We start from the raw sequence: 54,698 nt of genomic DNA, 5'->3' as shown, positions 1-54,698 counted from the left end.
CGCGATGAAGAACATCGCGCTCGATTTCGCCGACGACCTGGGGCTGCACCTGCCGGAGCTTGCGCCCGCCACGGTCACCAGGCTCAGGGCCCTGCTGCCCGCATTTGCCGTGCCCGAGAACCCGCTGGACTACACGACCATCGGGGTGCGCCAGCCGGGCCTGATCGGCGAACTGCTGCTGACCATGCTGGAAGACGATCGCGTGGGCAGCATCGTGCTGGCCATTCCGGTGGGACCGGTGATGGCGCAAAGGGACAAGGCCGAGCACATCGTTCCGGCCATCGCCAGGGCATCCAAGCCAGCGGTGTTGGTGCTGACGGGCGACGGCAGCCCCGTCGAGCCTTTCTTCATGGATGCCATCGAGGCGAGCGGCGTGCCGTTGTTCCGCTCCGCCGATCGCGCCTTGCGTGCCCTGCGACGCGTGGCCTCCTATGGCGAGGCGCTGCAGCGTGCCGCTCGCGCCACCCGCGGCCAGGCCGCTGCGCTGCCGCTGCCGGGTGCGGTGCCGCCCAATGGCATCTTTGCCGAGTACCAGGGCAAGACATGGCTGGCCCGGGCCGGCCTGGCGGTGCCGAAGGGGGCGCTGGCGCGCAGCGCCGATGACGCCGTGCGCATCGCCGGCGAGATTGGTTTCCCCGTGGTGCTCAAGGCCCAGGCCAGCGAGCTGCCCCACAAGAGCGATGTGGGCGGTGTGCTCGTCGGCCTCGCCGATGAGGCCGCGCTGCGGGACGGCTGGCGGCGCCTGCATGACGATGTGGCCCGGCATCGCCCCGAGCTGCAGCTCGACGGCGCCTTGGTGGAAACCATGGGGCCCCGCGGCCTGGAGCTGGTCGTGGGCGCCAGGCGCGACGTCGACTGGGGCCCGGTCGTGCTGGTGGGCCTGGGCGGCATATGGATCGAAGCACTGCACGATGTGCGGCTGATCCCGGCCGACATGGCCGAGGAAGACATCGTGGTCGAGCTGGGTCGCCTGAAGGCCGCCGTGGTGCTGCAAGGCGTCCGCGGCGCGGCCGGCGTGGATCTCGAGGCCATCGCTCGCGTGGTGGCGATGGTGGGAGCGCAGATGCGTGCCAACTCGCAGATCACCGAGATCGACATCAACCCGCTGGTGGCCTATCCGGCCGGTTCGGCCGAGCCGGTGCTGGCGCTGGACGCGCTGGTGGCGGTCACTGCCGCCTGAGGAGCCGGATTCATGAAGCTGCAGTTTTCACCTGAGGACGAAGCCTTCCGGCTGGAAGTGCGCGAATTCGTCAAGCACCATGTGCCCGCCGATATCCATCGCAAGGTCGAACTCGGGCTGCGGCTGGAGCACGCGGACTACGTGACCTGGTTCCGCATCCTCGAGACGCGCGGCTGGCTCACGCCCGGCTGGCCGGTCGAGCATGGCGGCCCCGGCTGGAGCCATGTGCAGCGCTACATCTTCGACGAGGAGACCCTGCTGGGCGGCGCACCCCGCATCATCGCCAGCGGCATCCTGATGCTCGGTCCGGTGCTGCATGCCTTCGGCACCGAGGAACAGAAGCGCAAGTATCTGCCCGATATTCGCCAGAGCAACACCTGGTGGGCGCAGGGCTTCTCGGAGCCCGGCGCAGGCTCCGACCTGGCGGCCGTGCGCACCACGGCCGTGCTCGAGCCCGACGGCAAGCACTTCGTGGTCAACGGTCACAAGGTCTGGACTTCGTATGCGCAATGGTGTTCGATGATGTTCGCGCTCGTGAAAACCGACCCGGGCGCCTCCAAGCCGCAAGAGGGCATTTCCTTTCTGCTCATCGACATGAGTTCACCGGGCCTGACGGTACGCCCCATCCGGATGCTCGAAGGCGGCAGCGATCTCAACGAGTGCTTCCTCGACAACGTGCGCGTGCCGGTGGAGAACCTGGTGGGCGAGCGGCACAAGGGCTGGTCCTGCGGGAAATACCTGCTGGGCCACGAGCGCACCGGCATCGCCGGCATCGGCTCGTGCAAGCAGCAGCTGGCGCGTGCGCGCCGGTTGGCGCAGCAGCAAGGTCTGGCGGACGATGCCCTGCTGCAGGCGCGGCTGGCCCAGTTCGAGGTCGAGCTGATGGCGCTGGAATTCACCGCGCTGCGCCTGCTCAGCCCCAACCAGCAGAGCCGCATCCCGGCAGTGGAGGCCTCCATGCTCAAGGTGCGCGGCACCGAGTTGCGGCAGGCCATCTACGAAGCGCTGGTGGACATCGCCGGGCCCGATGCCGTGCCTTTCTCGCTCGAGGCGCAGTTCCTGGAGCATCTCGATGAAGCGGCCACTGACGCGTCGCTGGTTGCGCTGGCAGCGAACTGCCTCGACTCGCGCAAGTTCACGATCTATGGCGGCACCAACGAAGTGCAGCGCAACCTCATTGCACGCGCCGCTCTGGATGCGTTCTGACGCACCAGGCGCAAGGATTGACGATGGATTTTTCCCTTGACGACGATCATCTGGCGCTGCGCGATGCAGTGCAGCGTTTTTGCGATGGCGAATATCCCGCCGAATGCCGAGGCAGCATCGAGACGCCGCAGCAGACGGCGCAGCGCTGGGCCGCCATGGCCGAACTGGGTCTGCCGGGCTTGCCCTTCGCAGCCGATCTTGGCGGCAGCCACCAGGGGCCGGTCGAGGTGATGCTGGTCGCGCAGGAACTGGGCCGCGCCCTGGGTGGCGGGGCGTTCGTCTCCAGTACGGTCATGGCGGGGCAATTGCTGAATCGGCTGGCCTCGCCCGAGCAACAGCGGCAGTGGCTGCCGGCGCTGGCCAGCGGTCGCCTTCAGGCCGCCGTGGCGCTGTACGAAGACGGCGCGCGATACGACTGGCAGCGCGTGCAGGCCCGGGCCAGTGTCACGCCGCATGGTTACCTGCTCAATGGCCGAAAGACGCTGGTGCTGCATGGCGACACGGCCGGATTGCTGCTGCTGGTGGCGCGCACCGCCGACCCCGCTCCCGGTCCGGATGGCGATCGCGACGGCCTGGCCGTGTTCGCGGTCGACGCCAACGCGCCCGGCGTGCAGGTGCAGGGCTTCGACACGCTGGACGGCCGCCGTGCCGCCCATGTCCGCTTCACGAACGTGGCCGCCGGTGTCGATCGCATGCTGGGCGCGCCGGGACAGGCCGCCGATGCCGTGGAAGCCGCGCTGGACGCCGCCATCGCCGCCCTGTGCGCCGAGGCGGTGGGCGCGGTCGATGCCCTGCTGATGCACACGGTCGAGCACCTGCGCACCCGCAAGCAGTTCGGTGCCCCGCTGGCCAAGTTCCAGGTGCTGCAGCACCGCCTGGCCGACATGACGATCGCGCTGGAGCAGCTCAAGTCCATGGCCTGCGCTGCCGCCATGGCGGTCCAGGCGGGCGACGACGTGCAACGGCGTCGCCTCGTATCGGCCGCGAAGGTGCTGGTCAGCCAGCAGGGTCGCCAGATCGGCCTGTGGGCCATCCAGATGCACGGTGCGATGGGCATGACCGACGAATGCCGTGTCGGCCACTACGCCAAGCGCCTGATGGTCATCGGCCAGCTGTTCGGCGACGCCGCCTGGCACCTCCGGCGCATGGCATCGGTCCGCGAATGAAGCTTTCCTGTGAGCGGATTTTCAATCGGAGACAACAAAGATGAATCGCAAGACTTTCAATTCGGCGCTGCTTGCCGCGCTGCTGGGCCTGTCGCTGGCCGCCCATGCCCAATCCGACCAGCCCATCAAGATCCTGATCGGATTCCCGCCCGGTGGCTCGACCGACACCGTGGCCCGTTTGCTTGCCGAGAAGTTGTCGCTGGTGCTGAAACAGCCCCTCATCATCGAGAACAAGCCCGGCGCCGGTGGCCGCATCGCTGCCCAGGCGCTCAAGGCCAGCGCCCCTGATGGCCTGACGTACATGATCGCGCCCAACGCCACGCCGGTGTTCCAGACCCTGTTGTATCCGCAGGCCGTGCTGAGGTACGACATGCTGAAGGATTTCGCGCCGGTCTGCATCATGGTGTCCTATCCGCTTGCGCTGGCCGTGGGGCAGGACAGCGGTGTCAAGACGGCGAGGGAATATGAGGCCTGGGTCAAGGCCAATCCCAAGCAGGGCAGCTTCGGCACCGCCGGGGCCGGCGGGCACACCCACTTCAGCGGCATTCAGCTGGGCAAGGCCATCGGCGTCGACCTGCAGGCGATCCCCTACCGCGGCAACGGGCCGTTGGTCACCGATCTGCTGGGCGGCCAGGTCCCCGCCGGCGTGATGACCGCGGGTGACATCCTGCCGCACCAGAAGAGCGGTAGGGTGCGCGTCCTGGCGGTGTTCGGCAGCAAGCGCTCCCCGTTGCTGCCCGATGTACCCACGTTCATTGAACAGGGCATCAATATCGACACGGGAGATGCGTGGACCGGCATGTGGGCGCCCGCCAAGACTCCGGCGCCGCAGCTGGACCGGATGCAGAACGCGTTGAAGCAGGTGCTCGGCTTGCCCGAAGTTCGGGACATTCTGATCAACAAGGCCACGTTGAGCCCGGACTTCCGCCCGGCGGAGGAGATGGACAAGCTGCAGCGCAAGGAACTGGCGTACTGGGCGCCCATCATCAAGGCCACCGGCTTCACGCCCGAGCAGTAGTCATTTCCCAACCAAGAGTCACCCCATGAGTCTGAACGGATCCGCCTACATCGTAGGCGCCTATGAACATCCCACGCGCAAGGCGGACGACCTGTCGGTGGCGCGCCTGCATGCCGATGTGGCCAGGGGTGCACTTGAAGACGCCGGCCTGTCCAAAGGCGACATCGATGGCTACTTTTGCGCCGGAGATGCGCCAGGCCTGGGCGCGGCCACCATGGCCGAATACCTGGGCCTGAAATTGCGCCACGTGGATTCCACCGAGTGCGGCGGTTCCGCGCCCATCCTGCATGTGGCGCACGCCGCCGAGGCCATTGCAGCCGGCCGCTGCAACGTGGCTCTCATCACGCTGGCCGGGCGCCCGCGCGCGCAGATGGCCGCCGCGCAGGCCGCCGCCAGGGACGGCAAGGGCAGGGCCCCGCTGGCCCTGAAGCCGCCGGACCCCGATGCGCCCGAGCTCGCTTTCGAACTGCCCTATGGACCGGCGACACAGAATCTCTATGCCGCCGTGGCGAAGCGCCACATACATGAATTCGGCACCACGAGCGAGCAGCTGGCCTGGATCAAGGTCGCCGCCTCGCATCATGCACAGCACAACCCGCTGGCCATGCTGCGCGACGTCGTGACGGTGGAAGAGGTGGTGAACTCGCCCATGGTGAGCGACCCCTTGCACCGGCTCGATTGCTGCGTGATGAGCGACGGCGGTGGCGCCATCATCGTGGCGCGGCCCGAGATCGCACGCCAGCTCGGGCGACCGCTGGTCAAGGTGCGAGGAACGGGTGAAGCGCCCAAGCATGGCATGGGCGGAAAGATGGATCTGAGCTACTCCGCGGCCGCATGGTCGGGCCCGCTGGCCTTTGCCGAGGCAGGTGTCACCCCGGCCGACATCCAGTATGCGTCGCTCTACGACAGCTTCACCATCACCGTGCTGATGCAGCTGGAAGACCTGGGCTTCTGCAGGAAGGGGGAGGGCGGCAGGTTCGTGGCCGACGGAAACCTCATCTCCGGTGTCGGCAAGCTGCCTTTCAACACCGACGGTGGCGGCCTGTGCAACAACCATCCCGCCAACCGCGGCGGTGTCACCAAGATCATCGAGGCAGTGCGCCAGTTGCGCGGCGAGGCCCATCCGGCCGTGCAGGTGCCCGACTGCAGACTGGCACTGGCCAACGGCATCGGCGGTGCGCTGGCATCACGCCACACCGCCGGCACGTTGATTCTCGAAAGGGTCTGAATCATGAGCGCCCCTGAAACGATGCAAGAGAAGTCCGCCCGCCCGCCCGCTCCGGCGGCGGGCCCGCGCAAGATCCCGGCGCCGCGCGTCCTGCCCGAGTCCCAGGCCTACTGGACGGCCGCCGACGAGGGTCGCCTGCTGGTCAAGAAGTGCAAGGCCTGCGGCGAGGTGCACCACTATCCGCGTGAAGTCTGCCCGCACTGCCTGAGCGTCGACACCGAATGGCTGCAGGCCGCCGGCACCGGCACCGTCTATTCCTTCAGCACGATGGGCAAGGGTGATGCCGCCTACACGCTGGCGTTCGTGACGCTCCATGAGGGGGTCACGCTGATGACCAACCTGGTGGATTGCGACCCGGCCAATGTGGCCATCGGTCAGGAAGTACGGGTCGTCTTCAAGCCCAGCGAGGGCGGCCATGCTGTCCCGATGTTCACGCCCGTCTGAAGGAGCCTTGCATGTACCTCCATGATTCACCCGCGGAACCGGACGCGTTGCGAAAGGGTCCACTGTCGCGCTTCACGATTCTCGACGCCACCCGCGTGCGGGCCGGCCCCACTGCCGTTCGCACCTTCGCGGATCTGGGGGCGCGGGTCATCAAGCTCGAAATTCCGCCTGGCGCCGTCGGCAGCGACGACATGATCGGCGGGCGCGATCACAACCGCGCCGACTATGAGAACCTGCACCGAAACAAGGAGAGCCTGACCCTCAACATGAAGGAGCCCGAGGGGCTCGCCATCCTGCATGAGTTGGTCAAGAAGGCCGACGTGTTCATCGAGAACTATCGGCCCGACGTCAAGTACCGCCTGGGCATCGGCCCCGAAGATCTCCGCGCCGTCAACCCGCGGATGGTCTATGCCAGCATCTCGGGCTTTGGTCAGGACGGACCGTATGCCGACTGGCCCGGCTTCGATTCCATCGCCCAGGGCATGGGCGGCCTGATGGGCTTGACTGGCAAGCCCGAGGATGGCCCCATGCGCGTGGGCATCCCGATCGCCGACCTGTGCGCGGGCCACTTCTGCGCCCAGGCCATCATGGCCGCGCTGTTGGAGCGAGACGTGTCGGGCGAAGGGCAGTGGGTGCAGACCTCGCTGCTCGAATCGCAGATCGCCATGCTCGACTTCCAGGCCGCGCAGTGGCTCATCGATCGCAAGGTGCCCAAGGCCACCGGCAACGAGCACCCGCTGACCGTGCCCACCGGCGTGTTCGAGACGAGCGACGGCCACCTGAATCTGGCGGCCATCGGCCAGACCATGTGGAAGCGCTTGTGCGACGCGCTGGAAGCGCCCCATCTGGTGCTGGAGCCCGGCTTTGGCTCCGACCCCGAGCGGGTGCAGAACCGCGCGCGCGTCAACGCCGCTGTACGCGGCATATTCAAGACCAGCACCACGGCCGACTGGACGGCACGCTTGCTCAAGGCCGGTGTGCCTTGCGGGCCCATCTACACGGTGGACCACGTGTTCGATGACCCGCAGGTCAGGCACCTGGGTATCGCACGGCCCATGCGCCATCCGGAACTGGGAGACATCGAAGTCGTCGGCCTGCCCATGCAGTTCTCGCGCTATCCGCGTCGCGAGGGGCCGCTCGAGCCCGCGCCGCACCAGGGCGACCAGACCGATGCCATCCTGACCGGGCTTGGCTACAGCCGTGAGCGCATCACGCAGCTGCGCGAACGGTTCGTTGTTTGACCCTTGCATGAAGGACGCCCCATGGCACAACTTGCAGCCGCATTCGGCTCCTCCCACAGCATCATGCTGGTTTCTCGGCGTGAGGATTGGCAGCACGGCTTTCGCGTGATCGACACGAAGAACGTTCACTACTACGACAAGAACGGCAGCAAGACGGACTACGATTCCTTGCTGGCGGCCGCGCCCGCTGACTCGGAAGCGAGGGTCACGCCCGAGCGAATGGGCGAACGTCACGATGCCGCGCAGGCCGCCATGGACCAGCTGAGCCAGCGCATCCGCGATGCGAGGCTCGATGTCCTGCTGATCGTCGGCGACGACCAGGCCGAGCTGTTCCGCACCAGCAACAATCCGGCCTTTGCCATCTACTTCGGCAAGACGATCCGCAACACGGCGCGTGAGCCGGCCTCGCCAAGCGACAGCTGGGTCAAGTCCGCGCGCATGTGGCGTCACGAGCCCGAGGCGGACCGCGAATACCCGGTGAAGAGCGATCTTGCCGAATGGTTGATTCGCCAGCTGTGCGACCGCGATTTCGACATCACCGCGATGGACGGCCTGGAGCGCGGCCAGTTCGAAGGCCATGCCTTCCAGTTCGTTCACCGCCGCCTGCTCGGGCACCTCGAGCTGCCGGTGATCCCGGTGATCCTCAACACCTTCGATCCGCCCAACCAGCCCACCCCGCGCCGGTGCGTGGCGCTGGGCGAAGCGCTGCGCGAGCTGATCGCCTTGTGGCCCGAAGATCTCCGCGTGGGCGTCATCGCCTCCGGCGGGTTGAGCCACTTCGTGGTCGACGAGGAACTGGACCGGAAGATCATTGCCGCCATTCGCGACAAGGACTTCGCCACCCTGGGTTCGCTGGACCCCCGGCAATTGCAGGCCGGCAGCTCGGAGATCCGCAACTGGCTGGTGGTGAGCGCGATGGCGCGCGATCTGGACCTCCAATGGATCGAGTACTTGCCGGGCTACCGCAGTCCGGCGCTCACCGGCACCGGCCTGGCCTTCGCGGCGTGGAAGACGCTTTTCTGAACATACTCCCGGAGCCCCTCATGAGCGATCCCAACGTACAACGCCTGCGCCGGCTTGACGCCTGTGCGGTTTCCGATGCCCTGGACAGACTCCAGTTGCCGGGTGCCGTGAGCGGCCTGCCCCAGCGCAGCGGCAACAGCCGGATCGCCGGGCGCGCCGTGACGATGAAAGTCGGCCCGGGGCAGCCGCCGCCCGGCCCGGCCAGGCACCTCGGCTGCGCGGCCATCGAACAGTCCGGCCCGGACCACGTCATCGTGGTCGAGCAGCGCTCGGGCCTGGAAGCCGGCTGCTGGGGCGGCCTGCTGACGCTGGGCGCCAAGTTGCGCGGCGTGGCTGGCGTGGTGGCCGATGGGCCGCTGCGCGATGTGGACGAGGCCGTGGCCTATGGGTTCCCGATCTTCAGCCGGAGCCTGACCTCGCGCACCGCCCGCGGGCGCGTGGTGGAGCTCGGCGTCCAGGTGCCGGTGCGCATCGGCGCCGCGGCCGGTGGAGAAGTCAATGTGCAGCCCGGCGACTACGTCCTGGCTGACCAGAGCGCGGTGATCTTCATTGGCGCCGCCGACATCGAGCGTGTGCTCGACACCGCCGAGGCGATCGTGGCCAAGGAGGCCGCCATGGCGAAGGCCATTCTGTCGGGAACGCCCATCGGCCAAGTCATGGGCGGAAACTACGAACACATGCTGGAGCAATGAACACGATGAACGCACAAGCCGAGACCCGGGACCTCAACGTCGCGCGCGCCGCCCGCCTCGACACCGCCACCCTCAGCGACGCGCTGGACAAGCTCGGCATCGCTGGCCAGTGCTACAGGATCAAGCCGCGCGACAACGGCTTTCGCATGGCCGGCCGTGCCTGGACCTTGCTCTATGGCCCGGCGGCCAATCCGCCCGGCACCGTGGGCGACTACATCGACGACGTGCCGCCCGGCAGCGTCATCGTGCTGGACAACGGCGGGCGCGAAAACGCCACCGTCTGGGGCGACATCCTGACCGAGATCGCCCACCGCCGCGGCATCGCCGGTACCCTGATCGACGGCATCTGCCGCGATACCCATTTGTGCCGCGAACTTGGCTACCCGGTGTTCAGCAAGGACCACTGGATGCGCACCGGCAAGGACCGGGTGCAGGTGGAAGCCACGGGCGTGCCGGTCAACATCGGTGACGCGCGCGTTGCACCCGGCGACATCGTCAAGGGCGATGCCGACGGTGTGGTGGTGATCCCGAAGCAGCACGAAGGCCCGGTGCTGGACACCGCGGAAGTCATCGAAGCGGCTGAAGCCCGCATCCGGGAAGCCGTGCGCGGCGGCATGCGCCTCGATGAAGCGCGCGAGCAGTTCAAGTACCACCAGCTCCAGACCCGGGAAGCCACATGAAACGACACGATCCTGCCCTGACCACGCGCCTCGACATCCGGCGTCTGAGTCCCGAACTGCTGGGTGCGGCCGCGCGACTGCCCGCGGCGACCCTGCACGAAGCCGCCGGGAAGGTCGGTGCGCTGCCCGCGGCCATCAGGCCGATGGCGCCCGGGTTCCGCTTCGCGGGTTCTGCCCTGACGGTGCACTGCCCGGGCGGCGACAACCTCTGGCTGCATCGTGCGCTGGAGGTGGCACAGCCCGGCGACGTGCTCGTGGTGTTCGCCAGCGGCGCCCACGAGCATGGCTACTGGGGCGAAATCATGACCACCATGGCCAAGGTGCGCGGCCTTGCCGCGCTCGTGATCGATGGCTGCGTGCGCGACGGCGTGCTGCTCGGCAAGATCGGCTTTCCCGTGTTCGCGCGCGGCCTGAGCATCCAGGGCACAGGCAAGGACTTCGGCGCCACCGGCTGGATCAACCACCCCATCACCATGGGCAACGTGGTCGTCAACGCGGGCGACCTCGTGGTCGGCGACTTCGATGGCGTGGTGGCGATTCCGCAAGCGCGCGCCGTCGAAGTGATTGCCGCTGGCGAGAAGCGCGAAGCTGACGAGGCAGCCATCCTGCGCCTGCTGGAAGCCGGCGAGAGCACCATGACGGTATACGGCTGGAACTGAGTCGACGCACATGACCTTTTTGGAACCGATCGCTTCCTCCCCGCCGCTGCTGAGCGTGGAGGGTGGCGTGGCTGTGATCACGCTCAATCGCCCGGCACACCGCAATCGTCTGGAAGAAGAGGACCTGCGCACATTGCTGCGCTTCTTCGCGCAGATCGATGCCGACCCGCAGGTTCGCGTGCTGAAGCTGACGGCCAACACCCAGGGGCAGCCGAGGCCGGTGTTCTGCGCGGGCTACGACATCGGGAGCTTCAGCGCCTCTGGCAGCGACCCTCAGATGTTCGAGCGCGTGGCCGATGCCTTGGCTGCACTGCGGCCGATCACGGTGTGCGCGCTGAACGGCAGCGTGTATGGCGGCGCAACCGACCTGGTGCTGGCCTGCGACCTCTGCGTCGGGCTCGACGGGGTCGAATTCCGAATGCCCGCGACCGCGCTCGGACTTCACTACTACCCGGGAGGGCTGCGGCGCTACGTGGCGCGCCTGGGCATTTCAGGCGCCAAGCGTGCCTTCCTGACGGCGCGGCCGTTGACCGCGGAGATGCTGCTGCACATGGGCTGCCTGGAGACATTGGCGGCAGCGCAGGACTTCGATGCCGCTGTAGCGCGCCTGGTCGAAGAGGTCGCGAGCCTGGCGCCGCTCGCGGTCCAGGCCACCAAGCAGTCCCTCAACGAGATTGCGAGTGGGCGCGCGGACACGGAGGTGCTGCGCGCGCGGGAGGCCCTGACTGCCCGCAGCCGTGATTTCGCGGAAGGGCGCGCGGCGTTCGAGGAAAAGCGGAAGCCGCGATTCATCGGGAGCTGACGCGGCGGTTGCAGTGGGAAGTGTTCGAGGATCCCTCTGCGGGGGTAGAGAAGGACGTCAAGGCGCGGGATCTTGGCTCTCGACCGCGCTGCCAGGTCCAGCAGCGTTCCAGCTCTCTGCGGGACCCATTGAGGGTCCCAGCGGGTTGCCGTCTCGCGGCTGCAACTTGATCTCAATGCCGTAGAGCGCAAGCATGCCGAGCACGTGCCCGATCGCGACGCCTGGTTCACCTGATTCGATTCGGGCGATCGTCTGGACATGCACCCCCAGACGGGCGGCGGCGGCGGCCTGACCGTCCCCGGCCCTCGTACGGGCCAGCCTGGCCGCCGCCCCCATGTCCTTGATTGTTTGAAGGGCGTTGCTATCAATGTCTGCGGAGATGCGCTTGCCTTGGGCCATCGTTCGATTGTCGCTGGACAATCGATCCCTGCGGGACCCGCCGCCCACGCCCGGTGGTGGCTTGGAAGGTCAACCGGGCGCCGGGCCAAGTTCAGGCGCGTTGCCGACCATCATTGCGCTCAGCAGTTGTGCGAACACCTCGCGCTGCTGGGCATCGAACATGCGCAGCAGATGAAGTTCGGCGGCCGCGTGTTTCGGCATCGCTTCATCCACCAGGCGCAGTCCCTTGGCCGTCAGCTTGACCAACACGCCGCGGCCGTCCTTGGGATCGGTGGATCTCTTGATCAGCCCGACCCGTTCGAGGCGCTTCAACAGATTCGAGAGCCCGCCGGAGGTAAACAGCAGGGTGGCCTGCAAGTGCGATGGAGACAGGCGATAGGGCGCGCCCGACACTCGAAGCGTCGCGAGCACGGCGTATTCCTGGTACTTCAATCCGAACGGCTGCAAGACCGCATTGATGGAGCGCAGCACCACCTCCTCGAGGCGCAAGAGGCGCCCGACCACAGCCTTGCCGCTGCTGTCGAGATCGGGGCGCTCATTGCGCCACTGCTGGATGCCCCGACCGACCAGGTCGTGGTCGACGACGTGCCCCGAGGTCGCATTCGGCACATGAGCCGTGGTGCGGGAACTCTTCCGCTCCGCTTCGTCCTGGGGCGACGGCCTGCCCGGCGCTTCATGCGGGTGCTTCATTGGCGATATCTCCATGGTGAAGACTCCGGCGCGACCAGCATTGGTGCGCCGCAGCATAGTTGCCCATCCCACATCTTAAATACCTTGCGCTTATCTTTCATGAAAGATAAAGTCATTTCTTGAACATGCATGTCCGCGACGCGTGCGATGCGCGGAGCGAGGCAGCCACCCGTCGGTTAGGTTGTTTTCACCAGGAGCTTTCATGATCCACAAGTTCTCACGTTGTTTGGTTTCCGGCCTTGCCGTGGCGCTTATGTCGTGCGCCGCTCAGGCCGACGATTTGGTGGTGGGCATTTTTGGCGGCTCCTTCGCGGAGAACTCGAAGATCTGCCACATCGGGCCTTTCGAGAAGAAGACGGGGGCCAAGGTCACGCTGAAATTCGGCAACTCGTCGCAATTTGCCGCGGCGGTGCGCGCAACGGGCGGGAAGTCGGACTTCGACGTGGTCTACATCGACAACTCCTTGGCCGCGCAGCTGAAGAACGAGAAGCTGCTGGAGACCATCGACAAGTCGAAGTTGAGCAATGCCGACGACATCTCTCCAAGGGCCTTCGACAAGGACAACCAGTACGTCGCCTTCGAGACCAGCGCCACGCTCATCGTCTACGACACCACGCAGATCAAGACACCGCCGACCTCGTGGAGCGACCTGTACAAACCCGAATACGAAGGAAAGCTGGCGATCGGCGACATCAGCGGGACGTCAGGGGCGCATCTGCTCATTGCGCTCAATCGCATGAAGGGAGGCACGCTCACCAACGTCAATCCCGGCTTCGAAGCGATCAAGCCGCTCGCCAAGTCATCCGTCACGCAGTACACGCAAGCCGACCAACTCGTGTCGCTGTTCGAGCGCAAGGAGATCGCGATCGCCGTCTGGTACCCGGACCGTGCGGGCGCGGCCATCGACAAGGGCCTGCCGCTTGCTGTCGTGTTCCCCAAGGAAGGGGCGATCGGCATTCTTCCTGCGCTGGTCATTCCGAAGGGCGGAAAGTCGCCAGCCCTCGCGCTGAAGTACATCGACGAAGTGCTGTCCCGCGAGGGCCAGGCCTGTTTCGGCGAAAAGAGCTATGCAGGGCCCGTCAACACGAAGGTGAAGCTGTCGGACAAGGCGTCCAAGATCGTTCCTTACAGGGAAACCTTCGACAACCTGTACCTGCCCGACCCCGAGGCCGTGGCCAAAGGACTGCCGGATTGGTCCAAGCGGTGGCAGCGCGAAGTCTCACGCTGAGTGACCGAGTTCCCTCGCCGCAGGAGCCTTGATGCCTTCTCTCACGCTTGATCGGCTCGAAAAGCGATATGCCGACCAGCTGGCCGTTTCGTCCGTTTCGCTGTCGGTGCGCGACGGCGAGTTCATTTCCCTGCTTGGGCCTTCCGGCTGCGGCAAGACGACGGTGCTTCGCATGGTGGCGGGGCTCATCCAGCCCACCGGCGGCCGCATCCTCATCGACGGCCAGGACGTGACGGGGTTGCCGACCAACAAGCGCAAGATCGGATTGGTCTTTCAGTCGTACGCGTTGTTCCCGCACATGACCGTGTTCGAGAACGTGGCGTTCGGCCTGCGGCGACAGGGTGTCGACGGCAGCGATCTCGTCAAGCGCGTGGAACAAGCGCTCGCGAGCGTGCGGCTGGCGGGGTATGGCGAGCGACTGCCGCGCCAACTCTCGGGCGGCCAACAGCAGCGCGTCGCCGTGGCACGGTCGATCGCGCCACGGCCGCGGATCCTGCTGTTCGACGAGCCGCTGTCCAACCTCGATGCGTCCCTTCGCGACGAGATGCAGATCGAGCTGAAGCGGCTTCAGAGGGAAGTCGGCATCACGACCTTGTTCGTGACGCATGACCAGGGCGAAGCCATGTCCATGTCGGATCGGGTCTGCGTGCTGGCACACGGTGTCGTCCAGCAGTTCGCCAAGCCCGAGGAGATCTACCACCGGCCCGCCACCGGCTTCGTCGCCAGCTTCATCGGTCGCCCCAATCGGCTTCTCGGCCATTTGAAAGGCGCGGGCGCTTCGTCCGCCGTGGCGGAACTGGCGAACGGCGTCCGGCTGCCGACTGCCTTGTCTGGAGGCCTGGCGGAGGGCGCCGCTGTCGATGTCGTGGTCCGGCAGGAGGACATCCGGTTCGTCGGGCCTGGGGAGGCCGCCACGTTGGAGGGAAGGATCGCGCTGCGCTCGTTCGTGGGCGCGCGCGTGCAGTACGTCGTGTCGCTCGGCGCGGTCGAACTGATTGCAGAGGCGCCGTCGAGCGGCCCGCACGCCGCTCTGGAGGTCGGTATGCCGGTTCGTCTCTCGGTGGACCCGCTGCATGTGTACGTGAACGCCAGACCAGCGGGGCTTGCATGAGCAGGTCGAGACTTCCCGGCATCCTGCTCGCATCTCCCTTGCTGCTGGTGCTGCTGTTCGTCTTCGTCGCGCCCGTACTGCTGATGCTGCCGCTCAGCCTGCACGAATATCTGCCGGGCACCGGCATATCGGCCACTTGGACCCTGTCCAACTACACGAGCATCGTCACGGACGAATACTTCCGCGAAGTGGTGCTTCGCACACTGGTGCTGGGATTCGGCGTGACTGCCGTCTGCTTGGTGCTGGGCTATCCGCTGGCCTACTACATCGCGAATGCCGGCCCGAGGATGCGGCTCGCGTTGACCATGCTGGTGATCTTCCCGATGCTCCTGAACCTCGTGGTGCGCTCCTTCGGCTGGATCGCACTGCTGGCCAACCGCGGGCTTGTCAACAACCTGCTGATCGACATTGGCTTGATCGAACGTCCCATCAAAATGATGTTCAATCTGTTCGGCCTTCTGGTCGGCATGTCCCACATCTTCCTTCCGTTCATGGTGCTGATGCTGGTGCCGGCGATCCAGGCGATCTCGAAGGACGTTCAGGCCGCGGCCTACACGCTCGCGGCCAGCCGGGTGCGCGTGTTCTGGTCGGTGACGCTGCCGATGAGCGCCTCCGGCATCCTCGCGGGGTCGATCCTGGTCTTCGTGCTGACGATCAGCGCCTTGGTCACGCCAAGGATGCTTGGCGGCCCCACCTACAGGGTGATGGCGACCATGGTCTACGACGACTTCCTGCAGACGCTCGACTGGCCCAGCGGCGCCGCCATGGCTTTCGCGTTGACGGCGCTGACCCTGCTCGTGATCGGGTTGTCGAGCCGCGTGCTCAAGCGTTGGGGCGGCACGGCATGAACCGCAACGAACACGCTCCGGGACGCGTCCTCGCGGCCGCGGCGTTCGGCGTCATCTTCTTCCTGCAGTTGCCGGTGCTGGTCGTCATGCTGGCCGCGTTCAGCAAGACGGCTTACCTGACGATTCCGCCGAAAGGGCTCACGCTGCATTGGTTCGAAGTGGTCTTGCGCGATTCCGAATACCTCAGCGCGGCCTGGACCAGCCTCTGGCTCGCTTCGGGCGCGGCGGCCGCCGCTTTGGTCCTGGGTCTTGCCGCGGCTTATGCGCTCCATCGCCGGATGGTCCCCGCTGCCACGGCGCTCACCTCGCTCATGATGGCGCCCCTGATCCTGCCGTCGGTCGTCCTGGGCGTGGCGCTGCTGCAGTACTACACGCTCACGGGCATGCGCGGCAGTTCGCTCGGACTGTGGCTGGCCCATGTCGTCATCGCCGTGCCCTACGTGGTCCGCGCGTGCCTGTCCAGCCTCGCTTCGGTCGACGAGGCACTCGAGGATGCGGCGCAGGTCCTCGGGGCTGATGGCTTCACCAGTTTCAGGTTGATCACGCTGCCCCTGGTCAAGTCGGGGCTGGTGGCGGGCGGTCTGTTCGCCTTCATCACCTCCCTGGACAACGTCCCGGTTTCGATCTTTCTCCTGTCCGCGAGTCAGACCACATTGCCGGTCAAGATCTTCACGTCGGTAGAGCAGGGGGTGGACCCCAGCGTCGCCGCCGTGTCGACGTTACTCATCGTCTTCACCGGCATCGTCCTGCTTCTGGCGGAACGCTGGACCGGGTTTCACAAACACGTTTGACTCACCGAGGAGTTTCAATGTCTGTAACCAGCAAGGGCTTTCCCCTGATGCTGACTTTCGATCTCGACGCCGAGACGATGTGGACCGGTCGCGATCCCGCCAATGCCGAGCGTCCGATCCTCATGTCGCAGGGAGCATACGGCTGGAAGGTCGGCATGCCGCGCGTGCTCGCACTCCTGGATCGATACGACATCAAGGCCACCTTCTTCATTCCCGGCGAAGTCGCCGAGCGTCAGCCGGCGCTCGTGCGCGACGTCGTCGAACGTGGCCACGAGGTGGCGCATCACAGCTACAGCCATCGCTGGATCGTCAACCTATCGCCCGAAGAGGAGCGCGAGGAGATGCGCAAGGGCATGGAGGTCCTCAGCGCGCTGACCGGTAGCCGTCCCAGAGGCTGGCGCTCGCCAGCCGCGGAATTCAGCAGCATCACGCTCGACCTGATCAAGGAGTACGGCTTCGACTACTCGTCGAACTTCTTCGACGACGATTCGCCGTACCTGCTGGAGATCGGCGGCGAGCGCACCGATATCGTCGAGCTGCCGTTTCGCTGGGTGCTCGACGATGCCCCGTTCTTCCAGTACTCCATCGTGCTGCCGGGCCGCACGTTGCAGGCGCCGTCGGCCGTGCTCGAGGCCTGGAAGAGCGAGTTCGACGTGCTGTATGCCGAAGACCGGATGATGATGGTTGGGATGCACCCGGAGCTCATCGGGCAGCCTTCGCGCATCAAGGTGCTGGAAGGGCTGATCGAGCACGCGCTCTCGCACGCCAATGTGTGGATCGATCGCTGCGACCGGATTTCGGATGACATGCGCCCCCGCCTCAAGGCGAGCGCGCCGGACCGGAAGGGTGCGCGATGAGCGACGGACATCTGCACCAGCGCTTTCTGGTCACCGGCGCAGCGAGCGGCATTGGACTGGCTGTGGCGCGGATGGCTGTGGCGCGCGGTGCGCGGGTTGGCCTGCTGGATCATGACGCGGTGGCACTTGCGGCGGCAGCCGACGAATTGGACGGGGCCGCACGACCGATCGTCTGCGATGTCAGCGACCCGGCCGCTGTCCACGCCGCGGTCGAGGAAGCGGCCCGATGGCTGGGAGGCATCGATGCCGTGGTGAATTCCGCGGGCATCGATCTGCTCGCACCGCTCGAGCATATGAACGACGCTGACTGGGCACGCACTCTGGCTGTGAATCTCACTGGGCCGATGCTGGTCTGTCGCGCCGCGTTGCCGCATCTGCGCCAAGCCGGCGGCGGCACGATCGTCAACGTGTCGTCCGCCGCGGGACTGAGCCCGCTGCCGCATCGCACAGCGTATTGCGCAGCGAAGGCGGGCGTCATCATGTTCGGCAAGGCGTTGGCGATCGAAGCGGCACCAGACGGTATTCGTGTGAACGCCGTGTGTCCAGGCGCCGTCGACACACCGCTGTTTCGCACCAGCTATGAAGGGGCGGAGGCCCCCGAGCGCGAACTGGAACTGATCCGCCAGCGCTACGCCCTGCGGCGTATCGCCGCGCCGGAAGAGCTGGCCGAGGCTGTCCTCTATCTGAGCGGCCCTGGCGCGACCTACATCACCGGCACGGCACTGGCCGTCGACGGCGGGCGCACATTTCACTAGGCGCGGGAGGTGACGTGAAGTTTGACAACAAGGTCGCGGTTGTGACCGGAGGCGGTCATGGCATCGGGGCCGCTGCGGTCCTGCGCTTTCTGGCGGAGGGCGCCCGTGTCGCCGTGCTGGACCTTGATTGCGCTCCAATGGTGGAGCGCGTCGCCGGGTTTCCCGGCGACAGCCGCTGCCTGTGCATATCGGGCGATTGCACCGATCCTCAGGTCGTGTCGGCCTTCTTCGACCGCGTCGAGTCGGCGCTGGGCCCGGTGGACATCCTCTTCAACAACGTGGGCCAGAGCGCGCGCGAACGTGCCGGCCCCTTCGCCGAATCGGAAGAGGAAACCTGGCGCTTCGTCATCGAGGTCTCATTGCTGACGACCATGCGAGCGTCGCGGCGTGTGGCCCCCGGCATGCAGGCGCGCGGCTTCGGCCGCATCGTGAACATGAGCACCGATGCCGCCTTCGTCGGCGATGTGGGGCTTGCCGACTATGCGGCGGCCAAGATGGGCGTGATCGGCTTCACCCGGTCGCTCGCCCGCGAATTGGCGCCGCGCGGCATTACGGTGAACGCGGTGTGTCCGGGCGCCATTCGCACCCGCGCGCACGATCGCCTCAAGCCGGACGTCCTGAGCAGGATCGTCGCGGATACCCCCGCCGGATTCATCGGCGCCCCGGAGGATGTCGCCGCCGCAGTCAGTTTTCTCGCGGGCGATGACGCTCGCTTCATCACAGGCCAGACACTACTGATCGACGGCGGTCGCTGGATGGTCTAACCCCAAGGATCGGCGATGGAATTGATGAATTGCAAGGCGCGGGAGCTGGCATCGCTCATCAGGCGCAAAGAGGTGTCTCCTGTCGAGGTGGTGCGCGCGGCGCTCGATCGTATCGCCGCGCGCAGCGAGCTCAACGCCTTCATCACCGTCACGGGCGATCAGGCGATGGAGGCGGCGCGCAAGGCGGAAACCAAGGTGATGGCTGGGGGTGTCCTTCCACCGCTGCACGGCATCCCGTATTCGGTCAAGGACCTCACGGCGACCGCCGGGGTTCGGACCACGATGGGCTCGGCCATCTACGAGGAATTCGTTCCAACGGAGGACGCCGTGGCCGTTGCACGGGCGAAAGCAGCGGGCGCGATCCTGATCGGCAAGACCACCACGCCGGAGTTCGGCCACAAACCCGTGGCGGAGGCGCCGATCTTCGGCCGCACGCTCAATCCCATCAATCCGATGTACACGCCCGGCGCGTCGAGCTGCGGTGCCGCCGTCGCGGTCGCGGCCGGCATGGGGCCGCTGGCCCTGGGCACCGACGGCGGCGGCTCGATCCGCATCCCTGCGTCCTGCTGCGGCATCGTCGGCCTGAAGCCGACCCTTGGCGTCGTGCCGCATTTGCAGGCGCCTGATCTGTTCTCGGTGAATTCTTTCGTCGGACCCATGGCACGCGATGCGGCAGATGCGGCGCTGCTGTTCGACGTGATCCGCGGCTTCGATCAGCGCGACCCCTATGGTCAGTGCGCAACGCCGCAGGGGAGGGCCGCCCCGTTGACGCTGAGCGGGTTGAAGGTGGCCTGGCTTCCGACCGCCGGAAATCCGGTCGATCCCGAGGTGGCAGCGATCACGGAAGCGGCCGTTCGCTGGATGGAACGCGAGGGTGCCATCGTCGAGACGGTCGACCTCGACTTCGTGGCATTGGAGCCGCACTTCCTGGTCGTGCTGCGCTCGATGCTCGCTGCGCGTGTGGGCCACCATATCGAGCGCTTCGGGTCCCGGCTGGATCCGACGCTGGTCGACACCGTGATGCAAGGCCGGCAACTCAGCGCGGTGGCGCTCAACGAGGCAGGGTTCGCGAAGACAAGGTACTTCACGATGCTCCAGACGCTCTTCGATACATACGACGTGCTGGTTTCGCCCACCGTCTCGGCGCCGCCGCTGCCGGTCGAGATGGACGTGAGCGGCGAAATCGAGATTGCGGGAAAGCCTGCCGGGACGGTTCGGGGGGCGTGGTACCCCTATACGTATCCGATGAACCTGACAGGACACCCGGCTCTTTCGATGCCCTGCGGCCGCAGCAGCATTGGGCTGCCTATCGGCTTGCAACTGGCCGGCCACTGGTATGACGATCGCTATCTGCTCGGGATTGCCTCCTTGCTCGAGGGGCGACTCGGACGGTGACTCGGAGGCCCAGCGGCTCAAGTGCGCCGCGGCCCGCGCCATGCCATGTCGACGACCTACGCAGGAAGACGCCCATTGCCGCCGTCCCCGCGGCTCGCGATCAGCGGCCGGGGGCAGGCGCCTCCTGCGCTTCCAGGCTGCGGATCTCGACCTGCATCTGAGTCTCGACCCAACGCACCAGCTCGCTCACGCTGACGCCCGGTCCGCGTGCCAGGCTCGCGGCCTGCCAGAGTTGCTGGCCGGCGCTGCTGATCGGCGCCGGCACGCCCTGTTCGCGCGCCAGGTCGACCGCGATGCCCATGTCTTTCAGCATCAGTTCGAGCTTGAAGGGATCGTCGAAGCTGCGGTTCAGAACGCGCTGATGGATATGGGTACGCGTGATCCACGAGCCGGCGGTGCTTTCGTTCATCACCTCGGTCATCACGGCCGGATCGAGACCGGCGCGCGTGCCGATCGCCAGGCCTTCGGCCGTGGCTGTGAGCGTGATCGCGGTGACGAGGTTGTTCAGGCACTTCATCGTGTGGCCGGCGCCGAGCGGCCCGAGGTGGAAGATCGCGCGCCCCATCACGTCGAGCAGCGGACGCACCCGATCGACCGCCGCCTGCGCGCCGCCGACCATGAAGACCAGCTCGGCCGCCTGGGCGCCCCAGGCCGCGCCCGAGACCGGCGCGTCGACCATCGCGATGCCGTGGGCCTCGAGCCGCGCCGCGGTCTCGCGCGTGATCCAGGGCTCGGCCGACGAGGTGTCGAGCAGCAGCGCGCCCGACTGCCAGCCGGCCAGCAGGCCATCGCTCGCAAGCACCACATCGCGCACCACGCGGCCATTGGGCAGCATGGTGACGACAATGTCGCTGTGGCGCGCGACCTCGGCCGGCGTCGCTCGCACGCTGATGCCGGCCCGCGAATCGGCAAGCGCCTGCGAGACGCTCGCGAGGGTGTCGAAGACGCAGACGGCATAGCCGGCCTTGGCGAGATGCCCGGCCATCGGCCCGCCCATGACGCCGAGGCCGATGAAGCCGATGCGCGGAAGTGTCGAATTGGAGTTCATCGAAGCGGCACCCTTCTCAATCGAGCCGAACGCCGGAGGTCTTGATGACTTCGCCCCAATGCCCACTCTCGCTGCGCGCCAGGTCGCGGAATTCCTTCGGCGTGCCGGGCAGGGGCTCGAAGCCGAACTCGGCGAACACCTGCTGGATGCGCGGCGTCTGCATCGCCTTGCGCAGATCGGCATTGAGCCGCTCGACCACGTCGGGCGGCATGCCGGCGGGGCCGATCAGGCCGTGGAAGGCAAAGGCGTTGACTTGCGGATAGCCGAGCTCGGCGAAGGTCGGCACGTCGGGCAGCGACCTGGCGCGCTGCGGCAGCGCGATCGCCAGCGCTCGCAGCTTGCCCGCCTTGAGGTAGGGCAGGGCGGCCGTGAGGTCGAGCATCATGGCTTGCACCTGGCCGCCCATCATGTCCTGCAGCGCGGGGGCGCCGCCCTTGTAGGCGACGTGAGTCATGTCAACCGCCGTCTTCTGCTTGAAGAGCTCCATCGCCATGTGGTGCGGCGTGCCGATGCCCGGCGAAGCGTAGTTGGTCTTGCCGGGGTTGGCCTTTGCGTAGCTCACGAACTCCGCGAGGTTCTTGCCGCCCGGAAAGTCGGGCCGCACCACGAGCGCGACCGGGATGCGGCCGATGGCCCCGATGTAGGTGAAGTCGCTGGCCGGCTTGTACGGCAGCTTCGCGAACATGTGTTCGTTGAACAGCAGCGCCGCGTTCTCGGCCTGCATGATCGTGTAGCCGTCGGGCTTGGCCTGCATGAGGGCCGCGACCGCGATGTTGGTCGAGGCGCCGGGCCGGTTGTCGATCACGATCGGCTGGCCCAGCGACTGCTGCATCGCCTCGGCGAGCTGCCGCGCGATGCTGTCGGTGCCGCCGCCGGCTGCATAGGGCACCAGCCACTTGATCGGCTGATTCGGGTAGTTGCCGAGCGCCAGGGCGGAGGTGGCGGCTGCCAGCAGCAGGCCCGAGGCCAGCAGGCGGATCCGTTTTTTCATGGGTCTTTGTCTCTCGTGGATGGAATGGATGATTGGATGCCGGTCGGCCGCTTTTCAGCCGCGCAGTACCTGCCAGAGCTCGCGATCGCGTTCCGCGGTCCAGACCACGGGATGCTCGATGCCGCTGAGTTCGTCGTAGGCGCGCGAGACGTCGAAGGGCAGCACGTGCTGGAACACCGGCCAACCGCCGAAGCGCGGCGTCATCGCGGCCTCGGTGCGCTCGAAACAGGCGCGCAGGCCTTCGCCGCGGTCGATGCCGGCCTTGACGCTGTCGAGCAGCGCCGTGATGAAGTCCCGGGTCAGCGCGATCGCCTCGGCGCAGGCGGCCTCGCTGCGTAGCACCGCGCCGCGGCCCGGCACCAGCGTGCGCGGCCGCAGCGCGAGCGTGGCGTCGAGCGTGCTGCGCCACTCGTGCAGGTAGGCGTCGCCGGCATAGACGCCGCAGTGGTTCTCGACCACATCGCCCGAGAACAGCACACCGCAATCGGGCAGCCAGGCGACCGTGTCGCCACCCGAGTGGCCGCGGCCCAGGGCCATGAGGCGCAGCTCGCGCCCGCCGCCCAGCCACAGGCTCATCTCGCTCTCGAAGGTCAGGGTCGGCACCGTGAGGCCCGGCACTTCCTCGACGCCCGCGAACAAGCGCGGGAAGCGGCCGACCTCGGAATCGAAGTCCGCCTGCCCGCGCTCGCGCACCCAGGCGGCGGTGCCGTTGCTGGCGATGATGGCCCGCGCCTCGGCGAAGGCGCTGGCGCCCATCACGCGCACCGCATGGTAGTGAGTCAGCACGATGAAGCGGACCGGCTTGTCGGTCACGGCGCGGATGTCGGCGATGAAGTCGCGCGCCATGCGCGGCGTGGGCCGCGTGTCGATCACCACGACGTGGTCGTCGGCGACCACGAAGCCGCAGTTGGGATCGAAGTCGCTGATGTAGCCGAAAACACCGTCGGCAAGCTCCTGCACCTGCGGCTTCTGCGCGCGGTTGTCGGAGGCGGAAGCGAAGGAGGTGGTGGTCGTGGGGGTGGTCGTCGTGGTCATGGGCTCGGTGCGTGGGGTCGTTCGGTGGGGGCGCGCAGCCCGCTCGCATGCGCTTCCTCGATGCAGGCCAGCAGCGTGGCCTGGTCGCCGCACTGGTTGGCCAGCAGCAGCACCAGACGGGCGTTGAAGCCGGCGCTTTCGGCTTCGTCCAAGCCTTCCTGGGCCGTGAGCCAGGCGCTGTAGAAGCCGTCGGGATCTGAAATGTGGGGGTCGGTTCTCATGGGATCTCCGTCGGGTCCAGGGCCCGCGTCAGTGCGTCTTCGATGCTCGCCGGCGTGGCCCGCGCGAGCAGCGCGGCGCGATAGGCATCGGGGCGCACCAGGCAGAAGCTGCCGGGTGCGTCGAGGCCGAGGTGGCGCAGCAGTGCCTCATCGGCGGCAAGCGTCGGCAGGACGCCGCCGGCGCCTTCGGTGTCGTTGGCGCCGACAGCGAGCAGGCGCAGCGGGCGCTGGCCCAGTCGCTCCAGGGCTTCGACCGCCGCGGCGCGCGAAGGCTCGCGCCAGAAGCCCACGAAGTGCGTGCCGCCGCCCAGCCATTGCATCAGCGTGCGCTGCCGCGCCGCGTCGTCCGCGTCGCGCAAGGGCAGGTTCTGCACCGAGCGGCCGCCCTCGGGCAGATGCGGCGCCGCCGGGTACGCGTTGGCGACCGCCATGCGCCCGGTGTTCACGAGGGCGCGGGCAAAGGCATGCCGCGAGGCGAGTGCCACGACCGCGCGCCGCATCGTGTGTTCGGCCGGCGAGCGCGGCGCCAGGAAACGGGCCGATCGGCTCGTGACCTCGAGGTTCTCGATCGCGGCGGGACGGCGCTCGGCGTCGTAGCTGTCGAGCAACGCATCGGGCGCCTCGCCGCGTACCACCAGCGCGAGCTTCCAGCCGAGGTTGGCGGCATCCTGGATGCCGTTGTTGCCGCCACGCGCGCCGAAGGGGCTCACGACGTGTGCCGAGTCGCCGATGAAGATCACCCGACCATCGCGAAAGCGCTCGAGCAGATGGTCGCGATAGCCGTAGGGCCCGATCCAGACGAACTCGAATTCGACATCAGGGCCCAGCTGCTCGCGCAGCCGCGCACCGGCCACCTCGGGCCGGCTGATCTCCTCGGTGTCGCAGTCCTCGGGCATCTGGTAGTCGATGCGCCAGACGCCGTCGGCCATCAGGTGCTGCCACACGGCGCGGCCCTGGTTGAATGGCGCATCGACCCAGGTCCAGCGCTCGATCGGCAGCGGCTTCTTGAAGCGCACATCGCTGATGCACCAGCGGTCGGTGCTGCGCGAGGCATGGCCCGGGACGCCAAGCTGCGTTCGCAGCGGGCTGTTGGCCCCGGTGGCGTCGATCAGGTGATCGGCCTCCAGCGCGTAGCTGCCGGCCGGCGTCTGGACGTCGATGCGCACGCCGTCGGCCAGCGATTCGATGCGGCTCACGCGGCTCTTCCAGCGCAGGTCGGTCAGGCCCAGCTCGATGATGCGGTCGACCAGGAACCACTCGAGGTAGAACTGCTGCAGGTTGATGAAGGGCGGCTGCTTCGAGACGCTGTCGGTCTGCAGATTGAAGTTGTAGACCTCCTCGTCTCCCGAGAAGGTGCGCCCGAACGACCAGGTGATGCCTTTCTCGGCGATGCGCTCGTAGATGCCCAGGCGCTCGAAGATTTCGAGGCTCTTCTGCGCATAGCAGATGCCACGCGAGGAGGCGCCGCGCACGCCCACCGTGTCGTCCTCGTCGAGCAGCACCGCGCGCACGCCGCGGCTCGCGAGGTCGCAGGCCAGCGTGAGGCCGGCGGGGCCCGCGCCCACGATCACGATCGGATGGCGCGTGCGGGCAGCCTGGGTGCTCAGTTCCGGCGGCGGCTCGAAGGGCCAGTGCGGAAGTTCGTAAGGGGGAGCGAAGGCATAGGTTTCCATCGGGGATGCTGTCTCTTTTCGGTCGGATCGGTGCGCCGCGGCTTCAAAGCGCGCGCGCAAATTCGGCGATCGCGTCGGCCGCCTGCTCCACGAGCTGCGGCTGCCCCGCCAGGTAGTGGTTGCCGCCCGCGATGTCGACGTTTCGGATGCGCGGGCCGCCGGCCGCGAGCCAGGCGTCGCGCGTGCTCGGGAAGGTCGACTGGTCGCCGGTGTAGGTCTGCAGCAGCTGCGGCACGGTGCAGCGCGCGAGGTTCGAGGGCCCGTCGGCCTGCGACAGCGAGGACCACTGCGACAGGAAGGCGGTCAGCGAGGTGGTGCGGCCCATCGCATTGGCCGAGTAGTTGACCTGCCGCGCATCGCCCCAGACGCTGCCCGGCGCGCGGTCGTTGGTGTCGATCGTGAGATCGACGCAGCGCGGATCGGCATGCGTGCGATAAACCACGAAGGCCTGGTCCCGCGGCGCGCCCGGCGTGGCGCGCAGCAGGCGCAGGCGCCCCAGCGCCCAGGCCTCGATGCGGTCCAGCCGCGCCTTCTGCGCGGCCGAGAAGCGCGTCAGGAATTCGGCACTGTAGGGCCGCGAGTGGCGCGGGTCGTACATGTCCAGCTCGGGGTCCACCGAGAGCGGATCGTGCTCATCCGTGACCGATGGGTCGATCCAGTCGCGCATCAGCTTCGAGCGGCCCTGGTGCGCGGCGCACAGCGCGATGCCATCCACGCGCGGCAGATCGTCGGGATGCAGGTGGGTCGGATCGCCATCGGGGAAGTGGTGCGCCGTCAGCCGCTCGGCCTGGGCCTGGTAGAAGCTCGCCAGCGCGGCGCCGCCCGAATTTCCGATCAGCAGCACGCGCTCGTAGCCGGCCTCGCGCAGGAACTTCACGCCCGCGCCCAGGTCCTGGATTGCGCGCTCCATCAGCAGCAGCGTGTCATTGCCCATGTAGCGCGAGTTGAGCCCCATGCAGCAGACGCCGCGCTCGGCCAGCGGGCCGATCAGGTAGTGGCCCATGAAGTTGCTGGTCGGGTGCATCACGATCGCGGCCACGCGCTTCGGGCCCACGGGCGCACGCCAGGCACCGTAGATGCGCGGACGCAGCATCTGCAGGCCCGACTGGCTCTCGAGCGCGGCGCCGGGCTTGACATCGATGACCGCGAGTTGCAGATCGGTCATGCGCGGTCCTTGTTCTCGCGCAGCAGCCGCGCCTTGCGCACGGTCCAGGCTTCGAGTTCGGCGCGCGCGTGCAGCGCGTGGGCGTCCATCTCGGCCTGCGGCACCTTCGGCGTGGTCAGCTCGAGCCGAATGCCGTTGGGGTCGAAGAAGTAGATCGATTCGATGATGTGGTGGTCGGTGAGGCCCAGCACCTCGACGCCGGCCGCCTGCAGCCGGGTCTTGGCGGCCAGCAGGTCGGCCTGCGAATCGACGCGCAGCGCGATGTGATTGACCCAGCCAGGGGTGTTGGGCGAAGGCAGCGCCTTGACGTCGTCGCCGAGGTCGAAGAAGGCGATGTAGGAGCCGTCGCGCATCTGGAAGAAGATGTGGACGTAGGGGCAGTATTCGCCGGTGCTCGGAACGAAATCGCTCTTGATCACGTGGACCAGCGGCAGGCCCAGAAGGTCCTCGTAGAAGCGGCGGGTTTCCTCGCTGTCGCGGCAGCGCCAGGCGAAATGGTGCAGGCCGCGGACCGGCACGGGCGTGCCTTCGGTCGGGTTCGATTCGGTCGGGTACATGGTTGTCTCTATCTGCTTCTTCCGATGGGCGAAGCGCGATTGGGCCTCGCTTCTGCCTATGATGCAATCGAAGAAATTTCATTGATTGATGAAGACACCATATGAATCTGACCTTGCGCCAGCTGCGTGCGTTCGTCGCGGTCGCCGAGACCGGCAGCTTCACGGCGGCGGCCGACATCCTGCATCTCACTCAGTCGGCGCTGAGCGTTCTGGTGCGGCAGCTGGAGCGCGAGACGAGGGTGCAACTCTTCGACCGCCATACGCGGCGCGTGGTGCTGTCGGAGGCCGGACGCAGCTTTCAACCGTTGATCCAGCGTCTCCTGACCGACCTGGCGGGCGCCGTCGCCGAGCTGACCGATCTGCGCGAGAAGAAGACGGGCCTGCTGCGGCTCGTTGCCCCGCAGTTGATGGCCTGCACGCTGATGCCGCGCGTCATCGCGAGCTGGCGCAAGCGCTATCCGGGCGTCGCGGTCAACCTGATCGACACGCTGCCCGAGCACCTGCTTGACGGTCTCGCGACAGGCGAGGCCGAATTGGCAGTGGGGCAAGACGTGGTGGTCGATGGGGCCATCGTGCGGCGCACGCTGTTCCGCGACCGCCACTTTCTGATCTGCCCGCCCGAACACCCTTTCGCGAATCGTCGCAAGCTGCGCTGGAGCGAACTCGAGCCCTACACCTTCATCGCGCCGACACGCGACTTCCGCCAGCGCGTGATGCCCGAGCTGTCGCCCGAAGTGCGCGCCTATATGCAGCGCCCCGAAACGCTGGAGGTGTCGTACATGACGACCGCCCTGGGCATGGTGGCCAACGGCCTGGGTCTGACCGTCTGCCCTTCGTATTCGGCATCGCTGGTGCGCGCCCACGGCCTGCGCATGGTGCGGCTGGATGCCCCCGACTTTCATCGGGAGGTTTGCGTCTACAGCGCGGCAGACCGCTCGCTGTCGCCCGCGGCGGCCAGCTTCGTCGAGATGCTCGAAGCGGTGGCCACGCCGCGCGATGCCAAGGGCAGGGCGCGGCGCGGCGGTTCGCTCACTTCGGAATACTGATCACCTGCGGCTGCGTGACCGCTTTGAGGCCCTCGGCGCCGAATTCCACGCCCCAGCCCGAGCCCTTGACGCCGCCGAAGGGCACCATCGGATGGATCGCGCCGTGCTGGTTGATCCACACGGTGCCCGCCTGCAGGCGCACGGCAATCGCGCGCGCCTTCTCCACGTCGGGTGACCACACGGATGCGCCGAGTCCGACATCGAGCCGATTCGCGCTCGCGATGGCGTCCTCGACCTCGCGGTACTTGATGATCGGCAGCACGGGGCCGAATTGCTCTTCATCCACCAGGGCGGCACCGTCGGCGAGGCCGGTCACGAGCGTGAGCGGATAGAAGTTGCCGGCGCCTTCACGCGCCTGGCCGCCGCAGACGACCTCGCCACCATCGCGGCGCGATGCCTCCACCAGTCGGCTCACCTTGTCGAACTGCATCCGGTTCTGCACCGGCCCCATGACGACGCCGGCGCCGAAGCCATCGCCCATAGGCACCGCGGTCGCGATCTTCTTGAGTTCGACCACGACCGCATCGTGCAATGATTCCGGAACGTACAGGCGCTTGATTGCCGCGCATGTCTGTCCCATGTTGATGAAAGCGCCCCAGAAGAGGCCCATCGCGATGGCTGCCGGGTCCGCATCGGCCAGCACGATGGCCGCGTCGTTGCCGCCGAGCTCCATGGTCGTGGGCGTCAGATGGCGCGCCGCGATCGCCGTGATCTTGGCGCCGGTCGAGCCCGAGCCCGTGAACATGATCTTGTCGATCTGCGGGTTGTCGACGAGCGCGGCACCTACTTCGCCCGGACCGCTCACGGTGTTGAGCACGCCCGGCGGCAGCTGCTCGGCCATGATCCGCACCATCTCGAGCGTGCCGATGGTGGTGTATTCGGAAGGCTTGATGACCACCGTGTTGCCGGCGCGCAGGGCCGGCACGATCTGCCAGATGGCGATCAGCAGCGGCCAGTTCCAGGGCGCGATGGCGGCAATCACGCCGAAGGGCCTGCGGTGCACCTCGTAGCGACGACTATCGTCCTCGAACACGATCTCGACCGGCATGTCGAGGCTGGCGGGCACGCGGGTCCACGCCTCGCAACCGGCCAGTTCGAACAGCGCGCCGGGCACCTGGTCCGGCCCCAGGCCGCCGAGCGGCTTTCCCTGTTCGCGCGTGACCCATTCGGCGAGGTAGGTCGCGTGGCTCTTCAGCGCGTCGGCCACGCGCCCGAGGTGTTCGCGCCGCTTGGCATCGGGCAGCGCGGCCCAGGCCGGCTGTGCTGCCTTGGCGGCCGCGATCGTCTGCGCGATCTGCGCCGGCTCGGAATGCGGCACCAGCCCGATCGCCTCGCCGTTGGCGGGGTTCCTGGATTCGAAAGTCTTGGCTGAAGGGACGGCGCGGCCGTCGATCGTGTTCGTGAAGGACTTCAATTGCTTCTCCGGTTGAGTGTTTTTCAGACGCCCAGGTAGGCATTGCGGACCGCAGGGTCCGCGAGCAGCGCGCGGCCGGTGCCGCTGTGCACGATGCGGCCGGTCTCGAGCACGTAGCCGCGGTCGGCCACGGTCAGCGCGGCAGCGGCGTTCTGCTCGACCACGAGGATGGTCACGCCCTGTTCGCGCAGCCGCGCCAGCACGTCGAAGATCTGGTCGATCAGAAGCGGCGCGAGTCCGAGCGAAGGCTCGTCCAGCAGCAGCAGCTTGGGCCGGCTCATGAGCGCGCGGCCGATGGCCAGCATCTGCTGCTGGCCACCCGAGAGATCGGAGGCAACGCGGCGGCGCATCTCGCCGAGCACCGGAAACATGGCGTAGACCTTGTCGGTGTCGGCCTCGATCTCGGGGTCCTTGCGCCGGTAGGCGCCCAGGCGCAGATTGTCGGCCACCGAGAGCGGCTTGAACACCTGCCGGCCCTCGGGCGCATGGCCCAGCCCCTTGCCGACGCGACGGTGCGGGCTGAGCGCATCGAGCTTCGCGCCTTCGAGCCACACACTGCCGCTCTGCTGCAGATGCAGGCCCGAGATGGTGTGCATCAAGGTGGTCTTGCCCGCGCCGTTGGCGCCGAGCAGCGCCACGATCTCGCCGGCGCGCACCTCGAGCGTGACGTCCTTGAGCACCGACACCCGCCCGTAGGCGGTCCACAAGCCTTCAACCCGCAGCATGGGCCAGCTCCTTTCCGTGGCTACCGAGGTAGGCCGCGATCACATCCGGGTTGTCGCGCACCTCTTGCGGCGTGCCCTGGGCCAGGATGCGGCCCTGGTTCAACACCAGCACCCGGTGCGAGAGCCGCATCACCATCTTCATGTCGTGTTCGATGAGCACCACCGAAACCTCGCCCGCGATGCCGCGCAGCATGTGCTCGATCTCCTCGGTCTCGACCGCGTTGCAGCCGGCCGCCGGCTCGTCGAGCAGCAGCACCCTGGGCTCGCTGGCCAGTGCGCGCGCGATCTCGAGGCGCTTGAGCACGCCGTAGGAGAGGCTGCCGGCCACCGCGTCCGCATGGACGGCGAGGCCGGTGCGCTCGAGCGCCGCCATGGCGCGATCGCGGCTCTGCCGGTTCTGCCGGCCCACCGAGGGCAGGCGCAGAAGATCCTCGAACAGCGTGGTGGTTTCCCAGCGCGCGCGGCCGACCATGACGTTGTCGAGCGCGGTCTGCCGCGGAAAGACCTGCAGGTTCTGGAAGGTGCGCGACATGCCCTTGCGGGCGAGCCTGAACGGCGGCAAGCCGCTCACGTCCTCGCCGCCCATGCGCACGCTGCCCGAGCGCGGCGTGTAGAGGCCGGACACCATGTTGAAGAGGGTGGTCTTGCCGGCGCCGTTCGGTCCGATGATCGACAGGATTTCGCCCGTCGGTGCGTCAAAGGAGACGCCGTCCACCGCGACCACGCCGCCGAAGGCGATTCCCAGATCCCTGACTTCGAGTGCCGCGCTCATTTGGCGGCTCTCCACAGCAGCTGGCGCAGCGCGGGCACGATGCCCTGCCGCAGGAAGATCATCGACAGCATGATGATCAGGCCGACCGCGATGTCCTGGTAGTCATGGAAAGATGCGAGCAACTGCGGCAGCAGTGTCAGCAGCGCCGCGCCGACCAGCGCGCCGAAAGGCGTCGTGGCGCCGCCGATCACCACCATCGCGACGAATTCCACCGAGGTCATGAAGCCCGCGAGGTCGGGCGTGATGAAGCCGTTCATGAGTGCGAGCGTGCTACCGGCCACGGCCGCATAGACCGATCCGATCACGAAGGCCTGCAGCTTGCGCCGCGCCACGTCGACGCCCATGCTGGCGGCCGCCACCTCGCTATCGAGGATCGCGCGCAGGGCGCGGCCGGTCGGGCTGTCGCGCAGCACCACCGCGATGGCGACGCCGGCGATCATCAGTGCGGCGCTGATCCAGTACCAGACGCTCGGCGATTCGAGTGCGAAGCCGGCGACGCTGAGCCGCTTCACGTCCATGCCGTCGGGACCGCCGGTGAGCGCGACCTCGCTGGTGATCACGAGCCCGATCAGCAGCGAGAAGCCCAGCGTGGCGATGGCGAGGTAGTGGCCCTTGAGGCGCAGGATCGGCTTGCCGACCAGGTAGGCGATCAATCCCGCCAGCACGATGCCGCCGATCGCCGCCACCATCACCGGCACGCCGTAACGCGCCGGCAGCACGGCGCTGGCATAGGCGCCGATGCCGAAGAAGCCCGCATGGCCCAGGCTGATCTGCCCGGCCATGCCCATGAGGATATGCAGGCCAATGGCAGCCAGCCCCATGATCCACACCAGCGCCGCGATGCGCATCACGTAGCTGGAGCCCGCGACCACGGGCAGCAGCGCCACGATCAGCACCAGCAGCGCGAGGGCGCTCCAGCCCGCGCCGGAACCTTGAAGTCCTTTCATACGCGGTCCACCAGTTTGCTGCCGAGCAGGCCGTTGGGCATCACCAGCAGCATCAGGATCAACGCGATGAAGGCGACGCCGTCCTTGTAGACGGAAGTCACGTAGCCGGCCGCGCCCGCCTCGAGCAGGCCCAGCAGCAGCCCGCCGAGCACCGCACCCACCGGATTCCCGAGGCCGCCGAAGATCGCGCCCGAGAAGCCCTTGAGCGCCAGCAGCGCACCGATGTCGTAGCGCGTCAGCGTCACGGGCGTGACCAGGATGCCGGCGATGGCACCGAGCGCGGCCGAGAGGCCGAAGGCGAGCATCAGCACGAAGGAGATGTTGATGCCCACCAGGCGCGCCGCCAGCCGGTTGGCCGCGCTCGCGCGCAGCGCCTTGCCGGTGAGGGTCTTGTCGAGGAAGAGCCAGAGCGCGAGAAACATCACGATCGCGCTGCCCAGCACCCAGAGGCTCTGCGGCAGCACGGTCGCACCGCCGACCGCGATCGGCGTGTTGCCCGAGAAGGGCGCGAGGTTGTGGAACTGCTTGTCGAACAGCAGCCCCGCGACGCCGCGAATGAGGATCGAGGCACCCAGCGTGATGATGATGAGCGTCACGGGCGAGGCATCGCGGGCGCGCTCGATGGCGAGCTTCTGCAGCAGGATGCCGACGGTGACCGCGACGGCCACCGCCAAGCTACCCGCCAGCCACATCGGCAGCCCCATGGCGATCAGGAACACCGTCGTCATGCCGCCCAGCATGACGAACTCGCCCTGCGCGAAATTGACCACATCCGAGGCAGCGTAGATCAGCGTGAAGCCGATCGCCACCACCGCGTAGACGGCGCCGACCGTGAGGCCGGAAAAGACGAACTGGAGAAACTGGGACATGGGGTGCTTCGTCAGTCGATCAGCAGCCAGTCGCCGTTCTTGACCTCGAGCATCCGGAAGGCCTCGACCGTGAGGCCAAGGTGGTCCATCGGCGTCATGTTCACCACGCCCGAGGTTCCGACGAAGCCACGGGTCTGCTCGAGCGCGTCGCGGATCTTCTTGGGATCGACGCTGTTGGCGCGCTTGATCGCCTCGACCACCATCATCAGGCCGTCGTAGGCGCCGCCGCCGAAAGTGGAGACCGGCTGACCCGTGGCCTTCTCGTAGGCCGCCATGTAGCCTGTCACCACCGGCTTCTGCGGATCGTTGGCAGGCAGCTTCGAGGCCACCAGCAGGGCAGCAGCCGGCAGTCGCACGCCTTCGGCTGCAGCGCCCGAGAGCTCGATGTAGCTCTTGGACGCCACGCCGGGGTTTTGGTAGAGGGGGATGCTCTTCATGTCGAGCTGGCCGTAGTTGCGCGTCAGCACCGCCGGGCCCTGGCCCGAGGCGCCGGTGTTGAGGATGGCTTGCACGCCCGGCGTGGCCTTGACCTTGGCCAATTGCGGCGTCATGTCGGTGTCTTGCGCGCCGTAGGTCTGGTCGATCAGGATCTTGATGCCGTACTTGTCGACCACCTTGAGGCACTGCTCGCGCATCGAGGTGCCGAATCCGTCGGTGCCGGCGATCAGTGCGATCGACGTGAAGTTGCGCTTCTTCATGTCCGAGAACACGCGCTCGCAGCCCATGCGGTCGGTGTGCGGGCTCTTGAAGACGTACTGGCGCACCGGTTCGATGATGTTCACGCTGCCGGCGATTGACATGAAGGGCAGCTTGGCCGCTTCGAACACCGGGATCATCGCCATCGTCGTGCCGGTGGTGGAGCCGCCGACCATTGCCACGACGTTGTCGCGTTCGACCAGGCGCTGGGCGAAGGTGCGGGCCTTGTTGGCATCGCCTGCGTCGTCGTAGGTGACCAGTTCAATCGGCCGGCCGAGCACGCCGCCGGCGGCGTTGATCTGGTCGGCGTAGAGCTTGAGCGTCTTCGCTTCGGGGTCGCCGATATAGGAAGCCGCTCCGGTGATCGAGAGCACGGAGCCGATGCGGATCGGATCGGCCGCCTGCGCCGGGATCGAGAAGCCCAGGGGCAGGGCGATGGCAAGCGCCCAGTCGCGAAGGCGCGCGGGGATTCTTTTCACTGGATTGTCTCCTTGTCGTTGAGGGGGGTGGTGAATTCGATGAGCAGGCGCGTGAGGCCCGGCGCCGGGGAAGGCTCTGGCAGCTGGCCGGCACGGCTTTGGACGAACAGTCCGAGCGCCAGTCCGGTCGCAAGGCCTCGGCCCGAGGTTGCGGCCTGGTTGAGCGCATCGGGATCGGCGCCGCGGCGGATCGCGGCCGCGATACGGGCGCGAAGGCCGGCGGGCGCGAGCCCGATGCGGTCGCCGACCAGAAGCGCTTCGGCACTTGCCGCAAGCAACTCGGCATGCACGTGTGCCTCGACCAGGCGCAGTGCCTGGCCGCATCCAAGCGCGCCGCCGGCGACGAGCTCGCGACCCAGTGCGCGCAGTACGGGCAGCGCGACGTCGAGCGCGGAGTCGTCGTCGCAGCCGTGAACGATCGCAGCGGCATCGGTGCCCTGCGCGCCGCCGCACAGTGGTGCGTCAATCAGCGCGATGCCACGCTGCGCGAGCTGTGCGCCGAGACTGCGGGTGAAAGTGGGAGAGGCGTCGCCGAGGTCGACCACGATCGCACCCGCGCGCAGGCCTTGCGAGACGGACGCGATCCGCTCGCGTGCCGCGAAGCCCGGCGGTGCGAAGAGCAACAGGCCAAGCGCCGACAGCGCGGCCAGATCGTCCGCCACGCGGCACCGGAACTCCTGTGCGAAGGCGCGGGCTCGCGCGGCGTCGTCGTCATGCACCACCAGCGCGTGGCCGGCGCGTGCGAGGGTGGACGCCAGCGCCCACCCCACGCCACCGAGGCCATCGAAGCCGACCGTGACGCCTGGGGTGCTGGCCGGCGTGCCGGAGCCGGTCATGCCCGCGTCCATCAGGCGACCAGCAGCGGAATCAGGCTGCGCACGTCGGCCACTTCGGGCAACGCGTGCAGCGCCTGCAGGTATTGCTCGATGCGCTCTGCGGCAATGGGTCGCGGCGCATAGGCCAGGCAGTCCTCGAAGCGCGCGCGGTGCTGCGTCTCGTCGAGGTCGGCGCCCGGAAAGCCCGGTGCGATGTCGAGCGATCGCTTCAGGCTGCGGCCATCGTGGGTGTGGACCGTGAGGTCGACCGCGGTGTGGCCGCGCGCATCGAGCGCGGCATCGGGCACGACCGTGATACGGTCAATCAGCGTGCGCAATGCGGGATCGAGCACCTGCTCGGGCGCGAAGTGCGCGAGCTTCGACGAGCGGCGCGCGAAGGCATTGGCCACGCAGTAGGCGGCGCTGAACTGGCCGTCGACGCGCGGGTTGGTGCCCGGATCGAAGGGCTTGCCGACCAGCCGGAAGGCATAGGGCGGCAAGCGCACTTCGGCCGCGCGCAGGTCTTCGGCCGAGAGGCCGTCCTTGAGCAGGGACAGTGCCAGTTCGGTCACGCCCTGCGTGACGCCACAGCTCGGGTATTTCTTGAAGACCACGCGGTGCAGGCGCCAGGTCGTGCCCAGTCCTTCGCCGACAGCGTCGAGGTCCAGCGTGCCGCGGCCGTAAAGGTGGCTGTAGCCGTAGTGCCCCGACAGAAAATTGACCGGGCCGGTGACGCCACGGCGCGCCAACTCGGCGCACTGCACGCCGGCCTGCGCAACCCAGCCCTGCACGACGCGCACGCCCAGCGAGCCGTCGACATGGCTCTGGAAACTGCCGCCACAACGGTTGAAGCCCAGCGCCAGCGCATGCAGGGTCTGCTCGCTCGTGAGCCCGAGGATGCGCGAGGCGGCCGCGGCGGCCGAGAACACGACCGCAATGCCGGTGGGATCGAAGCCGTCGTACTGGGCTTCGCTGAGGTTGAGCCGCGAGCTCAGCTCGGCGCCGGCCGCCAGCGCGGCCAGAAATTCCGACCCGCTGCAGCCGCCTGCCAGTTCCGCGGCCGCGAAAGCCGCCGGCAGCAGGGCCGAGCCGATGTGCGGGCCGGGCGCCATCGCGTCGCAGTAGTCGAGCGCACGGCACATCGTGGCGTTGAACTGCGCCGCGGCGTTCGCGGGCAGGCGATCGCCATAGACCAGCGTGGTCGCCTGCGGCGCACCGCCGGAGTCGGTGAGCACCTCGCGCAGGGCCTCGATGCCGTCCTCGGCCGCGCCCGCGATGCCGGTGCCGGTCACCGCCATGACCATCCAGCGCAGGATGCGGCGCGCATCCTCTGGCACCTCGTCCGCGCGCAGCGTGACGACGAAATCGGCGAGTCGGCGCTCCAGCTTCATCGCGCCTCCTCAGGCCCGGCGCGGCGTCGCGCCGGGCTCGATCACCGTGCCGGACTGCTGCTCGACCCAGCGGGCCAGCTCGCTCACGCTCGCACCGGGCCCGGCGAAGCGCGAAGCCGCCATCCACAGCTGCTGACCCAGCGCCGAGATCGGCGCCGAGGTTTCGGTCTCGCGCGCCAGCGCGTTGGCGATGCCGATGTCCTTGAGCATCAGATCGAGCTTGAAGGGATCATCGAAGGCGCGGCTCAGGATCCGCTTCTCGATGTGGGTCTTGCTGATCCACGACATGCCGGTGGAAACGTTGAGCACGCGCACCATCTCGGCCGGATCGAGGCCGTAGCGCTTGCCCATCGCCAGGCCTTCGCAAGTGGCGCTGAAGGTCATGGCCGTGATCAGGTTGTTGATGCACTTCATGGCATGGCCGCAGCCCAGCTCGCCCAAGTGGAACACCGATGTACCCATGCGGTCGAGCAAGGGACGGACGCGCTCGATGTCCTCGGCCGCGCCGCCGGCCATGAAGACCAGCGTGGCCTCCTGCGCGCCCCATTGCGCGCCTGAAACCGGGGCGTCGACCATCGCGATGCCGGCCGCGGCAAGCTTCTTCGCGGTCTGCTGGGTCAGCCAGGGTTGCGAAGAAGAGGTATCGAGCAACAGAGTGCCGGGCCGCCAGCCGGCCAGGAGGCCGTTCTCGCCGAGCGCTACCGTCTGCACCACTTCGCCGTTGGGCAGCATCGTGATGACGATGTCGCTGCGGGCCGCGACTTCCTTCGGCGTCGCCACCGCACCGGCCTCGCCGCCGAGCGTGCGCGCCAGTTCCTGCGCGACTTCCATGTTCGCGTCGTTGAGCGTCAGGCGGTGACCGGCGTGCGCCAGGTGCGTTGCCATCGGCGATCCCATCACGCCCAGGCCGATGAAGCCCACATTCAAACTCTTGCCAGCTGTTTCCATGAGGTCCTCGAGATCAGGTTCACGGAGCAAGATGCTGGCGATGCGCCAGTCATTTCCGAGCCCCGTTGAACGATGGATCGAGGTTATGAAAAGCAGGGCGAACGGGCTTGCATGCCGATGCGGCACCTTGGCTGGCTGTGCACAAGCGCCCGGGTGTTTACCCTGAGACCGACGCGAGCCGGCCCGCGCGTGCTCGCGTCAGCGGCTCGCGACCTGCTGACTGCGCCAGCGGCTCGGGCTCTGGCCGAACTTCTCGCTGAACACGCGCGAGAAATGCGCCGCATCCGAGAAGCCGAGTTCAAAGGCCACCTGCGTGATGGTCGTGTGCGCCGGCTGCGCGAGCAGCCGCTGCGCCGCCACGGCCAGGCGGCGATTCATGATGTAGCTGTTGGGCGTCTGGCCCAGCGCATTGAAGGCCGCATAGAGGCTGCGGCGCGACATGCCGCATTCGCGCGCCACTACTTCGGGACCCAGTTCGGGGTCGGTGAGCCGGCTTTCGATGAAGGCTTGCACCTTCTGCAGCCGTTGGGAGATCGCGCCTTCCTGCAACGGCGAGTTGCCATGGATCTGCGCCACCGCTGTGCCGATCAGCGCGCTGATCGAGTCCTGCATCACGATCGCGCCCTGTTGTTCGAGTTCGACGAAGCCGGACAGCATGCCCGCGAGCGCCGAGCGCGCGATTTCGGCGGTGCCGCGCGTCGGCAGAACCTTGCCGGTGACGAACTCGATGCCCGGGTTCCAGCGGCCCATCTCGGACACCGGCACCAGCAGCACCATGAAGCGCGACCCGTCCGAGGTATCGACCGTGTAGGGATGCGAGGTGTCGTAGATCGTCCATTGACCTGGATCGATGGTCACCGAGTGGCCGTTGTGCTCGATCAGGTTGCGACCCTGGATCTGCCAGATCACCTTGAAGTAGCGGTCCTGGTCCACCGCCGCCAGGGCGCGCGTGCGCATGACGCGGTGCGCGCTGCAGCGGATATCCGCCACCACGCAGCGATGAAATCGCGCAATGCAGGCCTGCCCCGAAAAATGCTCGGAAGGCTGGAGGTTCTGGGCTTGCAGCGTGAGGATCTTCGACGACATCGTCTCGCCCCAGCGGCTGAAGACAGTGGTGCTCAGCGGTTCGGGTTCGAAGGCTCTGGAGGTCGGCGGAGCCGGCGGCGAGATGTGGGAATCCGGTAGGCTCCGGGGAAAATTCATTCGGGTCTCCAATCGCCTCGGGCGGTGCTCCCGCCGCGAGGCCGGCCGGTCGGCTCTTGCGCAAAAGCTTAACAGGCTGGCCTTTCATGCCGGGTCGACCTGCACCAAAGGCCGATGGCTCGGCATCCGGACGATGCGTCACGGCCCGGAATCCCTTTGCGTCCTCGCTGACGCAGCGCGCTCACATTCAAAGACCGCTGCGGTCCGCGATGACCCCCGGAGGTAGTTCGCATGTCTCTGCTTGTGGTCGGCCTCATCCTGTTCTTCGGTATTCACTCCGTGTCGATCGTCGCGCTCGCCTGGCGCGATGCGCAGGTCGAGCGATGGGGCGAGCGGGTTTGGAAAGGCACATACGCGCTGCCACGGTGTGCCTGGAGCTCCATCGAGTGCCTTCGATGACATCGCGGCGCTCGCAGGTGGCCTGCTGGTCTACGTCGGTTTCCTGTTTTGGGCCCGCACTTGGCTGACGGGCGTATCGGCACGCTATTCCGGAATGCACCTGGATGCTGGCGCCCCCTGTAGAGGGTGGCCTGCCCGGAGGGGATCGAACCCACGTCCGTCGCGCGCTCTCCATTGGAGAACTGACCATCGGCTGTCGGAGCGGTACACAGGGCTGGTACACACAACGAGCCGCAAGCTTAACCGCAGTCAGTGCATAACTCGCGGAGCTTGAATCGCTCAAAGCACTGCAATGTAGTCTCTAAGGAGGGTCAACTCATGAGGGACTAAGTCCGGACGACGAGCCCAGAGGGCAGCTATAGCCCGTTCTGCTGCGTCATCATCAGAAAGACCCAATGAGCCCGTGATCGCGTGAAACACTTCTTTCCCCTCACACACTTTCCAAATGTCTTCGCCCCGTTTTCGACCATAGATTGCTGCCTGGGTGACTAGGTGACGAGTGAGCATTTGAGCTTGTTCAGTATTGAGGTTCTTATAAGAACTTGCAATGTGAGAACTTTGCGTGATCGGATCTTGAAAATCTTCCCATGTCAGCCTGTGAACTAGTTCCCGGGTTGCTTTGGGTGCTGGCGGATAGTCGGCGAACGCCTTATCGGTGCGCGCCGCATCGAAAATGTATGCGCCCGCTCGACTATCAGCTGTTGTTCGAATGAGATCCTCAATTAGATTTGGATCGCGGCCCAGCGATTGTGTTAATTCACGCAGGGTTGGGGGATGCAAATAGAAGTTCTCGATCTCGTGAACACTCAATACAAAAAGCCCTTGATCACTGAGTGCTTGTTTATCTTGTGTGGACCGAAAATCGCCGTCTACAACTGCGCCAATTCGCAACGCCTGATCAGACGCGGCCGCAAGCTCTTCCAGTCCACGTTTACGCTGTATGACTTGTTTGCACGACCCGGACTCAATAAACCGCACGTGCGGTGCGACTCTACACAAGAGACGAAATCGCTCCCTTTCCCCAATTTCCTCTTCCCCCTCTATCAATACAAATGAAAGATTCGCAATCGAAAAAGCCGGCGAGCCTACTGCTCTAGATAGAGTAGACACAACCGGCTGGCTCGAAAGTGAGGTCGCGCTTCTTACACGTCTTGTAGCAGCGTCCCTTTCTAATAAGAAGGTGGCATCTTTGCCCGTCACTTCGACCACTTCTAGTGAGTGAGTCGCGAGCCAGATCTGCCCTTGTTCAACACTGCTCTTTAGAAAGCCAATCCAATTTCTCAATAGATCGTAATTTAGATGGAGCTCGGGTTCATCAACGAGGAGGAGTCCTTTTTTTAAGCCAAACCTTTCGATTTGGCCAACCAAGAAGGCGATCTCTCGCTCTCCACCACTAAGTTGGTCAAAAGATAGAGGAATGCCAGTTGAATCAAATTTAATCTCTCTTTTGGTTGGATCAATGCCTACAAATAACAAATGAGGCAGCACCTGTTTAATTGACGTTTTATAGGGTTCAAACTGATCAATGAATGTGGGTTCGGCAGTGCCGGAATCCCTTGCTAATCGAATTTTTTGAATGTGGTTGTTGTTGTCGCGATTCTCTTTGCCAATCAAATAGCGAAACCATTCCTCATACAGATTTCGGGTAATGCGATACGAGCTTTGTTTTGAAGTCGTATCCCAATCCCTTTCAAATGCTTGCCCAAGCTCATGAACAGGAACCTGAATCTTTGGATAGGCGCGATCAGCATCTAGCGAAAGATAGTGAATTGATGCGCTGCTAGTAAGTGTCTGCACTACCAAGGCAGCGATTTGAATGCCGTCGGACTCTGTCAAAAAGCCGCCCGCAACTATTTTCTGCGGTTGGCTTAGCCCCTTACTGATTGTCAGTGTCCGATCCCAGTGCTCAGCCGGATGGTTCGGCAAGGAGATGTGTCCTTCTAGGTCTAGTCCGGGCACTGCCCCGGGTGAGATAAAAAACCTGATCTCAAAATCAGCTTGATCACTAAAGGGATCGCCCCTGGAAGATTCGGACCCGGGCGACAAGCCAATGCGCTGCGCACACGCCGCTATCAGTTCTAAGATCTGACTTTTGCCTGTTCCATTGCCGCCGACAATGCAGATGATGGGGGCGTTGTCAGGTATTCGAAGTTCGATCTGTTCAAAGTGCCGCCAAGAGTTGATCTTGATGTATTGAATTCGCACGTTTTTGGCCTTGCTTGAAGTAGGGCGAAGTCTACCGGCTATGGCTTGCCGGCATGGTGTTCAGGGAAGACGGCCCAGAGGAAAACGTAAGTCCTTTGGACGGATAGGATCACGCCGGCAAACTGTTGCCCTGCATGTTCGTATACGTTGCCCGCTTTCGGATGCCAAGTTCGGCCAGCTTGTTGTAAATGGACGCTCGTGAGATGGGGGCCATCTGCCTTGAAATCTCCATTGGCGTCATGCCCCGCTGGATGTACTCCACCAGCTTGGCAGTCTTCGCATCATCAAAGACTGGCTTGCGACCCATGTATCTGCCCTCAGCCTTTGCGGCCGCGATGCCCTCGCGTTGGCGCTCACGGATCAGCGTGCGCTCGAACTCAGCGAAGGCACCCATGATCTGCATCATCAGCCTCGCCATCGGGTCCGTGCCATCTGGGGCGAACTTCAGTCCCTCCTTCACGAATTCCACGGAGACTCCGCGAGTCCCAAGGTCCTCCACGGTCTTCTGGAGGTCCATGAGAGACCGGCTGAAGCGATCCATGCTCGCTACCACGATGGTGTCGCCCGCCTTCACGGTCGCCAGCAGTTCCTGCAGGGCGGGGCGGTTGGTGTCCTTGCCGCTGGCCTTGTCGGTGAAGGTCCGCTTGGCGCGTCCGCTCAGGGCCTCGACTTGGCGGGCCTCGTTCTGCTCGACCGTCGAGACTCGAATGTAGGCGTAGGTGGTCATGCCTGAGCCGAGGCGGCACGAGCCAGCAGGTCCGCGTGCATTTCATCGGCGACCCGGAGCGACAGGGTCGTCTCTTCGAGGGCTTCCGACTCCGTTTCGGTGAACGCATCCGCGTAACGGTGCGCGACTCCATCGAAATAGAAGACGCTGAGAAAGCCAGCGGTCTTGGGGTCTTGGTAGACCTTGGCCGAATGGCGACCGGCAGGGCTGGAGAGGGTGGTGATCAGTCGGTGGGTCATGTCATCAATGTCCAGAAATTGTTGGAGTTTTTGATTCTGAGGGTGTCATTGCTTCGCGTCAACAACATCTAGAGATTTCTGTCGCATGACAACGAATCTCGCTGCATCGCTCGTCACTCAGGCGGTTAACTCCAGCGGCAACTAGGCCAGGATGGCTTTGCTGACAGAATGAAAGGCTCCGTGCTAAACAGGCTTCTCCGACATGACTGCTGTGATTTTCAACATCGGCCCCGCTCAAGTCATCGTCGCCACTGACACTCTGGCAATGTCGCAGGAAACGCGGAAGCCCGTCTTTTTTACGACAAAGTTCTATCCGCTCCCCCACCTGCACGGCGCGATGTTTGCCACCGGCATAGGGGACCTTGCCACTCAGTGGTTCGTCAGACTGGACCGCTTCGTGGCCCGCGACATGCACCACCTAGACGCGTTCACGCAGCCGGTTCTCCAGGAACTGGGGCGCCAGTTTGGTCTGGACGAGTCCCAGACTACAACTGTGTATCACGTTGGATACTCCGAACAGGAATCCCGGTACGTTGGCTTTGCCTATAGGTCTGCGGACGATTTCGCGTCAGAACGCCTTGAATATGGTCTCCGTATAAAGCCACCAGTTCAAGGCGCCACGGTCGAGTCATTCCCGGACGACTTCGTTCGCCTCATGAGGAAACAGAGGGATTCAGATGAAGCGCTTCCCTCGGAGCAAAGAGTATTCATCGGGGGTGAGATTCAAACGCTCGTTCTTGAAAACAAGACGATGACCATACAAACGGTTCATCGGTTTGATAACTACGAAACGCTCTATGCGCAAATGTGCGCTCAGCTGAGCGCTGGCTAGTCTAAGGATTGGACACGGTCCCGGCCTGCAGGTGATGCTTCGCCCTCAGGGCCTCCAGGAGTGCCAAGTGGTCCCGCTGCTCCGCGTTCATGGGCTCAGGAGGTGCGGCGTCCTCATGCGACGTTCGCCGCTTCTCTGCGGCTGCCGCTTGGTTGGCCCGGATCAACGCCTTAACGGGATCGACGTAAGGCCCGCGCAGCCGATTTAACTGCCGCCGTGCCCAAGCCATGCGGGTCTTGCGGTCTGCGGCTGCCGCGTCGTTCTGCTCCTTGGTTGCTTTCCACTGCGAGCTGTAGACGTAGGCGGCGGTTCGCATATTGGACTTGAGCAGGGCGCTGCGCTGTCGTGCCTGGGCGTTCACTACTGGTCTGCGGGAAGCTCGGCGCTCGGCATCAGCTTGAATGCTGCAGGGCTTGCATGTGGTCCCGTAGCGGCTCAGGTTCCACGCGTGTCGGTTGCGATCCTCGTAGAAGTGCAGGGCGTCGAGCAGCAGGACCTTGGTGCAACGCGGGCACTGTCGATGCGTGGGCAGTAAGTCGATGTGACGCCGGTTCAATCGAGGATCGGCATGAAAGGGTGTTGGCTTGTGTCGTGACATGGTGGGATAGCGAGTGCTGTGGGCGCTGATCGTGGGGCCTTGGAGGCGCCTGAGACCGGAGGATTCCCAGGGAGGCCCGAGGGACTGGGAAGGTCTCGAGAGGGTCTGCGTGGCCTCTCCTGTAGCTTTCGCGTGACCCATTGGCGCGGAGCGGCTTGCGTGTGCGCAGGTCTGCGCTTCAAGGGCTCAGTCGGCTGACCGCCCCAAGGTCTCCTTGGCTTCCGTGGAGGGCGCTGCGACGTGGCCGGTCCTGAGGTTCCAGTGCGACCCCAGCGACTCCCCGGGGATTCCAGCAGGGCTCTAGATGGGGCTGGAAAGGTGACGCCGACCCAGGGTGGCCGGACTTGTTGACGCGCTCCAGGCCGATGGCTGCTCGGCTGTCTGCGGTATACCCAGATGACACAGTTAAGGATTCACGGGTCCATCTTTGCAAGCCTCAGGCGCTTGAGGTCGGGCCGCCCCCTGCGCATACCAAGGCATCAAGATGAAGCCCGGAGGCCCCCAGGATGGGCCATCGTTTTCCCAATCCGCTGGCCCCAAGCCTTCCTCCATTGGGGAACGCAGGTCCATCGGTGTATGACTGTGGGGGGATGGTGTGGCGCTGGCGCCTATGACCTCCCAGCGCTGGCCCCTGCATCCTCGGCGCCCGGGGGCTGCCGTGCCTTCTCCGCTCCCATACAGGCCGATGTGCGCCTGGAACGGGCCGAGGGGGGCGTAGGGGGGGATTCCTGTGCGCGCGCGACGAAGGATGTGTCAGGAATATTTGGGAAGCTTTTAAGCGGCTCGGCGCTGAGACCGACTATCGCTTGGCGCGACTTAGGCTCTTCGCCAAGAAATTGACGAGGCCAATGATTTCCAGAGCGTTCGTCGCCTCGTCATCGACAAGCCCGTGTGCCCTCGGATTTCTGAATGCAAGCATGACGCCTGCGTAGAGATTCATCATGCCGCGCTGCTCACTTTGATCAGTGTCCGTCTGAAGTGCATTGAACTTGAGTATGGGATTCTTTGGACTGAAAACGGTCTGCATCAAATCAGTGCCTGAGATGTCATTTCGCTTGCTGCGAAGCTGAACCAACATGTCGAGAACCTTGCATGCATCCTCGACGGCATTGGCATAATGGCCGCCCTTGAATAATTCAGTAGATGCGTCATCGATCTCGGGGTGTAGGTCAAGATTTTCGAGCGTGCGGAGCGCTCGCCCACCTGCTGTTTCCCCCGAGTCACCTAACTTTTCTTGAAACAGCTCGATGATTGTTTCGACAGTTGAGATGACGCGGTCTACACCATCCCGGTACCCGGCTTGAATCTCGTGCTGAGATGGTCCGTGACCGTCCAATCCCGCGAACATCGAGCCTGCATCCAGTGAGGACACGCGGTACTTGCTGTATTCAAAAGACTCGTTGCCGAAGATGTCTACCAAAGTGTCGTCGAGCTTTTGCTGTAGCGCCTTCATTTGAGGGGCGCTGCGCTCTCGAATCGAAGTCAGGTCTACGCCTTTCAGTTCAGCGAGACGCCGCTGAAGCTTCGGGATTGCGGCCGTCATTTGCTGCAAGGAAAGATTCGCCGGCTGCGGGGTCGGGGCTGAAACACTTTTGCGCGTCACCATAATCATTCCAGTTGTTGTCGCGCTATTGTGACGGACGAGCCTCGGGGGCTCACCTGGGCCTCAGCGATCCCATTCGAGTCAACTGACTCCGCCACAATCAGTCATCGAATGGCTTCATGTCGAGGCGAATGCCATAGTGCTTCTTCTCGCCCCCGTGATCTGTCCACCCTCCGACGATCATTGCATCGCAATAGGTGCGTTGACCCCCGAGCTTCTTGGCGCCTAGTCGGCGTCGGAAGCTCCGAGCATTATTGCGGGACAGGAAGCCGACACGCTCGCCCTGGACCCGCACCTCGACCGCTGATTTGTCATGAGCGTTCAGGCTGTCCAGATGGAGTTCAGCGACGCACTGCGTCTCTGCGCTCGCTGTGCCGTGGTCCCCCGCAAAACGACGCAAGGCGTCTTGGCAGTGAGACTCCCCAACAACCTCAAAGTCGAATCGCCCGAGGCTCGGCCATGCAAAATTTTCGCTTTGAGCGGCGGCCCGCTGTGACGCGCGCTTTGGGGAGGCTCTCGGCGAATCGTTGCGTTGACTGCTGGCTTTCCAAACTAGCCAAGCTGCCGCCACGACGAGCACGAACCAAAACGCTGCCATCTTGTGTACCTCGATTTGCTTTGTGGCGAGTATGCCGATGCGTCAGCGGATTCGGGTTTGCCCGCCCCGTCGGCCTCCCCCGACAATTGAGTTCGCGGATACCACTCTCCAGTTCCCCTGGACAAAACCTAGGGTCTTGTCGATTCGCACCAGACACGGAGACCATTGCGCCGCTGTCTTCACGGAATGCCACATGGGCTCCCCGGTAACCGGGCAGAACTCGGGGACGACGATATGCTTCGCCTCGATGTGCGACTCCCGGCCAGCGGCCTTGTCGGCTCGACGTGCGCCCGATGCCATGCGGACGCGTTGGTCCTCCCAGCGATGCTGGCGGTTGTACTCGATCCGCCTGGGAGCGTCGGCGTCATATGCTGCCTTCATGCATGTCTTGCAACGGGACTGCAGACCATTGAGGTTCTTGGGATGCTTGTAGAACGTTCCGGCTGGCTTCACGTCGCCACACATGGCACAGCGGCCCTCGGTGCTCACGCGGCCTCCATGACCGTCACGCGGGCCTCGCTGCCAAGGTCAGCCAGCAGTGCAGCCAGTGGCGCGGCATAGGGTGCTCCAGGCTCGCGGCGAACGCGGGTTGTGACCTCGCCACCCAGCATGTTGAACATGAGCGTATCGAGGCGGTCTGGGCTCCTTCCCAGGAGATTGAACGCGCCGCGATCCAGGACCACGAACCCTGTCAGAGTTCCTTCGGTCACCAGGGCCACCTTGACGGAGACACCATCGACGGCGGGCTTGGGACAGCGCTGGCGCTCACCATTGATGACGATCCAGGGGCGGCGGTCGCCTCCGTGTTTCAGGGAGGCCAACAGGCCTCTTGCTGCGCCCGTCTTCGGGATTGCCAGGGGCGTCGGCTTCGCCCTTGTCTTGGGCTTGGCGGTGGGCGGCGGTTCAGCGGCCCAGAGTGTGGAGCGTGCTGCGACGGGCTCAGGCGCCGTGGCGTAGGCAGGGAAAGCTACAGCGACCAAGTCCAGGAGCGGGCATCGGCACAGTGCGCCGGGGTCTCTCTTCGAGTAAGCCCACAGCATTCCATCCTCTTCCAGCACGAGGCGGCTCAAGTCGGCATCGGTTCCATCAAGGTAAGCAAGGACCTTCGGGTCAGCCAGGAAGGCGGGCACTTCGATCTCTTCGGTTTCGCATTGGTGTTCGGTCATTGTTGAATCTTGGTTGTTAGTTGCTCATGGCGACTTGCGCCGATGGCTTCAAGGCGCGGGATGTTCGGCGCGAGCCGATGAGGCCAAGGACAAGCCAGGGCGGGGCATGGCGTGCTCTTTGGGCGGCCTTGTGTGGACGTGGCCTTATGCCAAGGGTCGAGCCACAAATGCATTCATCGATCACGGGGGCGATAGCCACCTCTGGGCTCAGCCAAGCTAGAAGCTGGCTCATCCTTGAAGATGATCAAGTGGAGCAACACGAGGGATGCATGCCCGTCGTCTGTGATGCTTCAGGCCACTTGGCTCAGCCAGTCGGTCGGCATGTAGGTCCGAGGCTTCGCCAGCGTCAGACGCTCGGCTTCGCCATTGCAGAAAACCATGTGTATAGGCATCGTTTCGCGGAGCCTTTATCCATGCGGGTTCCGGCGCTTACACAAACATTCCGGCGCCAAATTTGAAGTCGGTCGCGTTTACACAAATGCGGGTGCATGGCTCACGCTTTGCGCAGCCCTCGCCCTATCCCAGCCGATGTACTGGCTGAATTGCTCGGTGCTCGCAAAGGGTCGGCTGTATGGCTTCTCGTCGATCAGGGCGGCCCAGTTCTGGCGCATCCCTGCCTCCGTCCATACATCCTTGGCTCTCCGCCCGTCCGGGGGAATCTCAAGGAATCCCTCGGCCCCAGTAGTCACGGTGTCAATCTCGGACACCACGGCGGAAGCCTCGGCATCCCACGTCAGTCGGTTGTGGCGAAACAAGGCATCGATCAGGGTCGCCACGGTCAGCGTCGGCAGAACGTCGGCATTGCCAAGGTGCTCCCGGATGGCCTTGGCCCCGATGACTTGGTGCCGACGGCGAGCACGGGCGCTGACAACGACAGTGTTTTCCTCGGTGAATCCAGGACCATCCACCAGCATTGCCAGGGAAGGCGCCTGGGGCGCATCGCCCTCGATCAGGTCATCCAGGGTCAGGACGCAGACAGGTGGGAAAGGCAGCAGCATTTGCGCCGACACGTCGCAAGGTATCGCGAATATCTGCGCGTGGTCCTCGACGGCCTCTGCCAGCTTGGCGGCGTATTGCTCGCACGTGGGCACGCTGGGTTTGCGCCTGCTATTGGCGGTGGATACGCATACCCGGCATCGGCCTTGCAGGAACAACGGAGGGCGTGACCGATCAGGACCGAATGCCACCACCCCCAGGACGGCGGCGCAGCCAGGACACCACTTGTGTCCCTCGGGAATGTGCGCGGGCTTACAGAGTCGTGACCGGGGCAGCGTGCCCGATTGGAAGCGGTGAATCTGGGCCATTGGAATCGGGTAAGAAGAAGGGACAGCCCCGAAGGGCCGCATGCGGGTGCCTGAGCAAGCTCAGGACTTCAAGGTAGGTGAGCGCCGGGAGGAAACAAGCCCAGCGCCCCCAGGTATTCCTAGGGACGCTGGGCGGGTCATCGGAGGGTCTTGAACCACTCTGGCTGTGCGTCAAAGTCCAGAGGCTTCTTGCCACTGGCTATGCGCTCTGCATTGAGTTCATCGCGGGCGGCCTGAATGCGGCTGCACTCGGCCTGCCGCTCTGCGGCTCGCGCCTCACGAATTGCAGCCTTACGGGCTCGAAGCCGCGCATCAGCTGCTGCCTGTGCTGGCGTTCGTGGCTTACGTCCTGGGAGCGTGTTCACTGCTGCGGCTTGCCACCGAAGAAGTTAACCCGCGTGTAACCCAATGGCAGCGCGTCGGCCACCACTTGCGGGGCGCTTGAGGGCACTTCGAAGACCTCAGCGCCATGGCGATTCGTGACGCCATTCGATGCAGCGTCAACGCGGCGCTCGACCTCGGCCTCCGAGAGACCGCTCTTGTATTTCGGTGCAGCGGGCGTGACCGTGAAGGACAAGGGCTGTGAGGCCCCGGCCCGCATGGCCTCAACGGCAGCACGACGACCTTCCGGCGTTGCCAAGGCTGCTCCAAAGCGGGCATCGAATGCTGCTTGTGCAGCGATGTGGCTAGCCTGCGCTTCCTTGAAGGCGTTGTAGTCGTTGGTCGTGGCCCCATTGGGCAGGGTATAGACGGTGTAGCTCATCCAAATCTTTCGGGGAGGGGAATCAATAGTTGCTGAAGCGGACACGGTGCTGCTCCGCCTTGGCTTTGTTGGCGAGGGCCAACGCGGCTGCGTGAATCTGCGTGGCGTCTGGGCGCCTCGGTGCCGCGCCCAACGTAGCGGATTCCGCATGGGCGAAGAAGCTGACCTTTGCGGCGACGGCGGTCTCCAGGTCGCGGAAGCGCCCGGTAGCCTCAGCGAGGACGACGGACCGCGCCAGTGCGTCCCGATGGCCGCTGAACTCGGGCGCATAGTCCGCGATGGCTTCGCGCACGGCGGTAAGCACTGCGTTGCGATCACCCGTCAGAGTGGCTTCGAGCGCGAGGCGCATGAGCGCAAAGGTGTTCGCGCGGTTGAGTTGATCGGACGGCAGATAGCCGCCCGGCGCGTCGCTGGCGGTGTGGATGGCTTGCGCCTTCGAGGGTTGGGGCTTGGTCATGTGGATTGGTGGGTTGGTGTGAATGAATGGGTAGACAGAAAGCTCGGAAGCCCCGCCTTCAGTTCCGCGACGATGTCGGCCAGCAGCGCGATGTGGTCCGTGATCGGCGCGATGCCTGAGAAGTCGAATGCGATGCGCTCCAATACGGCGCCATAGCCAAAGCCTCGGCGCTCATTGATGGTCGGCGGCGGCTGTTGAAGCCTCTGATCCCGATGCCGTAGGGCGAGAGCCGCGTGCAACTTAGCGGTCGCTGTTGCCCTTGTGATCGCATACGCGGCAAGGCCTGTAGCGACCTCATCCAGTGCCTCAATGAGTCGGGCTTGCCGCGCTGCGGCCTCGGCCCGAGTCTGCGTCAGGCCGTTCAGATCGGCTCGCCGTTGAACACGTTGCGCTTGATCTCGATGCCAGCGAGGCACTTGCCAATCTCGGGGATCACGCCTTCGGGCACTGCATGCTGCTGCCCAAGGTCCTCGGACAGGCGTTCGTTGTCGAGGCCGATTGCCGTGACGACTCCGGCGATGCGATGGATCGCGACGTGGGTGATCTTCCCGTGAGTCGGTGCGATGGCGTAGTTTTCGGCGCTGAGGCCGGGGTAGCTCTTGTTCATGGGTGGTTCAAGGGTTGAGCAGCGAAGTTGCCGGCTGCTCGTCGGTATTCGTCGGTCTCGCATGCGTATTCAGGCGGTCATGCGGGAGCCGTTTCTATCGAAAAAGGGGAGGGCGCCGAAGGAGCCCCGGGAGACTCAAAGAGTCCGCGCGTTGGTCATGCTCTGGACCAGGGCGGCAAGACGTACAGCCTTGTTTCGGCGGTATGCGCGTTTGATGCGTTCGCCAGTCACCTTGTTGTGACACGGACGGCAGGTATTGAAGAGCTTCCGCGAGTCATCGGCGCGTGCATAGAAATGCGCCTTGAGATCGCCGTGAGACCCGGTGTGCATGGCGCCGCAGACTCGGCAGGCTTTTGTGGTGATCAGCATATGACGGGTGTAGGTTGTGAACCGCCATCTAGGCGGGTCAGGTGTTGTCTGGCTCGCGCTGCCGCGCGTGGTGCGGCCCTGGGAGGCCTTGGGTTCGCAGGAGGGCGCGGGACTTGGGGTCATCATCCTCAAGTACCTTCATGACCGCAGGAGGAGCGCAGGGCTTACGGTCTCACTCTCCACCACCTTCATGGAAGCAGGGGTGAAGCGATAGGGTCTCACTCTCCGCTACCTTACTTTTGCCCCCGGCGATCCGGTAGGCTCTCACTCTGTGCTGGTTTGATTTGAGTCCATCGGACTCCCCGGTGGCGTCGAGTACGTGCGGCGACTTGCCGCTAGGGTCTTCAACCTGTATGGGCTTATTCGAAACGACCTCGGGGGCTGCTCAGTCGATTCGGTAGGGTCTCACCCTCCGTCACTTTCATGGAACCCGGCGCCGAAGCGTTAGCGTCTAAACCCTGTGGGTGTCTAATCGCGTGCATTGCATCCAGCACGTTGGCTGCCTCGCGTCCCGTGGCGTTCGGACTCAGGTGGGCTACTTCTCGGTCATCTTCACGTTGGCATGGCCGATCAGCTTGGATACCTTGAGCAGCGACATCCCAGCTGCCGAATCGGGCTGGGTCTCACTCTCCACCGCTTTAACGGTACGGGTCATCGACAGCGGTCGCGGTACCCACGAACCACGGAACGTCGTCGATCTCGATGGCACCAGAGGCGGCCCGGTACCATCGCCGCACACAAAACAGGAGGGCAAGTATCTTGTCTTTGAGAGACGACCTGATCGCGCAAGGCCTACTTAGACCGGGGGCAGCCACGTCTGCGCCGATAGGTCGGAAGGTGACCCTCGATAGCACCGGCCCGCGACTTGAGGCGGCAACTGATCTCGCTAGGTCCGATGAAGCGCCTGACTCGAGCAAAACCTCGCAGGACGGCGAATCGGTAATCAGCGACGACGACGAGCCTGAAGTCCAAGAGCGATACCCCATACCTGCCCCTACTGCAACGATTCCAGCAAACTCCCATTTCGCAAGCATTGAGCAACTTCGGACAACGCTCCTGACATTAGAGCCATCTGACTTTGTCTCCAGGTACGTTCTTGAGCCAGTCCCGTTCGTGTTCGACGGCAACATGCAGGCTTGGATTGCTTGGAAAACGAACTTGGCCAAACAGCTGGACGTTGATCCGAGGGAAATCGTGTTGACGGGAAGCGGTTCCGTTGGGTTTAGTCTCAATCCAAGAAAATTGCTTAAAGCCTTTGGGGCAGAATCAGATCTGGACGTCGGTGTAATTAGTAGGCACTACTTTGATATGGCTTGGTGGACGCTTCGCCGATACAACCCCTTGTTTGGCGGTGCCTCAAGGGCAAGAACAAAGGCCTTTAATCAGCACAGGGCAGGCTACATCTTTGATGGATCTATAGCCACCGACCAAGTGCTGTCGCTTCTGCCATTTGGTGTAGAGTGGCAGAGGGCGTTAGATTACATGGGGCGAATAGACCCAACGTCGGGCAGGGATGTGAAATTGAGGATTTACCGAGACTTCGAGTCTCTAAGAGGCTACCAGATGGGTAGCGTTAATTCTTTGCGTGCACTGCTGGCGCAGCCTGAACCCGATGAATCACCAGTCACTGAGGAGATAGAGAAATGAGCAAGTTGGAAAATTATTTGCATACCACCCATCGAACAGTCACATGGTTCGTTAAAGCGAGCGATCGGAGTGAATTGCAATTGGCGGCGCCATTTCAACGCAATCCGGTGTGGACAACGCAGCAGAAAGCTTATCTTATCGACACTATTTTGCAGGGCCTCCCAATCCCTGAACTATATATGGTTGACGAAGTAGATACAAATGGGGATGAGCGACATATTGTGGTCGATGGGCAGCAACGGATTCGCGCTTGTTTGGAATTTCTTCAAAACAGTTACAAACTGCAAGGCGATGAGATTGACGGTCAATGGAAAGGGCTGTCTTTTGAGAAGCTAAGTCCAGCTCAAAAGCAAGTAATTTATGGCTACAAATTTGTTGTTCGAATTCTGCCAGAAATGAATGATCCCGAACTCCGAAAGATTTTCGCTCGGTTAAACCGCAATGTAGTGGCGCTGAACGAACAAGAACTCCGGAACGCAACTTATTGGGGTGAGTTCATTAGATGCATCCAAAATATCGCTGATAGTGATGAGTTTTGGGCTGAGTTCGGTTTATTCACTGCAAATGATCATCGACGGATGATCGATCATGAGTACATCAGCGAATTGGCTGCTGCTTATCTTCATGGCCCTCAAAACAAGAAGGATAAGCTTGATGAGTACTATCAAATGTATGAAGAGTCCTTTGAGGCCAAAGATGAAATGACAAAGATCTTCAGAGCGACAACGGCGGAAATTCGCCAATTGATAGGCCATGGGGTGTCGAGGTGGAGAAAGAAATCCGATTTCTACTCCCTGTTCCTTGTGCTACTGGACTACGCCCCTGAGTTCCCCTGGCCTAGCGATGTCCGGAAAAAATATTCCCATGCGATTGCGTCGTTTGGGGAGCGTGTGTCGACTCTGCTTGCGCTGGAAGAAGAAGCTCAAGAAGTCGACGAAGATGTCCGGAAGTACGCTTCGGCCGTTTCCCGTGCCGCTTCGGATAAGCAAAGTCGAATACTGAGACATGCTGCTCTTAGACGCGCAATCGGGTTAGAAGAGCGCCCGATGCCTCGTTAGTCTTCCCCTAGATGGTTTGCACTTATTGCAACTCATGATCAGGAAGGGCTGCGCGGGCCGCTGAGAGAGGACAGGTGGCAAATTGGCTCAATGGCGTCATGCCCCGACGTCATCGCACGGTATTGGCTCAACCGAGATCCCCTGGAGTGGCACATGGCATAGGTCTATGGATACGCTGCGCCTGTGGGGGGCGCGACGTGCGAACACAACGAAAAGGAACCCGCTCGCGCCCAGTCAGGAACGGCGGGGCCGGGAACATACGGAGCAATTCGAGGGGCCGCGTAACGCGCTCAAGCTCCGCATGAACGGCAACCGTGCTTCGCGCGCTTCGTATGCTCTTAGTTCGGGTCGTACTCGATCTTCGTTCCGCCGAACACGGGACGAAACTCTTAATCGGCCATGGTCATGGCCTGTGAAATGTCCATTGGTCTGGCTATCGGTGAAATGGAAGGGTTATTAAGTCCCGGGGGAACCGGGGAAGGCTACGCGGGATAGGACGAACGGGAAGTGGAGGCGCCCCAGGGCCTCTTGGACGGTTGAAACGCCGACATGCGTGTAGACCCGGCGTCCGCTGCTGCCCGTTGCGGCGTGGCCTGTGAGGGTGTCAGCCGTTTCGATGCCGACATGCAGCGCGGCTAGTGCAGTGCGGATGGTGTGGCGGAATCTGTGATGACCGTTCAAGGTACCGGGAGCGGTTCCGACCTGGGCGCGGTAGTCGCGCATCCATTCGGAGAATAGGTCCCCAGGGGCGACCTTGCCCTCCCGGTGAAACGATGGGAACAGCTTGGTGTCCCCGGCGTCTCGGCGGGCCTGGGTGAACTCCAGGAACCCCAAGCGGATGCACTCGGCACTCACCGGAACCTTTCGAACGCTCTCGGCCGTCTTGACCGTTGATCCCTCAGCCTCGGCGTGGACGCTGAACAGGTCTATGCCGTTCTCGGTCATCACGTCAGCGACCTCAAGTTGGGCAATCTCGCTGATGCGAGCGCCCGACCACAGCGACAGCAATAGCCCGTAGTAGGCGTCCTTTGGGTCGACCTTCTGCACGGTGGGCCACTGGCCCTCGGTGAACAGCTTGGAGCCGAACAGCTTCTGTAGCTCCTCGTGCGTAAAGGCGTCGCGCGTCTTGCTGTCCTTGACCTCGAAGTCCGTCAGGTCGGGCCAGGGGTTCCTGTCTAAGAGGTCGGCCTTGACTGCGATACGCAACAGGGCGGCGATGCAACCCGCATAGTTCATCGCGGTCTTGCCACCGAACCCTCGGGCCTCCTTGTCCGTGAGGTACGACTGAAACGCAAAGCCATGGCCTTTCGTCATCGACCCCAGCGGCACGTTTTGCCCGCTGGCCTCCAGGAGTCCAAGGGCACGCTTGGTCCGCTCGATACTGTCGGGCTTCGGTCCGGCCTTCTTGATCCACAGGGGCTGCACGTCGGCCAGATGCTGAGGCTTGGCGGGCTTCGCCCTTGGGCTCGCAGCAGCGGGCAACGCGGTCGCATTGATTGACGCAGGAACGGCTGGCGTCTCCACGGGACTGCCGTCGCTCCGCTCAGACGCGCCAATCCATGCCGCCAAGAGCGCCCGCAGGATTGCCACCAGCGTCGGTCGGTTGGCGGGTAGCGACCAGTCGATTCGCACGCCTAGCGAATCACAAGTGGCCTCGGCGGTCCTGCGGGCGGCATCCAGTCGGCCCAAAGACGCAGCATTGCCAAGGTCGTTCACGCTCAGTAAGCGTCCGGCGAACCCGTCTTGACGACGGGCACGGAGGTCAGTGCGTGGTGGACGCTGTCTGCCAGCGATGTGGCAGCAAGTCATCGATCCGGCTTGCCGGGTGGGTCGGCAGTCGCTCGAGGACATCCTTCAGGTACGCATAGGGATCATGCCCGTTGATGCGTGCCGAGTGGACTAGGCTCATGACCGCCGCTGCGCGCTTGCCCGCTCGCAGGCTGCCGGCGAACAA

Annotated in this window: 59 protein-coding genes (1 of these 59 running past the window's edge); 25 read left to right on the top strand and 34 right to left on the bottom strand. The window is 64.8% G+C overall.

Translation table 11 applies throughout. The features are described from left to right. The 12 genes in view from AC1DNF_RS04285 to AC1DNF_RS04230 are tightly spaced (at most 40 nt apart) and all read left to right on the top strand, a layout consistent with a single transcriptional unit that may run on beyond the window. Positions 1 to 1,180: the 3' portion of an acetate--CoA ligase family protein gene (locus AC1DNF_RS04285; protein WP_478147309.1), read on the top strand. 971 nt of this gene lie to the left of the window's left edge; the window shows 1,180 of its 2,151 coding nt (coding positions 972-2,151); its start codon lies beyond the left edge, outside the window; the stop codon is at positions 1,178 to 1,180. Positions 1,181 to 1,192: 12 nt separating this feature from the next. Beyond that, positions 1,193 to 2,386, top strand: coding sequence for an acyl-CoA dehydrogenase family protein (locus AC1DNF_RS04280; protein WP_478147308.1), 1,194 nt, complete (start codon positions 1,193 to 1,195; stop codon positions 2,384 to 2,386). A 23-nt stretch (positions 2,387 to 2,409) separates the two neighbouring features. Then, positions 2,410 to 3,552, top strand: coding sequence for an acyl-CoA dehydrogenase family protein (locus AC1DNF_RS04275; RefSeq protein WP_478147307.1), 1,143 nt, complete (start codon positions 2,410 to 2,412; stop codon positions 3,550 to 3,552). A 40-nt stretch (positions 3,553 to 3,592) separates the two neighbouring features. Beyond that, positions 3,593 to 4,570, top strand: coding sequence for a Bug family tripartite tricarboxylate transporter substrate binding protein (locus AC1DNF_RS04270; protein WP_478147306.1), 978 nt, complete (start codon positions 3,593 to 3,595; stop codon positions 4,568 to 4,570). Between the two features lie 25 nt (positions 4,571 to 4,595). Beyond that, positions 4,596 to 5,798, top strand: coding sequence for a thiolase domain-containing protein (locus tag AC1DNF_RS04265; RefSeq protein ID WP_478147305.1), 1,203 nt, complete (start codon positions 4,596 to 4,598; stop codon positions 5,796 to 5,798). Between the two features lie 3 nt (positions 5,799 to 5,801). Further along, positions 5,802 to 6,242, top strand: coding sequence for a Zn-ribbon domain-containing OB-fold protein (locus tag AC1DNF_RS04260; protein WP_478147304.1), 441 nt, complete (start codon positions 5,802 to 5,804; stop codon positions 6,240 to 6,242). A gap of 11 nt (positions 6,243 to 6,253) precedes the next feature. Next, entirely contained in the window at positions 6,254 to 7,483 is a 1,230-nt protein-coding gene (locus tag AC1DNF_RS04255; RefSeq protein WP_478147303.1) for a CaiB/BaiF CoA transferase family protein, read from the top strand. Between the two features lie 21 nt (positions 7,484 to 7,504). Continuing rightward, positions 7,505 to 8,506 carry a DODA-type extradiol aromatic ring-opening family dioxygenase gene (locus AC1DNF_RS04250; protein ID WP_478147302.1) on the top strand — a complete coding sequence of 334 codons (1,002 nt, stop codon included), beginning with the start codon at positions 7,505 to 7,507 and terminating at the stop codon, positions 8,504 to 8,506. Between the two features lie 20 nt (positions 8,507 to 8,526). After that, positions 8,527 to 9,198 carry an RraA family protein gene (locus tag AC1DNF_RS04245; RefSeq protein ID WP_478147301.1) on the top strand — a complete coding sequence of 224 codons (672 nt, stop codon included), beginning with the start codon at positions 8,527 to 8,529 and terminating at the stop codon, positions 9,196 to 9,198. A 5-nt stretch (positions 9,199 to 9,203) separates the two neighbouring features. Continuing rightward, positions 9,204 to 9,878, top strand: a complete 675-nt coding sequence (locus AC1DNF_RS04240) for an RraA family protein (protein WP_478147300.1) — start codon at positions 9,204 to 9,206, stop codon at positions 9,876 to 9,878. Further along, a complete protein-coding gene (locus AC1DNF_RS04235; RefSeq protein WP_478147299.1) occupies positions 9,875 to 10,537 on the top strand; it encodes an RraA family protein in 663 nt (220 codons plus the stop codon). Before AC1DNF_RS04240 ends, AC1DNF_RS04235 begins: the two co-directional genes overlap by 4 nt. 10 nt (positions 10,538 to 10,547) lie before the next feature. After that, positions 10,548 to 11,339, top strand: a complete 792-nt coding sequence (locus AC1DNF_RS04230) for an enoyl-CoA hydratase/isomerase family protein (protein WP_478147298.1) — start codon at positions 10,548 to 10,550, stop codon at positions 11,337 to 11,339. Positions 11,340 to 11,396: 57 nt separating this feature from the next. On the opposite strand, the gene AC1DNF_RS04225 is transcribed toward AC1DNF_RS04230, so the two are convergent. Then, on the bottom strand, positions 11,397 to 11,738 hold the full coding sequence (locus tag AC1DNF_RS04225) for a helix-turn-helix domain-containing protein (RefSeq protein WP_478147297.1): 342 nt from the start codon (positions 11,736 to 11,738) through the stop codon (positions 11,397 to 11,399). 69 nt (positions 11,739 to 11,807) lie between these two features. Then, entirely contained in the window at positions 11,808 to 12,485 is a 678-nt protein-coding gene (locus tag AC1DNF_RS04220) for a MarR family winged helix-turn-helix transcriptional regulator (RefSeq protein ID WP_478147296.1), read from the bottom strand. A gap of 145 nt (positions 12,486 to 12,630) precedes the next feature. Between AC1DNF_RS04220 and AC1DNF_RS04215 the strand changes: the two genes are divergently transcribed. The 8 genes from AC1DNF_RS04215 to AC1DNF_RS04180 are packed head-to-tail and all read left to right on the top strand — an operon-like array spanning position 12,631 to position 20,177. Continuing rightward, on the top strand, positions 12,631 to 13,656 hold the full coding sequence (locus tag AC1DNF_RS04215) for an ABC transporter substrate-binding protein (protein ID WP_478147295.1): 1,026 nt from the start codon (positions 12,631 to 12,633) through the stop codon (positions 13,654 to 13,656). Between the two features lie 31 nt (positions 13,657 to 13,687). Further along, positions 13,688 to 14,767: an ABC transporter ATP-binding protein gene (locus tag AC1DNF_RS04210; protein ID WP_478147294.1), complete on the top strand. Its 1,080-nt coding sequence runs from the start codon at positions 13,688 to 13,690 to the stop codon at positions 14,765 to 14,767. Continuing rightward, entirely contained in the window at positions 14,764 to 15,615 is an 852-nt protein-coding gene (locus tag AC1DNF_RS04205; protein ID WP_478147293.1) for an ABC transporter permease, read from the top strand. Before AC1DNF_RS04210 ends, AC1DNF_RS04205 begins: the two co-directional genes overlap by 4 nt. Beyond that, on the top strand, positions 15,612 to 16,406 hold the full coding sequence (locus tag AC1DNF_RS04200) for an ABC transporter permease (RefSeq protein ID WP_478147292.1): 795 nt from the start codon (positions 15,612 to 15,614) through the stop codon (positions 16,404 to 16,406). The genes AC1DNF_RS04205 and AC1DNF_RS04200 overlap by 4 nt, the downstream gene beginning before the upstream one ends. A gap of 17 nt (positions 16,407 to 16,423) precedes the next feature. Then, a complete protein-coding gene (locus AC1DNF_RS04195; protein WP_478147291.1) occupies positions 16,424 to 17,263 on the top strand; it encodes a polysaccharide deacetylase family protein in 840 nt (279 codons plus the stop codon). Continuing rightward, the gene (locus AC1DNF_RS04190; RefSeq protein ID WP_478147290.1) at positions 17,260 to 18,018 is read left to right on the top strand and encodes an SDR family NAD(P)-dependent oxidoreductase; all 759 of its coding nucleotides are present in this window, start codon (positions 17,260 to 17,262) and stop codon (positions 18,016 to 18,018) included. Before AC1DNF_RS04195 ends, AC1DNF_RS04190 begins: the two co-directional genes overlap by 4 nt. A 14-nt stretch (positions 18,019 to 18,032) precedes the next feature. Next, positions 18,033 to 18,782: an SDR family NAD(P)-dependent oxidoreductase gene (locus tag AC1DNF_RS04185; protein ID WP_478147289.1), complete on the top strand. Its 750-nt coding sequence runs from the start codon at positions 18,033 to 18,035 to the stop codon at positions 18,780 to 18,782. 15 nt (positions 18,783 to 18,797) lie between these two features. Then, positions 18,798 to 20,177, top strand: coding sequence for an amidase (locus tag AC1DNF_RS04180; RefSeq protein ID WP_478147288.1), 1,380 nt, complete (start codon positions 18,798 to 18,800; stop codon positions 20,175 to 20,177). A gap of 100 nt (positions 20,178 to 20,277) precedes the next feature. On the opposite strand, the gene AC1DNF_RS04175 is transcribed toward AC1DNF_RS04180, so the two are convergent. The 7 genes from AC1DNF_RS04175 to AC1DNF_RS04145 are packed head-to-tail and all read right to left on the bottom strand — an operon-like array spanning position 20,278 to position 26,867. After that, positions 20,278 to 21,225, bottom strand: coding sequence for an NAD(P)-dependent oxidoreductase (locus AC1DNF_RS04175; protein WP_478147287.1), 948 nt, complete (start codon positions 21,223 to 21,225; stop codon positions 20,278 to 20,280). A 16-nt stretch (positions 21,226 to 21,241) separates the two neighbouring features. Further along, the gene (locus tag AC1DNF_RS04170) at positions 21,242 to 22,216 is read right to left on the bottom strand and encodes a Bug family tripartite tricarboxylate transporter substrate binding protein (RefSeq protein ID WP_478147286.1); all 975 of its coding nucleotides are present in this window, start codon (positions 22,214 to 22,216) and stop codon (positions 21,242 to 21,244) included. 54 nt (positions 22,217 to 22,270) lie between these two features. Beyond that, entirely contained in the window at positions 22,271 to 23,251 is a 981-nt protein-coding gene (locus AC1DNF_RS04165) for an MBL fold metallo-hydrolase (protein WP_478147285.1), read from the bottom strand. Beyond that, positions 23,248 to 23,472, bottom strand: coding sequence for a DUF2783 domain-containing protein (locus AC1DNF_RS04160; RefSeq protein ID WP_478147284.1), 225 nt, complete (start codon positions 23,470 to 23,472; stop codon positions 23,248 to 23,250). The genes AC1DNF_RS04165 and AC1DNF_RS04160 overlap by 4 nt, the downstream gene beginning before the upstream one ends. Beyond that, positions 23,469 to 25,145 (bottom strand): FAD-dependent monooxygenase, encoded by a 1,677-nt coding sequence (locus tag AC1DNF_RS04155; protein WP_478147283.1) that lies wholly within the window; start codon positions 25,143 to 25,145, stop codon positions 23,469 to 23,471. The genes AC1DNF_RS04160 and AC1DNF_RS04155 overlap by 4 nt, the downstream gene beginning before the upstream one ends. Positions 25,146 to 25,188: 43 nt before the next feature. Further along, positions 25,189 to 26,310, bottom strand: a complete 1,122-nt coding sequence (locus AC1DNF_RS04150) for an alpha/beta hydrolase family protein (RefSeq protein ID WP_478147282.1) — start codon at positions 26,308 to 26,310, stop codon at positions 25,189 to 25,191. Then, positions 26,307 to 26,867, bottom strand: a complete 561-nt coding sequence (locus AC1DNF_RS04145) for a VOC family protein (protein WP_478147281.1) — start codon at positions 26,865 to 26,867, stop codon at positions 26,307 to 26,309. The genes AC1DNF_RS04150 and AC1DNF_RS04145 overlap by 4 nt, the downstream gene beginning before the upstream one ends. Before the next feature lie 101 nt (positions 26,868 to 26,968). Between AC1DNF_RS04145 and AC1DNF_RS04140 the strand changes: the two genes are divergently transcribed. After that, positions 26,969 to 27,913 (top strand): LysR family transcriptional regulator, encoded by a 945-nt coding sequence (locus AC1DNF_RS04140; protein WP_478147280.1) that lies wholly within the window; start codon positions 26,969 to 26,971, stop codon positions 27,911 to 27,913. Here the strand turns inward: AC1DNF_RS04140 and AC1DNF_RS04135 are convergent. The 10 genes from AC1DNF_RS04135 to AC1DNF_RS04090 form a co-directional block, all read right to left on the bottom strand. Next, positions 27,897 to 29,327, bottom strand: a complete 1,431-nt coding sequence (locus AC1DNF_RS04135) for an aldehyde dehydrogenase family protein (RefSeq protein WP_478147279.1) — start codon at positions 29,325 to 29,327, stop codon at positions 27,897 to 27,899. The two genes, AC1DNF_RS04140 and AC1DNF_RS04135, sit on opposite strands and share 17 nt — an antisense overlap. 23 nt (positions 29,328 to 29,350) lie before the next feature. Further along, positions 29,351 to 30,052, bottom strand: coding sequence for an ABC transporter ATP-binding protein (locus AC1DNF_RS04130; RefSeq protein WP_478147278.1), 702 nt, complete (start codon positions 30,050 to 30,052; stop codon positions 29,351 to 29,353). Beyond that, a complete protein-coding gene (locus AC1DNF_RS04125) occupies positions 30,039 to 30,824 on the bottom strand; it encodes an ABC transporter ATP-binding protein (RefSeq protein WP_478147277.1) in 786 nt (261 codons plus the stop codon). The genes AC1DNF_RS04130 and AC1DNF_RS04125 overlap by 14 nt, the downstream gene beginning before the upstream one ends. Next, entirely contained in the window at positions 30,821 to 31,771 is a 951-nt protein-coding gene (locus AC1DNF_RS04120; protein WP_478147276.1) for a branched-chain amino acid ABC transporter permease, read from the bottom strand. Before AC1DNF_RS04120 ends, AC1DNF_RS04125 begins: the two co-directional genes overlap by 4 nt. Then, positions 31,768 to 32,640 (bottom strand): branched-chain amino acid ABC transporter permease, encoded by an 873-nt coding sequence (locus AC1DNF_RS04115; protein WP_478147275.1) that lies wholly within the window; start codon positions 32,638 to 32,640, stop codon positions 31,768 to 31,770. The genes AC1DNF_RS04120 and AC1DNF_RS04115 overlap by 4 nt, the downstream gene beginning before the upstream one ends. Before the next feature lie 11 nt (positions 32,641 to 32,651). Then, on the bottom strand, positions 32,652 to 33,815 hold the full coding sequence (locus AC1DNF_RS04110; RefSeq protein WP_478147274.1) for an ABC transporter substrate-binding protein: 1,164 nt from the start codon (positions 33,813 to 33,815) through the stop codon (positions 32,652 to 32,654). Beyond that, positions 33,812 to 34,651 carry an NAD(P)-binding domain-containing protein gene (locus AC1DNF_RS04105; RefSeq protein WP_478147273.1) on the bottom strand — a complete coding sequence of 280 codons (840 nt, stop codon included), beginning with the start codon at positions 34,649 to 34,651 and terminating at the stop codon, positions 33,812 to 33,814. The genes AC1DNF_RS04110 and AC1DNF_RS04105 overlap by 4 nt, the downstream gene beginning before the upstream one ends. A gap of 11 nt (positions 34,652 to 34,662) precedes the next feature. Continuing rightward, complete coding sequence (locus tag AC1DNF_RS04100; protein ID WP_478147272.1) at positions 34,663 to 36,021, bottom strand: MmgE/PrpD family protein; 1,359 nt, start codon at positions 36,019 to 36,021, stop codon at positions 34,663 to 34,665. Between the two features lie 9 nt (positions 36,022 to 36,030). Continuing rightward, positions 36,031 to 36,969 carry an NAD(P)-dependent oxidoreductase gene (locus AC1DNF_RS04095; protein WP_478147271.1) on the bottom strand — a complete coding sequence of 313 codons (939 nt, stop codon included), beginning with the start codon at positions 36,967 to 36,969 and terminating at the stop codon, positions 36,031 to 36,033. Between the two features lie 198 nt (positions 36,970 to 37,167). Then, positions 37,168 to 38,172: a helix-turn-helix domain-containing protein gene (locus tag AC1DNF_RS04090; protein WP_478147270.1), complete on the bottom strand. Its 1,005-nt coding sequence runs from the start codon at positions 38,170 to 38,172 to the stop codon at positions 37,168 to 37,170. 231 nt (positions 38,173 to 38,403) lie between these two features. On the opposite strand from AC1DNF_RS04090, the gene AC1DNF_RS04085 reads away from it, so the two are divergent. Beyond that, entirely contained in the window at positions 38,404 to 38,571 is a 168-nt protein-coding gene (locus AC1DNF_RS04085) for an NnrU family protein (RefSeq protein WP_478147269.1), read from the top strand. 279 nt (positions 38,572 to 38,850) lie between these two features. Here the strand turns inward: AC1DNF_RS04085 and AC1DNF_RS04080 are convergent, their stop codons facing one another. From AC1DNF_RS04080 to AC1DNF_RS04070, 3 genes are all read right to left on the bottom strand, one after another. Next, on the bottom strand, positions 38,851 to 40,776 hold the full coding sequence (locus AC1DNF_RS04080; RefSeq protein WP_478147268.1) for an AAA family ATPase: 1,926 nt from the start codon (positions 40,774 to 40,776) through the stop codon (positions 38,851 to 38,853). A gap of 109 nt (positions 40,777 to 40,885) precedes the next feature. Continuing rightward, positions 40,886 to 41,503 (bottom strand): recombinase family protein, encoded by a 618-nt coding sequence (locus tag AC1DNF_RS04075; protein ID WP_478147267.1) that lies wholly within the window; start codon positions 41,501 to 41,503, stop codon positions 40,886 to 40,888. Next, entirely contained in the window at positions 41,500 to 41,742 is a 243-nt protein-coding gene (locus tag AC1DNF_RS04070; protein WP_478147266.1) for a hypothetical protein, read from the bottom strand. Before AC1DNF_RS04070 ends, AC1DNF_RS04075 begins: the two co-directional genes overlap by 4 nt. Positions 41,743 to 41,944: 202 nt before the next feature. On the opposite strand from AC1DNF_RS04070, the gene AC1DNF_RS04065 reads away from it, so the two are divergent. Next, positions 41,945 to 42,574 (top strand): hypothetical protein, encoded by a 630-nt coding sequence (locus AC1DNF_RS04065; RefSeq protein WP_478147265.1) that lies wholly within the window; start codon positions 41,945 to 41,947, stop codon positions 42,572 to 42,574. Between the two features lies 1 nt (position 42,575). Here the strand turns inward: AC1DNF_RS04065 and AC1DNF_RS04060 are convergent, their stop codons facing one another. The 10 genes from AC1DNF_RS04060 to AC1DNF_RS04015 all read right to left on the bottom strand — a co-directional run bounded on the left by AC1DNF_RS04060 (position 42,576) and on the right by AC1DNF_RS04015 (position 50,039). Continuing rightward, on the bottom strand, positions 42,576 to 43,172 hold the full coding sequence (locus AC1DNF_RS04060) for a hypothetical protein (RefSeq protein ID WP_478147264.1): 597 nt from the start codon (positions 43,170 to 43,172) through the stop codon (positions 42,576 to 42,578). Positions 43,173 to 43,971: 799 nt separating this feature from the next. After that, the gene (locus AC1DNF_RS04055; protein WP_478147263.1) at positions 43,972 to 44,778 is read right to left on the bottom strand and encodes a TIGR02391 family protein; all 807 of its coding nucleotides are present in this window, start codon (positions 44,776 to 44,778) and stop codon (positions 43,972 to 43,974) included. 97 nt (positions 44,779 to 44,875) lie between these two features. Then, on the bottom strand, positions 44,876 to 45,373 hold the full coding sequence (locus AC1DNF_RS04050; RefSeq protein WP_478147262.1) for a hypothetical protein: 498 nt from the start codon (positions 45,371 to 45,373) through the stop codon (positions 44,876 to 44,878). 485 nt (positions 45,374 to 45,858) lie between these two features. Further along, entirely contained in the window at positions 45,859 to 46,539 is a 681-nt protein-coding gene (locus tag AC1DNF_RS04045) for a hypothetical protein (RefSeq protein WP_478147261.1), read from the bottom strand. Positions 46,540 to 47,009: 470 nt separating this feature from the next. Then, a complete protein-coding gene (locus AC1DNF_RS04040; protein WP_478147260.1) occupies positions 47,010 to 47,693 on the bottom strand; it encodes a hypothetical protein in 684 nt (227 codons plus the stop codon). Positions 47,694 to 48,204: 511 nt separating this feature from the next. After that, entirely contained in the window at positions 48,205 to 48,606 is a 402-nt protein-coding gene (locus tag AC1DNF_RS04035) for a hypothetical protein (RefSeq protein ID WP_478147259.1), read from the bottom strand. A gap of 22 nt (positions 48,607 to 48,628) precedes the next feature. Further along, positions 48,629 to 49,063, bottom strand: coding sequence for a hypothetical protein (locus AC1DNF_RS04030; RefSeq protein ID WP_478147258.1), 435 nt, complete (start codon positions 49,061 to 49,063; stop codon positions 48,629 to 48,631). Beyond that, positions 49,060 to 49,206: a hypothetical protein gene (locus AC1DNF_RS04025; protein WP_478147257.1), complete on the bottom strand. Its 147-nt coding sequence runs from the start codon at positions 49,204 to 49,206 to the stop codon at positions 49,060 to 49,062. Before AC1DNF_RS04025 ends, AC1DNF_RS04030 begins: the two co-directional genes overlap by 4 nt. Positions 49,207 to 49,424: 218 nt before the next feature. Further along, positions 49,425 to 49,670 (bottom strand): hypothetical protein, encoded by a 246-nt coding sequence (locus AC1DNF_RS04020; protein WP_478147256.1) that lies wholly within the window; start codon positions 49,668 to 49,670, stop codon positions 49,425 to 49,427. Between the two features lie 135 nt (positions 49,671 to 49,805). Then, positions 49,806 to 50,039, bottom strand: a complete 234-nt coding sequence (locus AC1DNF_RS04015) for a hypothetical protein (RefSeq protein WP_478147255.1) — start codon at positions 50,037 to 50,039, stop codon at positions 49,806 to 49,808. Between the two features lie 837 nt (positions 50,040 to 50,876). Between AC1DNF_RS04015 and AC1DNF_RS04010 the strand changes: the two genes are divergently transcribed. Both AC1DNF_RS04010 and AC1DNF_RS04005 read left to right on the top strand, forming a co-directional pair. After that, positions 50,877 to 51,686, top strand: coding sequence for a hypothetical protein (locus tag AC1DNF_RS04010; protein WP_478147254.1), 810 nt, complete (start codon positions 50,877 to 50,879; stop codon positions 51,684 to 51,686). Next, on the top strand, positions 51,683 to 52,744 hold the full coding sequence (locus AC1DNF_RS04005) for a GmrSD restriction endonuclease domain-containing protein (protein ID WP_478147253.1): 1,062 nt from the start codon (positions 51,683 to 51,685) through the stop codon (positions 52,742 to 52,744). Before AC1DNF_RS04010 ends, AC1DNF_RS04005 begins: the two co-directional genes overlap by 4 nt. Before the next feature lie 456 nt (positions 52,745 to 53,200). On the opposite strand, the gene AC1DNF_RS04000 is transcribed toward AC1DNF_RS04005, so the two are convergent. Next, positions 53,201 to 54,460 carry a tyrosine-type recombinase/integrase gene (locus AC1DNF_RS04000; RefSeq protein ID WP_478147252.1) on the bottom strand — a complete coding sequence of 420 codons (1,260 nt, stop codon included), beginning with the start codon at positions 54,458 to 54,460 and terminating at the stop codon, positions 53,201 to 53,203. Between the two features lie 46 nt (positions 54,461 to 54,506). Continuing rightward, the coding region (locus tag AC1DNF_RS03995; protein ID WP_478147251.1) for a transposase domain-containing protein at positions 54,507 to 54,698 on the bottom strand (192 nt) is incomplete at its 5' end.

The organism is Variovorax sp. 01T432 (assembly GCF_056398605.1).
This window is presented reverse-complemented; position numbering and strand designations above follow the sequence as displayed.

What these genes read in the sequence shown, in the direction of transcription:
- AC1DNF_RS04280 (WP_478147308.1), top strand. Translation starts at nt 1,193, where the DNA reads ATGAAGCTGCAGTTTTCACCTGAGGACGAAGCCTTCCGGCTGGAAGTG.
- AC1DNF_RS04275 (WP_478147307.1), top strand. Translation starts at nt 2,410, where the DNA reads ATGGATTTTTCCCTTGACGACGATCATCTGGCGCTGCGCGATGCAGTG.
- AC1DNF_RS04270 (WP_478147306.1), top strand. Translation starts at nt 3,593, where the DNA reads ATGAATCGCAAGACTTTCAATTCGGCGCTGCTTGCCGCGCTGCTGGGC.
- AC1DNF_RS04265 (WP_478147305.1), top strand. Translation starts at nt 4,596, where the DNA reads ATGAGTCTGAACGGATCCGCCTACATCGTAGGCGCCTATGAACATCCC.
- AC1DNF_RS04260 (WP_478147304.1), top strand. Translation starts at nt 5,802, where the DNA reads ATGAGCGCCCCTGAAACGATGCAAGAGAAGTCCGCCCGCCCGCCCGCT.
- AC1DNF_RS04255 (WP_478147303.1), top strand. Translation starts at nt 6,254, where the DNA reads ATGTACCTCCATGATTCACCCGCGGAACCGGACGCGTTGCGAAAGGGT.
- AC1DNF_RS04250 (WP_478147302.1), top strand. Translation starts at nt 7,505, where the DNA reads ATGGCACAACTTGCAGCCGCATTCGGCTCCTCCCACAGCATCATGCTG.
- AC1DNF_RS04245 (WP_478147301.1), top strand. Translation starts at nt 8,527, where the DNA reads ATGAGCGATCCCAACGTACAACGCCTGCGCCGGCTTGACGCCTGTGCG.
- AC1DNF_RS04240 (WP_478147300.1), top strand. Translation starts at nt 9,204, where the DNA reads ATGAACGCACAAGCCGAGACCCGGGACCTCAACGTCGCGCGCGCCGCC.
- AC1DNF_RS04235 (WP_478147299.1), top strand. Translation starts at nt 9,875, where the DNA reads ATGAAACGACACGATCCTGCCCTGACCACGCGCCTCGACATCCGGCGT.
- AC1DNF_RS04230 (WP_478147298.1), top strand. Translation starts at nt 10,548, where the DNA reads ATGACCTTTTTGGAACCGATCGCTTCCTCCCCGCCGCTGCTGAGCGTG.
- AC1DNF_RS04225 (WP_478147297.1), bottom strand. Translation starts at nt 11,738, where the DNA reads ATGGCCCAAGGCAAGCGCATCTCCGCAGACATTGATAGCAACGCCCTT.
- AC1DNF_RS04220 (WP_478147296.1), bottom strand. Translation starts at nt 12,485, where the DNA reads ATGCTGCGGCGCACCAATGCTGGTCGCGCCGGAGTCTTCACCATGGAG.
- AC1DNF_RS04215 (WP_478147295.1), top strand. Translation starts at nt 12,631, where the DNA reads ATGATCCACAAGTTCTCACGTTGTTTGGTTTCCGGCCTTGCCGTGGCG.
- AC1DNF_RS04210 (WP_478147294.1), top strand. Translation starts at nt 13,688, where the DNA reads ATGCCTTCTCTCACGCTTGATCGGCTCGAAAAGCGATATGCCGACCAG.
- AC1DNF_RS04205 (WP_478147293.1), top strand. Translation starts at nt 14,764, where the DNA reads ATGAGCAGGTCGAGACTTCCCGGCATCCTGCTCGCATCTCCCTTGCTG.
- AC1DNF_RS04200 (WP_478147292.1), top strand. Translation starts at nt 15,612, where the DNA reads ATGAACCGCAACGAACACGCTCCGGGACGCGTCCTCGCGGCCGCGGCG.
- AC1DNF_RS04195 (WP_478147291.1), top strand. Translation starts at nt 16,424, where the DNA reads ATGTCTGTAACCAGCAAGGGCTTTCCCCTGATGCTGACTTTCGATCTC.
- AC1DNF_RS04190 (WP_478147290.1), top strand. Translation starts at nt 17,260, where the DNA reads ATGAGCGACGGACATCTGCACCAGCGCTTTCTGGTCACCGGCGCAGCG.
- AC1DNF_RS04180 (WP_478147288.1), top strand. Translation starts at nt 18,798, where the DNA reads ATGGAATTGATGAATTGCAAGGCGCGGGAGCTGGCATCGCTCATCAGG.
- AC1DNF_RS04175 (WP_478147287.1), bottom strand. Translation starts at nt 21,225, where the DNA reads ATGAACTCCAATTCGACACTTCCGCGCATCGGCTTCATCGGCCTCGGC.
- AC1DNF_RS04170 (WP_478147286.1), bottom strand. Translation starts at nt 22,216, where the DNA reads ATGAAAAAACGGATCCGCCTGCTGGCCTCGGGCCTGCTGCTGGCAGCC.
- AC1DNF_RS04165 (WP_478147285.1), bottom strand. Translation starts at nt 23,251, where the DNA reads ATGACCACGACGACCACCCCCACGACCACCACCTCCTTCGCTTCCGCC.
- AC1DNF_RS04160 (WP_478147284.1), bottom strand. Translation starts at nt 23,472, where the DNA reads ATGAGAACCGACCCCCACATTTCAGATCCCGACGGCTTCTACAGCGCC.
- AC1DNF_RS04155 (WP_478147283.1), bottom strand. Translation starts at nt 25,145, where the DNA reads ATGGAAACCTATGCCTTCGCTCCCCCTTACGAACTTCCGCACTGGCCC.
- AC1DNF_RS04150 (WP_478147282.1), bottom strand. Translation starts at nt 26,310, where the DNA reads ATGACCGATCTGCAACTCGCGGTCATCGATGTCAAGCCCGGCGCCGCG.
- AC1DNF_RS04145 (WP_478147281.1), bottom strand. Translation starts at nt 26,867, where the DNA reads ATGTACCCGACCGAATCGAACCCGACCGAAGGCACGCCCGTGCCGGTC.
- AC1DNF_RS04140 (WP_478147280.1), top strand. Translation starts at nt 26,969, where the DNA reads ATGAATCTGACCTTGCGCCAGCTGCGTGCGTTCGTCGCGGTCGCCGAG.
- AC1DNF_RS04130 (WP_478147278.1), bottom strand. Translation starts at nt 30,052, where the DNA reads ATGCTGCGGGTTGAAGGCTTGTGGACCGCCTACGGGCGGGTGTCGGTG.
- AC1DNF_RS04125 (WP_478147277.1), bottom strand. Translation starts at nt 30,824, where the DNA reads ATGAGCGCGGCACTCGAAGTCAGGGATCTGGGAATCGCCTTCGGCGGC.
- AC1DNF_RS04120 (WP_478147276.1), bottom strand. Translation starts at nt 31,771, where the DNA reads ATGAAAGGACTTCAAGGTTCCGGCGCGGGCTGGAGCGCCCTCGCGCTG.
- AC1DNF_RS04115 (WP_478147275.1), bottom strand. Translation starts at nt 32,640, where the DNA reads ATGTCCCAGTTTCTCCAGTTCGTCTTTTCCGGCCTCACGGTCGGCGCC.
- AC1DNF_RS04105 (WP_478147273.1), bottom strand. Translation starts at nt 34,651, where the DNA reads ATGACCGGCTCCGGCACGCCGGCCAGCACCCCAGGCGTCACGGTCGGC.
- AC1DNF_RS04100 (WP_478147272.1), bottom strand. Translation starts at nt 36,021, where the DNA reads ATGAAGCTGGAGCGCCGACTCGCCGATTTCGTCGTCACGCTGCGCGCG.
- AC1DNF_RS04095 (WP_478147271.1), bottom strand. Translation starts at nt 36,969, where the DNA reads ATGGAAACAGCTGGCAAGAGTTTGAATGTGGGCTTCATCGGCCTGGGC.
- AC1DNF_RS04090 (WP_478147270.1), bottom strand. Translation starts at nt 38,172, where the DNA reads ATGAATTTTCCCCGGAGCCTACCGGATTCCCACATCTCGCCGCCGGCT.
- AC1DNF_RS04085 (WP_478147269.1), top strand. Translation starts at nt 38,404, where the DNA reads ATGTCTCTGCTTGTGGTCGGCCTCATCCTGTTCTTCGGTATTCACTCC.
- AC1DNF_RS04075 (WP_478147267.1), bottom strand. Translation starts at nt 41,503, where the DNA reads ATGACCACCTACGCCTACATTCGAGTCTCGACGGTCGAGCAGAACGAG.
- AC1DNF_RS04070 (WP_478147266.1), bottom strand. Translation starts at nt 41,742, where the DNA reads ATGACCCACCGACTGATCACCACCCTCTCCAGCCCTGCCGGTCGCCAT.
- AC1DNF_RS04065 (WP_478147265.1), top strand. Translation starts at nt 41,945, where the DNA reads ATGACTGCTGTGATTTTCAACATCGGCCCCGCTCAAGTCATCGTCGCC.
- AC1DNF_RS04060 (WP_478147264.1), bottom strand. Translation starts at nt 43,172, where the DNA reads ATGTCACGACACAAGCCAACACCCTTTCATGCCGATCCTCGATTGAAC.
- AC1DNF_RS04055 (WP_478147263.1), bottom strand. Translation starts at nt 44,778, where the DNA reads ATGGTGACGCGCAAAAGTGTTTCAGCCCCGACCCCGCAGCCGGCGAAT.
- AC1DNF_RS04050 (WP_478147262.1), bottom strand. Translation starts at nt 45,373, where the DNA reads ATGGCAGCGTTTTGGTTCGTGCTCGTCGTGGCGGCAGCTTGGCTAGTT.
- AC1DNF_RS04045 (WP_478147261.1), bottom strand. Translation starts at nt 46,539, where the DNA reads ATGACCGAACACCAATGCGAAACCGAAGAGATCGAAGTGCCCGCCTTC.
- AC1DNF_RS04035 (WP_478147259.1), bottom strand. Translation starts at nt 48,606, where the DNA reads ATGAGCTACACCGTCTATACCCTGCCCAATGGGGCCACGACCAACGAC.
- AC1DNF_RS04030 (WP_478147258.1), bottom strand. Translation starts at nt 49,063, where the DNA reads ATGACCAAGCCCCAACCCTCGAAGGCGCAAGCCATCCACACCGCCAGC.
- AC1DNF_RS04020 (WP_478147256.1), bottom strand. Translation starts at nt 49,670, where the DNA reads ATGAACAAGAGCTACCCCGGCCTCAGCGCCGAAAACTACGCCATCGCA.
- AC1DNF_RS04015 (WP_478147255.1), bottom strand. Translation starts at nt 50,039, where the DNA reads ATGCTGATCACCACAAAAGCCTGCCGAGTCTGCGGCGCCATGCACACC.
- AC1DNF_RS04005 (WP_478147253.1), top strand. Translation starts at nt 51,683, where the DNA reads ATGAGCAAGTTGGAAAATTATTTGCATACCACCCATCGAACAGTCACA.